The sequence below is a fragment of the Amycolatopsis sp. M39 genome (assembly GCF_001651785.1).
Lineage (GTDB): Bacteria > Actinomycetota > Actinomycetes > Mycobacteriales > Pseudonocardiaceae > Amycolatopsis > Amycolatopsis rubida.
The window spans coordinates 802,395-856,767 of sequence record NZ_LWSF01000004.1; the positions used below are offsets into that span (position 1 = coordinate 802,395).

A 54,373-nucleotide genomic window follows, 5' to 3' on the forward strand; every position below is an offset into this window, starting at 1 on the left:
CCTCACGGACGAACCTCGGTGGGCGCGGCGGTCAGAACTCGAAGCCGCCCGGTCGCCCGTTGCGGTCCGCCACCAGCCCGGCCAGCGTCGCGATCGCGATTTCCGCCGGGGTGCGCGAGCCGATGTTCAGCCCGACCGGCCGGTGCACCCTGGCGATGTCCGGTTCCGAAACGCCCAGCCCCCGCAGGGCTTCCCCGTGCGGCCCCGGATGCCGCGGGTTGCCCAGCACGCCCACCCACCGCGTGGGCGTCGCCAGTGCGGCCCGCAGGACCGTCCCGAGTTCCGGCCGGTGGTGGTCGGTCACCACGACGTCCGCGTCCGCTCCCGGAGCCGGCGCGGTGGTGCGGACTTCGACGCCGTCAGGCGCATCGCTGGCCCGCGCTTCGTCCGGCTCGAACAGCACGGCACGGTAGCCCAGATCGGCCGCGTAGCGCAGCAGGTACCGGGCCACCGGCGAGGCGAACACGGCCACCAGGGTCCGTTCCGCGGGCGGCTCTTCGACCTCGCCGTGTGCGACGGCGCAGGCATCGGGTTCGGTCGTCATGCTGCTCAGTCTGCCTCAGAGGTCCGGCTCGGCGAATTCGAAGTACTCCGGCAGCGGCGCGGTCCCGGCGAGCTTGAAGTAGCGCACCTTCCGCCGCCGCCGCAGCGCCAGCGTGTCCCGCACAGCGTCGTTGTGCACGCGACGGGCGATGACGACCCGGTGTTCGGCGTCGGTTAGTTCCCCGGCGAGCACGACCGGCAGCCGGGACCGGTCGATCGGGGCCAGGACCAGCGTCAGCTCGTTCTCCGCGGCCTCACGGTCCGGCCGCGCGGCAGCTTCGGCGCGCGCGGCCGCGGCGTGCAGCTCCGCACCGTCGTGCAGGACCGCGGCGACGGCTCGGGCAACCACGGCTCGGCGCGCGAGGGCAGCTTCCAGAGCCGCCCAGCCCGCGTCGGTCCGGACGTGCAGGCGGTCGAGGCGGTTCGCGGTGGCGACCAGGAACAGCCCGCCGAGCACCACGATCGCGGCCGCCGCCACGAGCAGCCACACCAGCACCGTCACGCCAGCTCCCCCGCCGCGACCAGCCGGGGATCCGCCGCGATGGCCGTTTCGTACACCCGCAGCACCTGGGTCACCACGACCGCCCAGTCGTACGCCGTCACCCGCTCGCCTGCCGCGGCGGCGAGCGACGCCCGGTGCGCCGGGTCGCCCAGAAGTTCGCGCAGGCCGTCAGCCAGGGAGGACGGGTCACCGGTCGTGGTGAGCATTCCGGCGCGGCCGTCGTCGAGGACGCGGCGGAACGAGTCGAGGCCGCTGGCCAGCACCGGTGTGCCCGCCGCCATCGCCTCGGTGAGGATCATCCCGAAGCTCTCGCCGCCGGTGTTGGGCGCGCAGTAGACGTCGACGCTGCGCAGCGCACGCGCCTTCGTCTCGTCGTCGACCTGGCCCAGCAGGTCGATGTGCGGCCACAGCTTCGGCCCGGCCATCCGACGCAGCTGGTCCGGTTCGCCTCGGCCGACCACGAGCAGCCGCAGGTCCCCGAACTCCGGGAGCAGCCGCCGCGCGGCCTCCAGCAGCACGTCCATGCCCTTGCGCGGCTCGGTGAACCGCCCGACGAACCCGATCGTCCCGCCCGCGCGCGGATAGCCCTCCAGCGGCAGCGCACGGGAAAAGAACTCGACGTCCACGCCGTTCGGGATCTCGACCGCGTCACCGCCCGCGTGCTCCACCTGCACCCGCCGGGCCAGCGCCGACACCGCGATCCGGGCGGTGATCTTCTCCAGCAGCGGACGCAGCACCGGCTGGAACGCCGCCAGCGTCCGCGAGCGTGTCGTCGCGGTGTGGAAGGTGGCCACGATCGGCCCGTCCGCGACCTTCAGCGCCAGCAGCGACAGGCTCGGCGCGGCAGGCTCGTGCAGGTGCAGCACGTCGAACCCGTTGTCCCGGATCCACCGCCGCACCCTGGCGTAGGAGACCGGTCCGAACTGCAGCCGCGCGACCGAGCCGTTGTACGGAATCCCGAGCGCCTTGCCCGCCGGGTGCACGAAATCCGGCAGCCGCGCGTCCTCGTCCGCCGGAGCCAGCACCGACACCCGGTGCCCGCGCTCGATCAGCGCCCGGGCCAGGTCGCTCACGTGCCCCTGGACCCCGCCGGGAACGTCGAACGAGTACGGGCACACGATCCCGATCTTCAACCCGCGCGCCACCGGGTCAGCTCGCTTCTTCCAGCGCCGTCGCCGCGGAATCGGCGGGCCAGAACGGCTGCAGCATGTGCCAGTCGGCCGGATGCGCGGCGATGTCGCCGGCGAACACGTCGGCCAGCGCCTGCGTCGCCGCGGGCACCTCGGCCCGCTGCGTGACGCGGATGCGCGGATGGATCCGGATCTCCCAGCCGTCCTCGGTGAACCAGCAGCCGGTCGGCAGCAGCGCGGCGCCGGTGGTGGCGGCGAGCCGCGCGGGACCGGGCGGCAGGTGCGTCTGCTCGCCGAAGAAGCGCACCGGGATCCCGGACGAGGTCAGGTCCCGGTCCCCCAGCAGGACCACCACCTTGTTCTCGCGCAGCCGCCGCAGCAGCAGCCGCATCGCCGCGCTGTCGCCGGTCAGCGGCACGATCTCGAAGCCGAGCGATTCCCGGAACGACACGAACCGGCGGTACAGCGATTCGGGTTTGAGCCGTTCCGCGACCGTGGTGAAGGTGCCCGCGTAACTGGCGAGCCAGACTCCCGCGATGTCCCAGTTCCCGCTGTGCGGCAGCGTCATCACCGCGCCGTTGCCCTCGGCGAGCGCGGCGTCGATGTTCTCCGCGCCGGTCACCGTCACCCGCTTCGCGACCGCCGCGTGGTCCATCGCCGGAAGCCGGAACGTCTCGAACCAGTACCGCGCGTACGACCGCATCGCGCGCCGGACCAGCTCGTCCAGCTCCGCTTCGCCTGCCTGCGGCACGACGCGGGCGAGATTGGCGCGCAGCTGCCGCACTCCCCCGCCGCCCCGCCGCGCGGCCATGTCGGCGCCGAAGGCGAACAGCGCCGACCCGAACGACCGCGGCAGCCGCCGGACGAGCCGCCAGCCCGTCGCGTAGCCGAACTCGCTGAGCCGCTGGGACAGTGTGCTCACGGTTGCGCCCCGCCCGCCGGTGAGTCGGCCTGTTCCGCCGCGGCCGCCCGTGCCGCGCTCGCCACCGCCGCCGTCCGCTGCAGCAGCGTGACCACCGACAGCACGGCTAGCAGCCACAGCGCGATCTCGACGGTGTAGGGCACGCCCAAGCCGTGCAGCCCGGTGCCGACGAGGGCGATGATGAGCCGCTCCGCGCGTTCCACCAGCCCGCCGTCGGCTTCGAGGCCGGAAGCTTCGGCGCGCGCCTTCACGTAGGAAATGACCTGGGCCAGCACGAGGCAGATCAGCGCGGCGGCCGCGGCCCGGTTGTTGTGGTCCTGCACGAAGCACCACCACGCGATCGCCGCGAACAGCGCGCCGTCGACCAGCCGGTCGCAGGTCGCGTCGAGCACCGCGCCGAAGGGCGTGCCGTAGCCGCGGGCGCGGGCCATCGCGCCGTCGAGCAGGTCGAGCATGGCGAAGCCCCACACGGTGAACGTGCCCCACAGCAGCATCCCCTGCGGGAAGAACGCCAGCGCGCACGCGACGGCGCCCGCGGTGCCGAGCACGGTCATCGCGTTCGGGGTCAGTCCGGCGCGGACCAGGGCGGCGCCGATCGGGTCCGTCACACGGGAGACCGAGGCACGGGCGAAAATGTTGAGCATCTTCCTCGTCTGTGCACCTGATTCGGGGGCGGGTGGGCGACGAAAGCCTATCGACCCCGCTGTCCGAACCGGACCCGCCCGCCCGCGACCCGCCGGAACGTCAGCCGGATTTCGGCAGTTCGGCGACCGGCGCGGCGAATTCCGCCGCCTCCTCGGCCTCCCGGACGGCCTGGCATTTGGGCCGCAGCCCGGCCAGGATCGCCTCGGAAATCTCGCCCAGCTGGCGCACCTGCTCGGCGCTCAGCTGGTCGAACAGCGTCTCGCGGACCGCCTCGACGTGCCCGGGCGCGGCTTCCTCCAGCGCGGCGAACCCGGTGTCGGTGAGCACCGCCCAGGACCCGCGCTTGTCCGTGGGGCACGACTCGCGCTGGACCCAGCCCTTCGCCTCCAGCCGCGCCACCGCGTGCGACAGCCTGCTGCGCGACGACCCGCGCACGGACGCGAGCTCGCTCATCCGCAGCCGCCTGCCTTCGGCCTCCGACAGCGAGACGAGCACCTCGTAGTACGTGTGCGGCATGCCCGACTCGTGCTGCAGCTGTCCTTCGAGGTGGGCGTGCAGCAGCGAGCTGGCCTGGGCGTAAGCGCGCCAGGTCCGCTGCTCGTCGTCGGTCAGCCAGCGTGGTTCGGACATATCGTCATCATACGCTGGTTGAGCACTCAATTACCGCCCCGCGACCGGCCTCACCACGCGTCCGCGAGCAGGTCGCGGGTTTCGCCGAGCAATTGCGGCAGCACCTTCGTGTGCCCGATCACCGGCATGAAGTTCGCGTCGCCGCCCCAGCGCGGCACCAGGTGCTGGTGCAGGTGCGCGGCGATGCCCGCCCCGGCGATCACGCCCTGGTTCATCCCGATGTTGAACCCGTGTGCCGCCGAGACCGCCCGGATCACGCCCATCGCGTGCTGGGTGAACTCCGCCAGCTCGCGCGTCTCCTCCGGCGTGAGGTCGGGGTAGTCCGCGACGTGCCGGTACGGGACCACCATCAGATGCCCCGGGTTGTACGGGTACAGGTTCAGCACCGCGAACACGGCCTCGCCGCGGGCGACGATCAGCGCGCGCTTGTCGTCGCCGAGACCGGGCAGGCGGCAGAACGGGCAGCCGTCGGACTCCTCGCCCTCGGGCTTGTCCTGGCCCCGGATGTAGGCCATCCGGTGCGGGGTCCACAGCCGCTGCAGCGCGTCCGGGACCCCGACCCCGTCCTGTTCGGCGAGTTCCGGCTCGGTCACTTCAGGATCTTCTCCACGGCCTCGGCCGAGGGCGACGCGTTCTCCCGCCGCTCGACCCACTCCGCGATCGCTTCGACCGCCTGCTCCACCGGGACGCCGTTGATCTGCCCGCCGTCGCGGAACCGGAACGACACCGCGCCCGCCTCCGCGTCCTTCGCGCCCGCCAGCAGCAGGAACGGCACCTTCTGCGTGGTGTGCGTGCGGATCTTCTTCTGCATCCGGTCGTCGCTCGCGTCGACCTCGACGCGGATCCCCTTGGCGCGCAACGCCTTCTCGACGCCGCGCAGGTACTCGACCTGGTCGGCGGTGATCGGGATGGCGACCGTCTGCACCGGCGACAGCCACGCCGGGAACGCGCCCGCGTAGTGCTCGGTCAGCACGCCGAAGAACCGCTCGATCGACCCGAACAGCGCGCGGTGGATCATGATCGGCCGCTGGCGGCTGCCGTCGGAGGCGGTGTATTCGAGACCGAACCGCTTGTTCTGGTTGAAGTCGAGCTGGATCGTCGACATCTGCCAGGTGCGGCCGATGGCGTCCTTCGCCTGCACCGAGATCTTCGGGCCGTAGAAGGCCGCGCCGCCCGGGTCGGGCACCAGTTCGAGGCCGGAGTCGACGGCGGCCTGGCGCAGCGTCTCGGTGGCCTCCTCCCACTCCCAGTCCTCGCCGATGAACTTGTCGGAGTCCCCTCGGGTGGACAGTTCCAGGTAGAAGTCGGACAGGCCGTAGTCGGCCAGCAGGTCCAGCACGAACTTGAGCAGCGACCGCAGCTCGCCCGGCATCTGCTCCTTGGTGCAGTAGATGTGCGAATCGTCCATCGTCAGGCCGCGCACGCGGGTGAGGCCGTGCACGACGCCGGACTTCTCGTAGCGGTAGACGGTGCCGAATTCGAACAGCCGCAGGGGCAGTTCGCGGTAGGACCGCCCGCGCGAGCGGAAGATCAGGTTGTGCATCGGGCAGTTCATCGCCTTGAGGTAGTAGTCCTCTTCCTCGAACTGCACCGGCGGGAACATGGTGTCCGCGTAGTACGGCAGGTGCCCGGAGGTGTGGAACAGGTCGCCCTTGGAGATGTGCGGCGTGTTCACGAACTCGTAGCCGGCTTCCTCGTGCCTGCGGCGCGAGTAGTTCTCCAGCTCGCGGCGGATGATGCCGCCCTTGGGGTGGAACACCGGGAGCCCGGAGCCGATCTCCTCGGGGAAGGAGAACAGGTCCAGCTCGGCGCCGAGCTTGCGGTGGTCGCGGCGCTCGGCCTCGGCGATGCGCTCCAGGTGGGCGTCCTGCGCCTCGGCCGATTCCCACGCGGTGCCGTAGATCCGTTGCAGCTGCGGGTTTTTCTCGTTGCCGCGCCAGTACGCGGCGGCCACCCGGGTGAGCTTGAAGGCCGGGATGAACTTGGTGGTGGGCACGTGCGGGCCGCGGCAGAGGTCGCTCCACACGCGCTCCTTGGTGCGCGGGTCGAGGTTGTCGTAGATGGTCAGCTCTCCGCCGCCGACCTCCATGACCTCGGTCGTGTCCACATCAGACTTGATGTCCACCAGTTCGAGCTTGAACGGCTCGTTCGCCAGTTCTTCCTTGGCCTCGTCGGTGGAGGCGAACACGCGACGCGAGAACTGCTGCGCGCCCTTGACGATCTGCTTCATCCGCTTCTCAAGCTTCTGCAGATCCTCGGGCGTGAACGGCTTTTCGACGGCGAAGTCGTAGTAGAAGCCGTCGCGCACCGGCGGGCCGATGCCGAGCTTGGCGTCCGGGAATTCCTGCTGCACGGCCTGGGCGAGCACGTGCGCGGCGGAGTGCCGGATCACGCTGCGGCCGTCCTCGGTGTCCGCCGCGACGGCTTCGACCTGCGCCTCGGCTTCCGGGGCCCAGGCGAGGTCGCGCAGTTTCCCGTCGGCGTCGCGGACGACGACGATCGTGTCCGGGCCCTTGGTGGGCAGCCCGGCTTCGCGCACCGCGGCGCCCGCCGTAGTGCCCGCCGGCACCACCACGCGCGGGGCGGGTACGGCGGCAGCTGACGACGGTTGGGACACGATCGGACTCCTTTGGGAGAAGTGACTGAAACGACTCCCGCTGATGCTAGTCGGCGGCGGGTTCGCCGATTCGACCGCCGTCAGCCAACCCTGCCCGCGGACGCCGAGAGGCCGCCCCGGGCGTGCGGGGCGGCCTCTCGGCGGCGCGGCAAGGGTCAGAGGGTCTCGACGACCTGGTCGAAGTCGAGCCGCGGCAGGCGGTCGTACCACGGGTTGTCGCCCGGCTTGCCGACGTTCACCGCGACGAGCGAACGCCAGTTGTTGCCGGAGAAGAACTCCTTGTCCACGCCCGCGGCGTCGAAGCCGGTCATCGGGCCCGCGGCCAGTCCGGCGGCGCGCACGCCGATGATGAAGTAGCCGACCTGCAGCAGCGAGTTCAGCTTGGAGAACTCGACGCGGCCCGCTTCGTCGGCGAAGTTGTCCTTCACGCCGGGGTTGTGCGGGAAGGTCTGCGGGATGTTCTCGTGGAAGTCGACGTCCGCGGCCAGGATCACGGTCAGCGGCGCGGCCTCGGTCTTGGCGCGGTTGCCCTCGGCCAGGTGCGGCAGCAGGCGCTGCTTGGCCTCGTCGCTGCGGATCACCAGCGCGCGCAGCGGCTGGGTGTTCATCGAGGTCGGAGCCCACTTGACGAGGTCGTAGATCGCGCGGACCTGCTCGTCGGTCACCGGCTCGGCGCTGAAGCTGTTGGCCGTGCGCGCCTCGCGGAACAGCAGGTCCTGCACCTCGGCGGGCACCTGCAGCTGCTGGGACTCTGCGAAAGTAGTCATCGGATTCGGCGTTCCTTCCCGTGCTGTCGCCTACGCACGGCACCAACCTGGTTGAACGCTTGACTATTTCCCGAACCCGGCCGTTGTGACTCAGCGCACGCGGGCGACGGGATCCTCGCAGCTCAGTAGGCGCCCTGCCCGGCGAGGACAGCGCGCAAGGTCTTCCAGAGGATCACCAGGTCCAGCGCCAGCGACCAGTCCTCGACGTAGCGCAGGTCGAGCCGGATGCTCTCGTCCCAGGAAAGATCGCTGCGCCCGCTCACCTGCCACAGCCCGGTCAGCCCGGGTTTCACCAGCAGCCTGCGGCGCGCGGCCGGAGCGTAGGTCGCCGTCTCCTCCGGCAGCGGCGGCCGGGGGCCGACCAGCGACATCCGCCCGGCGACGACGTTGAACAGCTGCGGCAGTTCGTCGAGCGAGTACCGGCGCAGCAATCCGCCGACCTTCGTGACCCGGGGGTCCTTCTTCATCTTGAAGAGCGGCCCCGCGCCTTCGTTCGCCTTCTCCAGGTCGTGCCGGGTCGCATGCGCGTTCACGACCATGGTGCGGAATTTGAGCATGGTGAACGCTTCGCCGTCCTTGCCGATGCGCCGCTGCCGGTAGATCACCGGACCGCGGTCGCCCGCCTTCACCGCTACCGCGAGCGCCAGCAGCACCGGGGAGAACAGCGCCAGCAGGAAGGCCGCGCCACAGCGGTCGACGACCTCTTTGACCAGGCGGCGCCCGCCGGTGAACGCTGGCGCGGTCACCCGCAGCAGCGGCATGCCCAGGACCCCGCTGACGTTCAGCCTCGGCCCGGCGACCTCCATCAGCACCGGCGCGACGACCATCTCCGACGAGGTGCCTTCGAGATCCCAGGCGAGCCGCTGCAGCCGCTCGGGATTCCAGTACTGGTCGGCCGTGATCGCCACGACCCGGTACCCGCCGCGGCGCACGTGCCGGGAAAGCTCTTCGAGCCGCCCGACGACCGGAACGCCTTCGATCTCCCCGTGCCCGGTGGACGTGCAGACCGCCTCGACCCGCCATCCGACGTGCGCTTCGGCGCGGGTCCGCTTGATCAGGTCCGCGACCGTTTCCGCGCTGCCGGCCGCCATCACCGGCAGCAGGCACAACCCGCGCCGCCGTCTCCGGTGCAGAATCTGCCGGAGCACGTATCGCTGGGGGAACAGTACTGACGCGACGGCCGGCACGACGTAAAACACCCAGGGCTGCACTTCGAGCGCACCGAACAACAGCCCGCCGAACGCGACCAGCACCGCCGCGGTGATCAGCGCGCGGCCGAGCGTGCGGTACTCCTCGGGCCCCTCCCCCAGCACGCGGGCGCTCCAGGCCCGGCTGACCGGAAGCGCGCAGAGGATCGCGAACGCGGTGCCGAACGCGTGCATGTCGTGCGGTGCGAGCCGGTCGATGACGAACGCGCTGATCGCGATCACCACGCAGGCCGCGACGAGATCCGAAGCGATCACCGTCCTGCGGTAGCGCTTTTCCCACTCCGCGGCGTGCGTTTTCGGCGGATCTCCCTCCGCCGGACAGACCGTGGCGGGGTCGAGCCGGGCGTCGGCGGCACGGCCGGGCGGCGGTGCCGCCACGTCGACCGGCGGTGCGGAGACCGCCCCCAGGTCGACCCGCGGCGGCGCGACGCCGTCCGCGGGCCATGGCCGCACCGGTTCTTCCATCAGTCCTCCCGCGCTACGCAAGCTCCCCGGACCTGATCGCCACCGGCACGCTGAGTCAGGACCGATGATCACGATCAGTGATCAGGGGGCGGTCCGGCCCGATGTCGCCGAAGGTGTGCCACTGGCCAAGGTATCGGGTGGTCAGCGAGCGGCGTTACAGAGATTTTCCAGCCACGGCCTGCACGTCTTTCCCGTCAGGAAGCACCGGTGAGATAACGGGAATGTCACGATGGGTCACACCGGCCCGGCAACCGAAATTACCCGCAGTAGTCAAGTTTCCCACTACCTACACCGAACGGCCCAGCAGGCCCGCAGCCGAATCAGCTCCCCCGCACGGGTCAGCGCCCGCGCCCGCACCCGCCCCAACCGCCGTTCGGGCACAAGCTCTCCGCCGACTCGCCGATTTCCCTTGCTCTCCTGCGCACTCCGCACCGGAATGCGCAGGAGGGCCCGGTTTGCGGCTATTCGGGTGGTCTGAACCATTCGTGGGCACCCTCGCCACCGGGGCCGGGCCCCGCCGCACATTTCTCCCGGACTGGCGCCGTGTTCCCGCCGCGATCAAGTCCACACTGGACACCCAGCCGACGTCCGGGCTCATCCCGGCGGAGCGGCAGCCGCCGCGTTGAGCGCGGCTGGCCCCGCGAGATCGGAGCGCCGCCAGTCCGTCGACGGCACCGCCGCCGCGTCCAGCGCGGACCCGCCCCTCGAAATCGCACTGCGCCGCCAGCTCCCGAAACGGAACCGGCGTCGCCCCGGCTCAAGCCGTCTGCGGCACCACAGCCGCGTCCAGCGCCAGCCTGCCCGCCAAACCGAAGCACGCCCCGGCTCAGCCCACAGCAGCCAGCTCCCGAAACGGAACCGGCGTCGCCCCGGCTCAGGCAGTCGGCAGCACCACAGCCGCGTCCAGCGCCAGCCTGCCCGCCAAACCGAAGCACGCCCCGGCTCAGCGCACAGCAGCCAGCTCCCGAAACGGAACCGGCACCCCCGGCTCAATGCACAGCAGCCATCTCCCAGAGCGGAACCGGCGCCGCGGCTCAGGCCGTCGGCGGAGCGGCAGCCGTCGCGTTCAGCGCGGTCACCACCGTTTGCTCCTCGAACTCGAAGTGCGCCTCCACCTCACCGGCGAGCCGCTCCAGTTCGGCACGCAGCCGCACCGGGTCGGATTCGCCTGGGACGAAGCCGTCGACCAGTTGCCGGATCGCGTCCTGCAGCCGCGCCACCACCTCGTGCTGTCCGGCGAGCTGCGCGATCGCCGGAGCGAGCGCAGGGAACTGCTCGGCCAGCGACGGGAACACCACCGAGTCCTCGCCGAGGTGATGCCTGCGCAGCGCGGTGCAGAAGCCGAGGCAGTGCGTCCGCATCTCGTGAGCCAAGTCCGGTTCCGGCCGGACGAGCGCCGTCGCGCTGCCGTCGGCCAGGTCGTCGGCCTGCTCGCGCAACGCCCGCAACTCGGCGCGAAACCACTGGTGCACCTCGACAAGCCAATCGCCCATGCCTTTGCCGCGCTTGTCGATCCGATGCAACACGACCACCGGGATTTCCCGGGTCGTCTTCGCCTGATAATCGCCGTAACCCGGAGCCTTCGCGACCACCTGCGCGAAAAGCCTCTCGTAAGCGGCCCCCCGCGGAATGGCGGCCATCGCCTGGTAGGCGTCTCCGCCTGCCTCGACAGTCACCATCGGGTTCCGCCGGATGTTGTGGTACCAGGCCGGATGGCGGTCCGCCCCGTTCGCCGAGGCGACGACCACTCCGTTTCCCTCGATCTCCAGCCAGCCGAGGAGCACCTCGCGGCGCAGGCCGGTCCTCGCTCCGGTCGTCGTCAGCACGGCCAGCGGCCAGCCCTCGAACCTGCCGCCCAGCGCGCCGCGGTTCGCTCGGAACTCGGCGATCAGGCGGGAGGAAAAAACGTCGCTCACACAATTCCTTTCGGTTTTCCGGAAAGGAGGAGTCGAGCACGGAAAAAGGACGCGAAAACACCCCGCAGGCACACGCATGGCGCGAAAATCCGGTCGACGGATCCGCGGAACCGCGGGAGAGGGGAAAGCCCGATCTCCGTGCTGGCTGGTTAGCCGCTACCTCCATGCGTAGGCCCATACGGGGCGCACGGCCAAGTTAGCACAAGCCGGGAACCCCTCGACCAGCCCCCCGCAGTCCGGGCCAACCGCCGCCGAACGGAAAATGAACGCGACGCGCCGGCCAGGTCGTCGGCACGCGGCGCAGTGCGGCGGGCCATTCGGCGGGCCCGGTATTCCGCCTGGAGCACCGATCGGCACAAAAAGGACTTCGCGATCGGCGAATTCACGACCGGCTGCGCGGATTCGGGACCGTTCGGCGCAGCAGCCTGCTCCCCTCGCCATTCGAGAGCCGCCTGCCGGGGCGCACCGGAATGGGGTTGCTGACAGTTCCCGCGACGCCGCGCCCTTGGCTTGATCTTCTCTCTGCCCGAGACCGGACGCCTGGCGATTCCACGCTGACGAATCCGGGCACGACATCTTCCTCTCCGGACACAAATCGTTGCGCCGCAATGCATCTGCCCACATACTCGGATCGGGAAGAGCGCCCCCGGGCCGGCGGCAGAACCGATCAGCCCCCGTTGCCTCACGGGCGGCCCGCCACGGTGCCCGCACCCGCCACCTACTCCCGGGAAACCACGAAACCATGATTGTTTGCGACACATATCAGCGAAATCTGCTTCTGAAAGTCGTGCGCGTTGCGGAAAATCCCGAGCATTGACCCGTACTCAGCTTGCATGGCAACATCTTGCAAGGCAACCATTGGGGGACCATGCGTCAGCATCAATCACTTGACCCGAATGATTCCGCGAGCCCGCGACGTGCGATCCGTGCCAGGGCGGCAACGGCCCCGGTGCGCATTCGGCGCTCACCGGTCCCGGTGACCTGCGAGGTCGCGAGCCACGATGGCCGTTGAGGAGCACCCTTCCGTCATTCAGACGCTCCGGGGAATGTCGAGGCCTGTCTGGCTGCTCCTGATCGGCACCCTGATCAACCGGCTGGGCAGCTTCCTCCAGGTCTACCTGGTGCTGTACCTGACCGACCGCGGGTTCTCGACGGCGAGCACCGGATTCGCGCTGGGAGCGTTCGGCGTCGGCACCGTGGTCGGCGTCATCATCGGCGGTTCGGTGAGCGACCGGCTCGGCTACCGCCACACCATCGTCGGCTCCATGCTGGTCGCCGGCGTGCTCACGGTCGTCCTGCCGCATCTGACGAACATCGCGGCGGTGGTCGGCGTCGTCGGGGCCGTCGGCCTCACCTCGCAGGCCTACCGCCCGGCCGCGTCGGCGCTGCTCATCGACCTGACCCCGCCGGAGCGGCACATCATGGTGTTCGCCGCCTACCGGCTCGCCTACAACGTGGGCACCGTGGCCGGTCCGCTGCTCGGCGCGCTGCTGATCACCTATTCCTACGAAGCGATGTTCTACTGCAACGCGATCGCGCTCGTGGCGTTCGGGCTGCTCGCGTTCAGCCTGCCGAAGCACTCGGAGGTCGCGCACGCGTCCCCGTCCGGAGACTCCGAAGAGGTCGCGGACGCCCGGGAATCGCCGGAGACGGCCGGCCGGCCGGCGTCCTATCTGGCCGTGCTGACCGACACCCGCTTCATCGTGTTCAACATCGCGATGATCCTCGGCGGGATGGTGTACATCCAGAGCATTTCGACGCTGGCGCTGCAAGTGACGGCGGCGGGGCACGCACCCGGTTTCTACGCCGCGCTGCTCTCGATCAACGCGTTCGTGATCACCTGCCTGGAACTGCCGATCACGAGGTTCGTCCAGCGGATGACCGACCGGGCGACCGTCGCGCTCGGCAACATCCTGGTGGGCGCCGGGATGATGCTCTACCTGGCCGGGCCGTCGGCGGCGGTGCTCGTGGTCGCGACGCTCGTGTGGACCGCGGGCGAGATGGTCGGAACCCCTACCATCACGGCGTATCCGGGCCGGATCGCACCGCCGCGGCTGCGCGGGCGCTACATCGCGCTGTCGGAGTTCGCGACCCAGGTCGGCTACGCCGCGGGCCCGGCGCTGGGCGTCGCCCTGTGGGCCGTGTGGCCCGCCGGGGTCTGGTGGCTGTGCGGAGTGCTGACCGTCCTCGCCGTTTTCGGTTCCTCCGTGTCGATGCCCGGCGCGGCGGACCGGAACCGGCAGCCGCTCGACAGCTGATTCGCACCGGCGGCGCGGCGCACCCAGTGGCGTGCTCGCGCGCACTGCCCCGCGGGCTGCCCGGACGCGCCCACCGGCGCGAAGTGGGGTTCATCGTCGAAAACGTTTGCGGTACAACGAATACGTTGGACACGGGGAGGGGCGGATGAGCGGCACGGCGGGTCCGGGCACGGAGCAGGCGATCAGAGTCGTCGTGGTGTCCCAGGTACGGATCTACCGCCAGGGACTGGCGCACCTGCTCGACGTCGAGGACGGGTTCGAACTGGTCGCCGCGACGTCCGAGGCGGACACCGCGGTGACGCTGCCCGGGCAGGCCAGGATCGACGTCCTGCTGCTCGACATGACCGGCGACATGGCGGGCAGCCACGGCCTGGAAACGCTGCACCGGCTGGCTGGGCTCAGCGACGTTCCCTGTGTGGTGATGGGAATCCCGGAACGGACGGCGGACGTGGTGTCCTTCGCCGAAGCGGGGATAGCGGGCTACGTCACCACGGAGAACTCGTTCACCGATCTGCTCGACACCCTGCGCTCGGCGACCCGCGGCGAGTTCGCGTGCAAGGGGAATGTCGCCGCCGGGATCGTGGAACGGCTGGCGGCGCTGGCCAGGGAACGCCGGGCCGTTTCCCTGCCGCAGCTCACCGCGCGCGAACAGGAGATCGCGGTGCTGCTGGAATCCGGCCTGTCCAACAAGCAGATCGCGGGCATGCTGCACGTCCAGCTCACCACGGTGAAAAACCACGTGCACAAGATCCTGGAGAAGCTCGGCGTCCGGGGACGGGCCGAAGCGGCGGCCATGGTCCGCGAGCACCGGCTGGCCGAGACAGGATCCGGATCCTCGAAGAGATCCATTTCAGATCGGGAAGGTTCATGCCCGCCGACGCGGGTGTCAGCAGAATAGCTGTGACCGATACCGGTTGAGGCGGAGGCCGTGGTGTTCGCACACGTCGCACAAGGCACCCCAGGACAGGCGCGCGCGGCAACGCCTTCGCCGCGGCAAGCCATCCGCGGGCAGGTACGTCCACAGTGGACGAATGCGTCCTTTTCACCGCAGGCGGCCAGCAACGGGCGAGCCCTCCGGTCACTGCGTTCCGCGGCACGAGACAGTTCGCTTTCGACGACGGCAGCGGCCGGGAGGTGCAGCCGATCATGATGTCCTGCAACGGGATGCGGGCCGGAGCACCGGCCGTGGACTGGTGCCGCCGCACGGACCTGCCCTCCCCCGCCGGGCCGCCTTGAGTCGCCCGCCGCGCTAGAGCGACCGAGTACCGGGCCGGCGCCGCCGAGGATCGCGCGCCGGGCCGGGCATTGCCGTCCCCGCGGCCGGCGATGTGCCCGCGGGATCGGCCCAGACCTTTCCCCGGCCCTCCGCCGGACCAGGATCCGTTGCGGCGAGCGCACATCCGTGCCGCCGGCGAGCGCGCACCCGCCGGGCGGATGCGGGCGAAGACTCCCCGAGCCCCGCCCGTTTTCGGCACCGGCGGGCGCAGCTTCGCGATCCGGACGCACCGGTCTCCGTCCTGCCGCGAGCCGGTTCCGTTTCCCCAGCGCCGAATCCGCGTGGTCCCGCTTCCTCCTGACCACAGCGGACGCACGAAACACCATGACCTGTTCGCGCCCCGGTCCGGGGATCAGGCGGGGATCCAGATCCCGTCTGGGCCCAATGTTGACCCCGGGGATTCATGCCGTCGGTCCGGAACACCACCAGACTGGCCATAGCTGAGGCGGTGCACGCCGATGAGCCCGATTCGAGTCCTTGTCGCCGGCATGGCGACCCTTGACCGCGACATTGTCGAGCGACTTGCAGGAGAGTGGCGGGACATGACGATCGTGTGCGAAGGAGCCGATCTCGCCGATGTCGACGTACTGCTGGTGCCCGAACCGGACTTGCTGGCCGGATACCTGAGCCTGATGTGGACGCACCGGCGGATCGGGATCGTCGTGCTGGACCCGGCCGAGCGGAACGGACTGGTCCGGGCCTGCCGGATCACGGTGCCCGCGTCCGACGCGAGCTCCACCTGGCAGCAGCGGCTGGCGGGAGCCATCCGGTCGGCGGCGGGCCCGGCGCGGCGCTTCCGGAACAGACGTTGACCCCGATGCCGCCGCCCCGCCCGCGCAACGCTCGCCAGGCCACCGAACGAGAGGACTTTCAATGACCAGCGTCCACGTCGCCTTCCTTGAGACCAACAGGACGGGCAGCGGCTACGAGGTGATGCGCGTCGCCAAGGAGCGCGGCTACCAGGTCACCCTCGTCGCCAAAGACCTCGACTTCTACCGGCAGCCCGGCCAGCAGCAGATCCCCATGGACGTCTTCGACCACGTCGTCAACTGCGACACCGACGACCCGGAGGCGGTGGCGGCGACCTTGTCCGGGCTCGAGCACCGCCCGGACGCGCTGCTCTCCGCGAGCGAGTTCCACATGCTCGCCACCGCGCGGACGGGGCGGCTGCTGAAGGTGCGGGGACAGGATCCCGAGGCGGTCCGGGCGTGCCGGGACAAGTCGCGGGGGCGGGAGCTGAGCGCGGCCGCCGGGGTGCCGATCCCCCGGTTCGTGCTGGCCGCCACGCCGGAGGAGGCGGCCGCGGCCGACGTCGGATTCCCTTGCGTGGTCAAGCCTTTGGACGATTCGGGCAGCTACGGCGTCAAGCTGTGCGCGAACGCGCAGGAGGTCGCCGACCACGCCAAGGCCCTGCTCGCCTGGACCCACAACGAGGTCGGGCAGCCGAAGCTCCCGTCGGTCCTGGTCGAGGAGTACCTGCACGGCCGGGAGATCAGCGTCGAGGTGGTCGTCGCCGACTCGCGGGCCCGGATCGTCGCGATGACCGACAAGGTGCTGCTCGACCCGCCCATTTTCTACGAAATCGGGCACACCGTCCCGGCGGCCCTCGCCCCCGAGGCGGAGGCCGCCTGCCGCGAGGTCGCCGTGCAGGCGCTCGAGGCCATCGGCTACGACTTCGGCGCGGCGCACGTGGAGCTGATGATCACCGGCGACGGGCCGAAGCTGATCGAGGTGAACTGCCGGCTCGCCGGCGACCAGATCACCCGGCTGGTGAAGATGGCGACGGGGTACGACATGCACGCGGCGCTGCTCGACATCCACCTCGGCGCGGACCCCGGCGAACCGCCCGCCCCGCAGCGCGGCGCGGCCGTCGTGTTCGTGGCGAGCCCCGGCGGCCGGATCCTTTCCCTGGACGGGGTCGAGGACGCCCGTTCGATGCCGTACGTGAGGGAAGCGGACAAGTTCGTCGAGCCCGGCGCCGTCCTTCCGGAAGAGGCCGCGGGCTACGACCGCCTCGGTTACACGATCGCGGTCGCCCCGGACGGACCGGCCGCCGCGGCCGCCGCGAAGGACGCGGCCGACGCGATCAAGGTGGGCTTCGAACCCGTTCCGGGAACTGATCTCCGGTGACCGGCGCCGCCGGCCGGCCACGAAACCCGTTCGCCCTCGCCCGGAAAGGAGGCACCGGATGACCGAGGCAGCCCACGCGCTCGCGGAACTGGCCGCGGAATTCCGGGGGTGGCGCACCCAGACCCAGCCTGACGCGGGCGACGACGTCCCGCGCGTGGACCGGCCGGCGGGCTGGCTCGCCGACTGGTCGGCCGGCGCGGTCGCCAAGCGCCGCCTGGCGCTGGCCGGCTACGTCGAACGGCACCAGGCCGTCGACGTGTCGGGCGAACCGGTTTCCGTCCAGGTCGACGGGCGGCTGCTGGGCTCCGCGCTGGCCCGCGTGCACTGGGAACTGGACCTGCTGCGCGGCTGGCAGCGCAACCCCGGGTTCTACGTCGAGCAGGCGCTGCTGCAGATCTTCAACCTGCTGCTGATGCCGCCGCCGTTCGACCGGGAGCGGGTCGCCGAGATCGTCCGGAACCTCCGGCACGTCCCGGTCGTCCTCGGCCAGGGGCGGGAGAATCTGCCGGGACACGCCGCCGCTCCCTTCGCCGAGCAGACGCTGCGCGGACTGGCCACGGCCGCGGCGGAGGTCGAACTCGCGATGGCCGAGCTCGCCGCTTTCCTTGCCGCGGCGGGAAATTCCGGACCGGAGACGGCCGAATTGCCCGCCGCGGCCGGAGAGGCCGCCCGCGCTCTCGACGCGTACCGGGACTGGCTCGGCTCGCAGTCGTTCGACGGCGACGCCGTGGTCGGACCGGCCGCGATGCGGTACTTCCTGCACAACGTCGCCCTGCTGCCCTACTCCGGCGACCAGCTCCGCGACCTGGCCCGCGAGGAGTTCAACCGCGCGGTCGCGGCCGAGGCGATCCTCGGGAAACGCGTGCCGCACGGCGAACGCGTCCCGCCCGGGAACCTCGACGAGATCATCGAGCGGCTGCGGGCCGACGAGACCGCCGTGCGCGCTTTCTACGCCGACCGCGACCTGCTCAGGCTGCCGGACGACCTGCGCCGCTACACCTTCGCCGCGATGCCGTCCTACCTCGCGCCGTTGAGCTGGCTCGGCGTCACGCACGACATCGGTTCGCTGGATCGTCCCGCCCAGGACGCGATCTGCTATCTGAACCCGCCCCGGGAGGGCATGTCCTACTTCGCCAAGGCCAAATCGCGAGATCCGCGCATCGGCCTCACGCACGAGGCCGTCCACGCTTTCCAGTCGGCGCTGTCGTGGCGGCATCCCAACCCGGTGCGCCGCCATTTCTACGACTCCATCCCGAACGAGGGCGTCGCGTTCTACAACGAAGAGCTGCTGCTGCAGGCAGGTTTCCTCGACGACATGCCGGACAGCGCCGTGTTCATCGCGAACTCGATGCGGCTGCGAGCGCTGCGGGTCGAGGTGGACATCCGGCTCGCCGAAGGCACGCTCACCATCGACGAGGCCACGGACCGGCTCGCCGACATCGTGCCGATGGACCGGCCGACCGCCTGGCAGGAGGCTGCCTTCTTCGCGGGCACTCCGGGCCAGGGCCTCAGCTATCTGGCGGGCAAGGCGCAGATCCTGAGCCTGCTCGCCGCGTGCGCGCACCGGTCGGAAAGCTTCGATCTCCGCGCGTTCCACGAACGCCTTTGGTTCGAGGGCAACGTCCCGGCCGCCTTGCTCCGCTGGGAACTCCTCGGCCTCGACGACCACCTCGGCCGAGCCGACCGGCTGGCCGGCTGATCCGAGCGGCGGGCCCGGCCCGCCCGTGACAGAAGGGGGAACGACATCACGACCAACGCCCCGTCGTCCGGCGCGACGCCGGCAACCGGCACCGGCTGAAGTTCCGCTCCCGCCGGGACCGGTGCGCGGCGCGCGCATCGCGTCCGCGGTCCCGTCGCTCCCGGCAGGCCCGGTCCTGATCCGGCCTGCCCTGGGCCCTCGCCCGATGTTCGGCTTCCTCGGCGCGGCTCCCGACGCCGCCGCCGGTCCTTTTCCTGCGCTCATAAGGGGTTTCTGATGTCCGAAGTGGACAGCGCACCGGCGGAGAGCCCGCCCCGCGACCGCTGCCGGGTCGGCTTGACCAGCGCGGCGGCGGGAACTCCGGTGCTCAACCTGGTCCATCCGGCGGGCGGGTCGGTGGCCTGCTACCGCGGGCTGGCCGGGGGGCTGTCGCCCGAGCTGGCGACGGCGGCCTTCCTCCCGGCGGCGCTGGACGGGGGCGTGCTGGACCAGGACGTCGAGACCATGGCCGACCGCTATCTGGCGGAGGTGCCGCCGGGCCCGGTGCTGCTGGGCGGGTGGTCGTTCGGCGGGCTGGTCGCCTTCGAGATGGCGAGAAGGCTCGCGGCCGCGGGGCGCGCGACCGGCCCGTTGCTCCTGATCGACACCCCGCTCCCCGGGTTCGGGGCAGTCGACGACGCGGCGCTCGCCGCCGAGTTCGAGACCGAGCTGGCCAAGACGACCGGCGCCGACGGCAGTACCGCCGAGGAGCGCGCGAGCCGGTTCGAGGTGTTCCGCACGCACTGCCGGGCGCAGGTCGCCTACCGGCCGCCGGAGCCGATCGCCAACGACCTCGTCCTCGTCGCCCGCAAGGACAACGAGGACGCGCCGCGCTGGCAGGACCACACGACGGGTCGCCTGCGCCTGCGCCGGCTGCCTGCCGGCCACTACGAGCTGATGAGGACACCGCACGTGGGCGCCTTGACCCGATTCGTGAAGCCGGCGCTGATCGCCGCAGGGAAGAGTCTCCGATGAACCCGACGCTGACTCCCGAGCTGGACCTCTTCCGGGAAGAGCTGCGCGGCCTGCTGGCCCGGCCCGAGGTCGGGGCGGAACTGGCCGCCCTCGCCGATACGCCCGTCGAGGACCGTTTCCCCGCCAGGACCTACCGGCTGCTCGGCGAGCACCAGATGCTCGCCCCGGCCTGGCCGCGGCGCTACGGCGGGCGGGACGCGACCTCGGCCCACGCCGCGATCGTGCAGGAAGAGCTGTCCGCGCACGGAATCCCGGACATGCCCTTCATCAACACGATCACGAACGCCGGGGCACTGCTGCTCTTCGTGGCCGACGCCGCGCAGAAAGCCCGCTTCCTGCCCTCGCTCGCCGCCGGCCTCGCCACGATGGTGGTGCTCTACACCGAGGCCGAAGCGGGATCGGACCTGGCGTCGCTGCGGACCCGGGCCGAGCGGGCCGAGGACGGCTGGCGGCTGTACGGGGCCAAGTGGTACGCGGTGCAGGTCCGCCGCGCGGGCTACGCCGTGGTCGCCGCCAGGACTTCCGAGCGGGGCCGGGCCGCGGCGGGCATCACGCTGTTCCTCGTCGCCCTCGACGATCCCGGCGTCACGGTGAGCCTGGTCGAATCGCTTTACCCCGACCCGTTTTACGAGGTGCTGCTGGACGGGGTGCACGTCCCCTCCTCCGACGTGCTGGGGCCGGTCGACGGCGGCTGGTTCGTGCTGGCCGCCGCGCTGGCGATCGAGCGGACCGGCGTCGACTACATCGCCAAGGCCACCAGCTGGCTGGAGATCGTGGCCAGGCAGGTCGAAGCCCTCGACGACCCCGTTCTCTCCGATCGCCTGGCCAGTCTGCAGACCCAAGCCGCGGCCGGGCGCGTCCTGGCGTGGCGGATGGTCGAGCGCCAGCAGCAAGGCGACCTGAACGCCGAGGAGGCGGCGATGGCCAAGTGGTTCAACAGCGAACTGTGCGTGAAGGTGGCGCGCCTGGCATTGGAGTCCGGCGGCCCGGCGGACGACGCCTCGGTGGCGATGCTCCGCGAGGCGCCCGGGCTGACCCTTTCCGCGGGCGGCTCGGAAATCATGCTGGGAATCATCGCTTCCAGCCTCGGTCTCGGAGCGGCGTCATGAGCGTCGAGACCCGGCAGGCGGCGTCGGGCTACTCGTCCGCCTATGAAAGCGGAATCGCGGGTGCCCCGTACGCGGCGATCGAGCACGCTGTCGCCGCTGAATCCCTTGCCAGCCATGACATCGACGAAGCGATGCGGGCACGGGCAGCGTCTCCTGTCGCGGTGCTGATCCCCGGAGCGCCCGGGCAGGCGGTCGCCGTGGGCCCGGCCGAGTGGCTGCTCGCAGTGGGCCCGCAACTGGTTCTCTACAACAAAGACGATGTCACCCGCCGGCCCCTGCGCTCGCTGCTGGACGACGAGGAGCTGTACGCCGTCGACAACGGCCCCGCGACCGGACTCGTCGTGTGCGACGAGGCTGGCTGCACGGCCTGCGCGCTGACGCCGGCGCGGCTTCGCAGCCGAACCGCCGGCTATCTCTGCGGTCTCGCGCAAGGTGCCGTCGACGCGGCAGTCCGGCGCGTGCAGGACCGGGTGCAGTTCGACCGGCCGATCGGGAGCAACCAGACGGTCGCCTTCCAGCTGGCCGCGCTCACCGCCCGGCTCGCCGCCGTGCACGCCCTCGGCGAGCACGTCTCCGCCCGGATCGAGTCCGGCCAGGCGGAAGCCGATCCGGCGGGGGAAGCCTCGCGGCTGCTCGCGGCGAGCGCGGAACTCGCGGTCGAGGCGAGCGCCGCCGGCCTGCACCTGCACGGCGCTTTCGGACTGCGATCCGACCAGGACGCCCAGCGCCGCTACCGCAAAGCCTGCGCATTCTCCGTCCGCCACGGAACAGCCGCCCGGCTGCGACAGGCGGGCTCAACCCGAAGGGAAGGTTCCCGATGACCAGCACCGGCCGCCCGGGCGGTCCCCCCGAGCCGGAGGCGATCGGCCTGCACCACCTGGTCGAACGGCAGGCGGCGGCGACGCCCGAGGCGATCGCCGTGACCGCGCCCGACGCGACCTGGACCTACGCCGAACTGGACGAGCAGGCGGCCCGGATCGCGGCCGGACTGCGCGAGCGCGGGGCAGGCCGCGGCCGGCTGATCGGGATGGCGATCGAGCGCTCCGCCGCCGCCGTCGCCGCCATCCTCGGCATCCTCAAGACAGGCGCGGGCTACGTGCCGCTCGATCCGGAGTTCCCGGAAAGCCGGCTGCGCTTCATGATCGAGGATTGCCTTCCCCTCGTCGTCCTGCACACCGGGGCCGAGCTGCCGTCGGTGGCCGGGACCGCGATGGCGGAGCTCGACGACGTCCTCGGCTCCCCCGGCGCGCGAGAAGAAGCAGCGGAGATCTCGCCGGAGCAGACGGCCTACGTCATCTACACCTCCGGGTCCACTGGCCGGCCGAAGGGCGTCGAGATCCCGCACCGCGGCATCGTCGACCGGGTCCTCTGGGAGCGCACCGCCTACCCCTCCGGGCCCGGGGACGCGGTGATCCTGCATCACGCGCTGAGCTTCGACGTCTCGTTGTGGGAGATCTTCATCCCGCTCACCACGGGCGGGCGGCTCGTCGTCGCCGACCCGCTGTACGGGCAGGATCCCCGGTACCTGACCGATCTCGTCCGCACGGAGAACGTCACCTGCCTCGCGGTCGTCCCAGCACTGCTGCAGGCGCTGCTGGACGAGAAGCCCGGACTGGGCGGCTGCCCGTCGTTGCGCGAGGTGTTCTCCGGCGGCGAAGTGCTTTCCCCGGCACTGGCCCGCAGGTTCTTCGCGACCGTGAAAGCCGGGCTGCACAACCAATACGGCCCCACCGAGTATTCGATCGACACGACGTACTGGGACTGCGTCGCGGACGACCCGTCCGCCTCGGTCCCGATCGGTTTTCCGCGAACCAGCGCCCGGCTCTACATCCTCGACCCGCAGGGCCGCCCGGCAGGCGAAGGAGAGGCGGGCGAACTCCACATCGCCGGTCCGGGACTCGCGCTCGGCTACCTCAACCGGCCGGAGCTGACCCGGGAGCGCTTCGTCGGCAACCCGTTCGACGGCGGCCGCATGTACCGGACGGGCGACGTGGTCCGCCGCCGCGACGACGGCGCGCTGGAGTTCGTCGGCCGGGCCGACGACCAGGTCAAGGTGCGCGGGTTCCGCATCGAGCTCGGCGAGATCGAGCGGGCGGTCGAAGCGCTCCCGGAGGTCGAGCGGGCGGTGCTGACCACGGTGGGCGACGGGGACGACCTCGCGCTCGCGGCCTTCGTGACGCCGGGCTCGGTCGACGGCCGGCAGGTCCGGGCGCGGCTGGCCGAGGTGCTGCCCGAGTACATGGTCCCCGCGCACGTCGTCGCGCAGGACCGGCTGCCGCTCGGGCCGACCGGCAAGGTGGACAAGTCCGCGCTGGCCCTGCCCGCGCAGTCCGCCCGGCCCGCCGGAGAGGTTCCGCGCGACCCGGAAGAGGAACTCGTCGCGGGCACCTTCGCCGAGATCCTCGGCGTGCCCGAGGCGGCGGCGGGCGACGACTTCTTCGAACTCGGCGGCAATTCGCTGCAAGCGTTGCGGCTGCTGAACATCCTGCGGAAGAACTCGCCCGAGCTGCCGATCGCGGTGCTCTTCGAAACCCCGACCGTCGCGGGCATCGCGGCGGCCCTGCGCGAGGTCGGCCAGACCCCGGATCCATCGGCGGTAGCCGGGCCGTGACACCGGCCCCGCGACCGCGCCAGCTGAATCCCACTGGAACACACGGAGGAACGATGCAACGCCCGAACTCTGCCAACCCGGAAACGCCGAAACAGGCCGACGTCGTCATCGTCGGCAACGGAGCGCTCGGCCTGTTCCTCGCCGAGGAGCTGATCGAGCGCAACGCCGGCTCCGTCGTCGTGGTCGGCCCGGACGACCGCGACGCCGGGGCGAGCAAGGCCGCAGGCGCCATGCTCGGCTGCTTCGGCGAGGTGACCGCGGACTCGCTGCGGACCCACGCCTCGCGGACGAGGTTCGAAATCGGCCTGCGAGCGCACGAGCGCTGGCCGGACGTGCTCAGCAGGCTCGAGCCCTACTCCACGACGGGGTCCCCGCTGCAGACCGCCACCGAATCGCACGTGGTCCTCAACGCCATCGGCGCGGAGCTGGACACGATCAACTTCGACGCGATGATCAAGGCGCTCGACGAGTACGGCAAGCCGTGGTCGGAGATCGACCCGAAGCAGATCCCGGGCTTCAAGCCGCGGACCGACGCCCGGTCGCTGCGCTCCATCCACGTGCCGGGCGAGGGAGCCGTGGACGCCCGCGGCGTGCTCGCCGCCCTTGAGGCGCGCCTCGACGAGATCGGCGCGACCCGCGTCGACGCGATCGTGCGCAGGCTGGTCAAGGACGGCGAAGCGGTGACCGGGGTCGAGCTCGCCGACGGCCACGTCATCGAGGCGGGGACCGTGGTCGTCGCGACCGGGGCGAGCAGCGAGGGCCTGGTGCGCACCGCGGCCGAGGACCTCGAACTCATCCCCATGATCGCGGGCCTCGGCTTCGCGATGCTCGCGAAGCGCACCGGCGGCGAGCCGTTCCGCAGCGTGGTGCGGACCCCGAACCGCGGCTTCGCGTGCGGCCTGCACGTCGTGCCCGCCGGAAACGGCCGCGAATACCTCGGCGCGACCAACCGTCTCGTCGACGACATTTCCAGCGTCACCTGGGTCGGCGACGCGCGCTACCTCGCCCAGTACGCGATGCAGCAGCTGGACGAGCAGATCGCGCGGCACGAGGTCGTGGGCTGGCTCAGCGGGAACCGCCCGGTGACCTTCGACGGCTTCCCGATGATCGGCTGGCTTCCGCTGCCCGGCCTCTACCTGATGACCGGCACCTACCGCGACGGTTTCCACTGCGCGCCGCTGCTGGCGGACCACGTCGCGAACGAGTTGCAGGGCCAGCCGGGGCTCATCGACTCGATGTTCAACCCGGTGCGCCGCCCGATCCAGGTCAGGACGGTCGAGGAAGCCATCGAGGAATACGTGGTGCACAGCCTCGCCGCCTGGTTCGAGACCGGTGCGGAGGCCGCGCCGCAGATGACGACCACGCAGCTGGCGGCCTACTACCGGACCCGGGGCCGGGAGGCCTTCGAGCACTTCGGCACCGACTACGCGTTCGGCCCCGACGTGCTCTGGTACGCCGAGGGCAGCCTCGTCGGCGGGCGGCGGATCGCCCGCTACCTGAACCGCCTGCGCGGCAGCGCCGCCGACTTGGCTTCGGTCGGCAGCACGGCCGGAGCAGCGCGATGAGCGCGCCGCGGGAGTCCGCCCGGGACCTCGTCGCGACGCTGGCCGCGAAACACCTCAACCTCGGCCATCGCGAACTGCGCCCCGGCGAAGACCTCTGGAACCTGGGCATGACCTCGCTCACCTGCATGGGCTTGATGCTGGAGATCGAGGACGCCTTGGACGTCGAACTGCCCGCCGACCGGCTCAACGCCGAAACCTTCGCTTCGGTGGACGGCATCGTCGCCGCGGTCGAGTCGGTCCAGCTGGGCGTCCCCGGCGAAGAGACGCGCGCGCGGACCTGACCGCCGCCTCGCAGCGCCGGTTCGCGGCGCATTCATCGAAACCTCGAGAGGAGCCCAGCGTCATCATGCCTCGACGAGAGCGGCGGCCGGCGAATCCGTTCCCGCTGGTCCGCGAGCCCGCGGCGGGCGGGCGCCCGCCCGCCGCGGGACAGGAGCGGCTCTGGTGGGTCCACCAGCTGGATTCCGCGAACGGGCAGTACCACATCCTGGAGGGCTGGAAGTTCCCCCAGTACCTGGAGCCCGCGGCGCTCGGCTCGGCCCTCGCCGGGCTCGTCCGCAGGCACGAGCTGCTCCGGACGAGGTTCGCCCCGCGTCCGGACGGAACGGTCGTCCTGGAGGTCCTCGACGAGGTCGCCGTCCCGGTCGACTGGGCGGGCCGGGACTGGCGCGCGGCTCTCGACGACGCCGCCGCCCGGCCGTTCGACCTCGCGCGGCCGCCGCTGTTCCGGGTGATCGCCGCCGAATTCGACGACGGCCCGCGGCTGTGCATGGTCATGCACCACATCGTCACCGACCGCGCGTCGATGGACGTGCTGTCGCGCGACCTGGCCGAGCTGTACGCGGCCGCGGTGGAGGACCGGCCCGCGCGGCTGCCGGAACTGCCGGTCCAGTACGGCGATTACGCCGCCTGGCAACGGAAATTCCGCACCGAGGAGCGGCTCGCGCAGCTGCTCGGCTGGTGGCGGGACGCCTTGGCCGGCCACGAACGGCCGGAGCTTCCGCTGGACCGGCCGCGTCCGGCGGCCGCGGACGGGGCGGGCGACACCGTCGTCGCCCGCCTGTCCGAGGAGACCGCCTCCGCGCTGGCGGACCTGGCCTGGCGAGCCCGCGCCACCCCGTTCATCGTGGTGCTGGCCGCGCTCGCGGCGACGATGAGCGCCTACACCGGTTCGGACGACGTCGTCCTCGGCGCGATCGTCTCCGACCGTCCGCATCCCGATCTGCAGGATCTGGTCGGATTCTTCATCAACACGGTGCCGGTCCGGATCCGGCTGGACGGGCCGGACCTGACCTTCCGCGACCTCATCGTCCGCGCCCGCGACGCGTGGATGGCCGCGGACGCGCACCAGGACGCGCCCTTCGAGCAGATCGCGGGCGCGGCGGGAGACGGGGCGCGGTCCCAGCGCAACCCGGTGTTCGACGCGGTGCTGAACCACGCGGGCGACCGGGTGGACCTGACGGAGTCGGGCGGCGCGCTTTCCCTGTGGCGTCCCGAATTGCCCACGACCGCCCGGTTCGACCTCTCGGTCACCACGCTGCCTGCCGACGGCGGCATCGAGGTCACCTTCCTGTACCGCCAGGACTTGTTCGACCGGGCCCCGATCGAGGCGATGACCGCCCGGTACGTCCGGCTGATCGAGCAGGCGGTGGCCGAACCCGAGCGCCCGCTGCGCGACTTCGCCCTGGTTTCGGCGCGGGAACTCCAGCTCCTGCACAGCCGCAACGACCCGAGCCCCGCCCCGGAAGCCACCGTCGTCGAGCTTTTCCAGGCACAGGCCGCTTCCCGGGGCGAGGCCCCCGCGGTGACCGGAGCCGACGGAACGCTCTCCTACCGGGAGCTGAACGAGCGGGCGAACCAGCTGGCCCGGCACCTGAGCACCCTCGGCGCCGGGCCGGAGCGGATCGTCGGCGTGTGCCTTGAGCACAGCGTCGAGCGCTACGTGGTTCTGCTCGCGATCGCCAAGTGCGGCGGCGCTTATCTGCCGCTGGACCCGGGTTTTCCCGCCGAGCGGCTGCGTTTCCTGCTGGAGGACTCCGGCGCGGTCCTGACGGTGGTCAGCCCGTCGTTGCACACCGCGCTTCCGGCGGACACCGGGCCAGTGCTCGAATTCGGCCGCGGCACACCCGATCTGACCGGCGCCGAGACCGGGGATCTCCCCCTGGCCGCGCGGCCGGCCAACCTGGCTTACCTGATTTCCACGTCGGGTTCCACCGGGACGCCCAAATCGGTCGCGATCCCCCACCGAGGGCTGAGCAGGCTGGTCGCGGGAGCCCCGCGCTACCTCGAGACCGGCCCCGGCACGACGTTCCTCCAAGCCGGTCCGCTGACCTTCGACGTCGCCGTGCTCGAGTGGACCGCGCTGGCGAACGGCGGGTGCGTCGTGGTCGCGGACACCGGAACGCTGCAGGAAAACCTCGAACCGCTCGTGCGCGACCACGGCGTCACGACCCTGAAACTGGTCTCCCCGCAGCTCGATCTCCTGGTGGAGCGCGGAATCCAGACGCTGGCCGGAGTGCGCCAGCTCGTCGTCGGCGGGGACGTCGTCAACCCGAAGAGCTTCGCCGCGGCCCTCGACCTGCTTCCCGGCTGCCGGGTGACCGCCTCGTACGGGCCGACCGAAAGCACCGTGCTGGCCACCGTGTTCGAGGGTCGCCCCGGGACCGGCCGGGTGCCCGTCGGCCACGCCGTCCCGCACACCCGGGCCTACGTCCTCGACCGGAACCTCGGCCACTGCCCGGTCGGGATGCCGGGCGAGATCTGCCTGGCAGGCGACGGGCTCGCGCGCGGCTACCTCGGCCGTCCGGGGCTGACCGCCGAGAAGTTCGTCCCCGATCCGCACGGGCCGCCGGGATCGCGCATGTACCGCACCGGGGACGCGGGCCGGTACCTGGCCGACGGCGAGATCGACTTCCTCGGGCGCACGGACCGCCAGGTGAAGATCCGCGGTTTCCGGATCGAGACGAGCGAGATCGAGCACGCGCTGCTGCGCAGTCCCGGCGTCTCCTCGGCGATCGTGCTGCGCGCGGAACGGGAGACCGGTCCGTGCCTGGCTGCCTACGTCGTGGCCTCCGGCGAGGTCGACCGGGACGCACTGCGCCGACAGCTCCGCGAGTCCTTGCCCGCGTACATGGTTCCCGACCACATCGTCGAGGTCCCCCGAATTCCGCTGACCGCCAACAACAAGACCGACCGGGCCGCACTCGCCGCGATCCCGCTGGGACCGTCCGGCCCCGCCGAGGCAGCGCCACCCGAGACCGGTCTTGAAGCCCGGATCGCGGAGGCTTGGTCGGCAGTGCTCGGCCACCCGGTGCCCGCCGCGGGCGACTTTTTCGAGCACGGCGGCCATTCCTTGCTGGTGCCCAGGGCGACCGCGGCGATCCGGCAGCTGCTCGGGCGCGAGGTCTCGCTCCGGCTCATGCTCGACCACCGCACGCCCGCGTCGTACGCGCGGGCGTTGTCGGGCGAGAGCGCGCCCGATCTCGGCGCCGCTTCGCGAGAAAATCGGCTGGAACGGCAGACCTGGCACCACCAAGCCCTCGGCGGGAGCCGCCGGGTGGACCTGTTCGTGTCCGCGGCGGATCCGGCCGCCCCGGTGACCCGAGCCCTGGTGGTGCTCGACGGCTCGGAATTCGTGGACGTCATGCGGTTCCCGGCGATCCTCGACCGGCTCGCCCTCGCCGGGCGCATCCCGCCGACCGCGGCGATTTTCCTGAGCCCCGCCGACTGGTCGGGCCGCCGGGCGGAACTGCTCGACGACGCGTACGTCGACGTGCTCGCCGACGATCTGGTGCCGCGCCTGCGCGACTGGCTCGGCGATCGGTGGCGGGGAGAACGGGTCACCGCGCTCGGCGCGAGTCTCGGCGCCATCGCCGCCGTCCGGGCCGCCCTGCGCCGGCCGGACTGTTTCGACGGCGCCGTCGGCATTTCGGGCCCCTTCACCGATTACGAACTCACTCCCCGCCCGGACGGCGGCGCCTCCCGTCCGGCCCGGCTCTTCCTCGCCGCCGGCCAGGAGGAAGCCGGCATCGAGCTCGACGACGGGCTCAGCCTGCTGGAGGCGACCAAGAAGGTCGCCGCAGAGCTGAGCGGACAGGGCCACGCCGTCCGCGACGAATACGGCGACGGAGGCCACACCTATGCCGCTTGGGAAGCAGCGCTTCCCGAAGCCGTCGCATGGGTGCTCGGCAAGGACTGACAGACCACTGACGGACAAGGAGAGCAGGCACCGCATGTTCGACGACACGCAGCGCGAGTTCCGCGTCGTGGTCAACGACGAGGAGCAGTACTCGATCTGGCCGTCCGGGCGGGATCTTCCGGCCGGCTGGCGGGCCGAGGGCCGGACCGGGTCCGCAGAGGACTGTCTCGCCCTCATCGACGAAATCTGGACCGACCTGCGGCCGCTGAGCCTTCGCCGGGCCGCGGCGGCGGAAACCGCACCGAGGAGTTAGCGCGCCATGGACGATTCCCGTCAGACCCGAGCGGACCTGCCCGGTCCCCGGACGGTGTGCGAACTGTTCGAGCACCAGGTCCGGACCCGCCCGGACGCCACGGCCGTGCGGACCGCCGCACGTTCGTGGACCTACGCCGAGTTCGGCCGCGAAACGGCCCGGCTGGCGCATCGGCTCAGCCGCCTCGGAGCGGGCCCGGACACAATCGTCGGGATGCCGATCCCGCGCGGCGCCGCCGCCTTGATCGGCATCGTGGCGACGATGCGGTCCGGCGCGGGATGCCTGCCGCTGGACCCCGACGATCCGCCCGCCCGCAACCGGGAGGTGCTCCGGGACGTCGGGTGCGAGCTGACGCTGGCCCTCTCCCCCGACGACCGGCTCCCGGGCGTGCAGCTGCTCGACGACCCCACGCTCCAGGACGAACCCGAGACGGGCGAGGGCCTGCCCGCCCCGGCGCCGCAGGACCTGGCGTACGCGATCACGACGTCCGGCTCGACCGGCCGGCCGAAAGTGGTGGGCGTCCCGCACGAAGGCATCGTCAACCTCATTCTGGCCAGCCGCGACGACCTGGACCTGATCCGCCCGGACGACGCCGTCCTGTGGACGTCCCCGGCCACTGTCGACATCACGATGCAGGACTGCCTGATGGCCCTGTGCTGCGGAGCCGCCGTCGCGGTCCCGAGACAGGGCGAGCTGCCGGCGACCCGGATCGTGCACGAAGCCCGCACGCTCGGCGCCACGGTGCTGGACATCCCGGCGGCCATGGTCGGACCGTACGGCGAATCCCTCCTCCCGCGCCTGGCCAAAGCCGGGGTGCGGCTCGTCGCGGCCGGGAGTTCGCAGCTGGACGGCCGCGGCCTCGCGGACGCCGCGGGCTCGATGGTCGTGCAGAACTGTTACGGCCCTACCGAAGCCTCGGTCGCCGTCACCTGGTACCGGTGCCTTTCCTCGACGCCGCAACGGGCGCCGATCGGCAAGGCGATCCGGAACGTGCGCACCTACGTGCTCGACGAGGAACTGCGCCAGGTCCCGGCCGGCGAGGTCGGCCAGCTGTTCCTCGCCGGCCCGGCGCTCGCCCGGGGATACCTCGGCCTGCCCGCCCGGACGGCGCGGGCGTTCCTGCCCGACCCGTACTCCCCCGCCCCCGGCGAGCGGATGTACGCGACCGGGGACCGGGTCGTCCGGCAGCCGGACGGGGATCTCGTTTTCCACGGCCGGATCGACGACCAGGTGAAGATCAACGGTTTCCGGGTGGAGACCGGCGAGGTGGAGCACGCCCTGCTCCAGTGCCCCGGCGTCGCCGACGCCGTGATGCTGGTGCGCGAGGACGCTCCGGGCGGCACGGCCGTCGTCGCCTTCCTGGCGGGCACGCCGTCCGCCGACGAGGAGCTGGCGCGGCGGCTGCGCGAACGGCTGCCCGGCCACATGGTCCCGCGGTTCTACGTGTGGCTGGACGAACTGCCGCTCAACCGGCCGGGAAAGGTCGACCGCGCCGCGCTCGCCGAGGTCCCGGTCGCCGATCTCGTGTACGGGGGCGGCTGACCGGCCGGATGACCGTTCCGCCTCCGATACCCAGCATCCGAAGTCCTGCCAGCGCGAGCACGGGAAATCCGTCGGCCAGTGCCCTGCGCGACCGCATCAGACGGACCGGGGAGTGACAACACCATGACAACCGGGGGAAGCAATCCCGAGGAGATCGGCGCGGCGCTCGGAGTGAAACTCCTTGGCGACACGTTCTCCTGCGTGGCGGCGAAAACGGCGTGGCTGCGCGAAAGCGTGGTGCACCGCCATTTCGGGCCGATGGGCACGCCGGAGACAACCGGCGAACTGTCCGGGGCGGTCACTGATTTCGCGCTGCGCCGCGACGACATCCACGAGTTGCTCGCGACGTTCATCGCCACCTTCGAAGGACCTTTCGGCCTCGACGAGACCGGATTCGAAACGCTGGTGTGGCACCAGCTGCAAGGGCTGCACGACCGGGACGCCGGCCGTTTCGCCTGGGCGGATTTCGCCGATCCCGACCCGGCGTCCGACCGCTTCGCGTTCAGCATCGCCGAACAAGCCTTCTTCGTCGTCGGATTGCACGCGAATTCGTCGCGCATCACCCGTCAGTTCAGCCATCCCACGCTCGTCTTCAACTCGCACGTGCAGTTCGAGCGGCTGCGCGAGCGCGGGATCTACGGACGCATCCGGAACGAGGTGCGGACGCGGGAAATGGCGCTCCAGGGATCGATCAACCCCAATCTCTCGGACTTCGGCGAGCGGTCCGAAGCCGGGCAGTACTCCGGCCGCGCGATCTCGGCGGACTGGACCTGCCCCTTCCGGCCGCGCACCGGCGGCCCCGAACGAAAGGACGCGCGATGACCGACGGCTGGATCGTGATCACGGGAGCCTCGGCCGGCATCGGCCGGGCCGTCGCCGAGCGGTTCCTGAAAAAGGGCCGCCGGGTGGCGCTGCTCGCCCGCCGGACCGACCGCTTCGCCGGCCTGGCCGGCGATTTCGGCTCCGACCGGGTGCGCGCGCTGGCCGTGGACGTACGCGACCGGCCCGCGGTCGAACAGGCCTTCGCCGCGCTGGACGGGATCGACGTGCTGGTCAACAACGCCGGGCTGTCCCTCGGCCTCGGACCGCTCGACGACGGGGATCCCGACGCCTGGCAGACGATGCTCGACACGAACATCGCGGGTCTGCTCGCCTGCACGCGCGCCGCGCTGCCCGGCATGCGCGAAGCCGGGGCGGGACACGTGGTCAACATCGGGTCGCTGGCCGCCGAGTACGCGTTCTACGGCGGCAACGTCTACGCGGCTTCCAAGGCCTTCGTCCACCACCTGTCGGCGAACCTCCGGGCGGACGTCCAGGGCTCGGGCATCCGGGTCACCTGCGTCGCGCCGGGGATGGTGCGCTCGGAGTTCGCCCTCGTGCGCTTCGGGGGCGACCAGGCCAAGGCGGACGCCCTGTACGAGGGCATCAGCCCGCTGACCCCCGACGACGTCGCGGACACCGTCCTCTGGGCGTGCGAGACGCCGGCGCACGTGAACGTGAACTACGTCGAACTGATGTCGGTCGATCAGCCCTTCGGGCTGGCCCTCAGCCGTGCCGCACAAGAGAGGAACACGCAATGAGCGCAGTCCGTTCGTTCAACGACTTCGACAAGCTTGAGGAGATCGTCGTCGGCAGCGCCGAGGGATTCAGCTTCCCGCCGATCGACAATTCCCTGAAGCACTTCTTCGAACCGCCGCTCGGCGCCGAATCCGAGGCGGTCTCCGCCGGCACCCTGGCCAGGGTCGTCGAGGAAACCGAGGAGGACTTGCAGGTGCTGGCCGGCACCCTGGAGGACCTGGGAGTGCGCGTGCGCCGGCCGGAGCGGGCCGACCACAGCAGGCCGATCGGCGTCCTGGAATGGAAGAGCACCGCCAATCACGCCCTGATGCCGCGGGACTGCCTGCTGGTCGTCGGCGACACCGTGATCGAGGCGCCGATGGCGATGCGGGCCAGGTACGCCGAGACCTTCCCCTACCGCAAGCTGCTGCGCGAGTACTTCGACGGCGGGGCGCGCTGGCTCGCCGCGCCCAGGCCGCAGCTGCTCGACGAGACCTACCAGTACGACGAGGCGGGCACCCCGGTGCTCGCCGAACTGGAGCCGCTGTTCGACGCGGCCAACATCATCCGGTGCGGCAGCGACCTGTTCTTCAACGTGAGCAACACCGGCAACCGCCTCGGCGCGGCCTGGCTGGCCCGGGCGCTGGGGCCCGGCTACCGCGTGCACGAGATCGCGATCAGCTCCGACCACGTCGGCACGACGCTGCACGTGCTCAAGCCCGGCGTGCTGCTGGCGAACGCCGGGCGGCTGGACTCCGACCGGATCCCGGAACCGTTGCGCGGCTGGAAAACCCTGTGGTTCGACGACCCGCAGGACGACGGTTTCGGCTTCGGGTGGCCGCGCGCCTCCACCTGGATCGGCATGAACATCCTGTCCGTCGACCAGGACACGGTCATCGTGCCGCAGGCGCAAAAGGGGCTCGCGAAGCTGCTGGAGTCCGCGGGCTTCACCGCGATTCCGGTGCCCTACCGCCACGGCCGCACCTTCGGCGGCGGATTCCACTGCTGCAGCGCCGACGTGCGCCGTGCGGGCGAACTCACGTCCTACCTCTGAGGGGACACCGTGTCAGACGAGAGGAAACGAGCGCGGTTCGAGGTCATCGTGAGCCAGGGCGGGGACGAGATCATCGACGCCGCGTTCCGCAACGCCGAGCGCGGCGACGCCTTCGCGATGTACGAGCTGTCGAAACCGTTCGTGGCCACCGGCGGCCTGATCGCGCGCGACCTGGAGCTGTTCGACACCGACGCCGAGGAGTTCTACGTCGTCGAGATCGACCGGAAAGTGGTGGCGTGCGCCGGGATCCGCCGCTTCGCCGGGCGGGCCGAGATCTTCAACGTCGTGGTCGACGGACGCTGGCAGAGCCTCGGCATCGGCGGCTTCCTGCTGGCCAGCATGCTGATCGTGCTGGAGTCGGAAGGCTTCCCCACCGCGGTCGTGTTCACCAAGACGACCAAAGGCTGGTTCGCCCGGCACGGATTCGTGCAGATGGACCCCGCGCCGCTGCCCGCCGAGCGGCTGGCGATGCTGGACCCCGAGCGGAAGTCGATTCCCATGGTGCGCCCGACCGTGCGGGCCTTGGACAGCATCGACGCGCTGCCGCTCATCACCGAGCTGCGGGTGCGGTTCGAGCTCTCCGGCCTGGAGGCGGTCTGGGACGACGGGTGCGATTCGCTGCTGGCCTTCGCCGAGAAGAACGACATCGACACCGCGTCGCTGTGCCGGGGCGGGGTGTGCGGCACCTGCAGCAGCGTGCTGAAGCGCGGCACCGTGAGCTATCACGTGCGACCGGAGGTGGACCCCGGCGAGGGCAGCGTCCTGCTCTGCATCTCGCGGCCCGCCGCGAACCTGGTGCTGGACCTGTGAACGCGCCGGCGGTAGCGGAGTTGTGGCGTTATCCGGTGAAGTCGATGGGCGGGGAGCAGGTCCCCGAACTCGTGCTCGGCCACGGGGTGGCGGGCGACCGCGCGTTCGCCGTCGTCGCCGTCGCCACCGGCCGGGTGCTGACCGCCAAACGCGTTCCGCAGCTGCTCGACGCCACGGCGCGCTGGCTCGGCGGGGAGGCGGAGATCGCGTTGCCGGGCGGGCCGGCCGTCCGCACCGACGACCCGGACGCGGAGGCGGTCCTCAGCCGCTGGCTGGGCCAGCCGGTGCGGCTGGAACGCCCCGTCGGCCGCGCGGTCGCGGTCGAGGAGTACCAGGGCGATCCGGACGGGTCCGCCGAGCTGGCCACCTTCGACCTGCCGGCCTGGGGCTTCGTCGACGATTCCCCGGTGCACCTGCTGAGCCGGGACTCGCTGCGGGCGGCGAAGAGCTGGCACCCCGGCGGCGACTGGGACCTGCGCCGGTTCCGGCCGAACATCGTGCTCGCGCCGGGCCCCGCCGCTGACCCCGCCGCTGACCCCGCCGCCGTCCCGGCCGCCCGGTCCGGCGAGGGCGCGGTGGGCGACGAGCTGCGGATCGGCCACGCCGTCCTCGAAGTGACCGGCCTCTGCCAACGGTGCGTCATGGTGTCGCAGCCGCAGCGCGGCCTTCCCAAGGACCGCGAGGTGCTGCGCTCGATCATCCGCGAGACCGGAGCCATGTTCGGGACGTATGCCGCGGTGCTCCGTCCCGGCCAGGTGCGCTGCGGCGATCCGGTGACCGTGCCGGTCGCGGTGCAGGCCGACGGCGCGGGCTGACCGGGAGGGAGGCCGGACGACCCGGTGCGCCGCCTGGTCGCGCGGGCCGGGACGGCGCGGATTCCGGTGCCCCGGCCGGAATTTCGCGGCGCGCTGGTCCTTGAGCTGCCCACGGACGGGCCAGGAGCCGGCCGGGTCGACGCCGGGGCCGAGGGCATCCTCGTCGTGTCGCTGATGCCTCGGCCCCGGCGTCGACCTCGCGTGCGCCGTTAACCCGGGCACGGAATTCGCTTTCGCGAAGAAGCTCGTCCGTTGCCCGATCCGGCCGGGCCCGGAGGCCCGGAGTCGATCGGAGTCGATCGGGGGCCGCTTGCCGGCTCGTTCGCGCACCGCCGTCGCCTCCGGCCGCGTACTCCCCCGCTACGAGAAACGGCCTGCCGCGAAGTTCGCCGGCAGGCCGTCGCAGTGGTGCTGTGGGCGATACTGGGATCGAACCAGTGACCTCTTCGGTGTGAACGAAGCGCTCTCCCGCTGAGCTAATCGCCCGCTCGCGGTGCGGAACCAGCCTACCCCACGACTTTCGGGGGCCTGCAAACGGGTGGTTTGATCCGACTACAGCGCGTCTGCCAGCGAATACCGTCCGAACAACCCCGAGCTAACCAAGGCCCTGCCCGGACGGGGGCGCGTGCGGCCCTCCGCGACATCCGTGCGACGGTGCTATCGCACAGCGGCCGAACCGCGCAAGATGTACTGGCGGCTCCCCACCGGGCGCCCGCTGAAGGCTGCGCGGCACGGACGGCGACGGACCGGACGGACCTCGGGGCAGACGGTCTCGAACGGGTGATCTCAAGCGCACTCGCGACGGATCCGGGCCCCTGGTGCGTCTCACCGTTGTCCTCGGTCGTCCGGGCCGGGAAGGGAGACGAAGGGTAGGACGATGCGCAACGATCACGTGACGCTCCGCTCGACGGCGGTCTTCGACCTGCTGGCGCCGCGGACCCCGGCGGTTCCGGTGAAGGTGGAGCTGCGCTACGACACCCGCGACCCCTACGCCGTCGTCGCCGCCTTCCGCACCGGGCGGGCGGGCTGGGTCGAATGGGTCTACGCGCGCGACCTGCTCGCCGACGGCCTCCTCGCCGACGCGGGCGACGGGGACGTCCGCATCCGGCCTTCGGTGGAGGACCCGGAGTCGGTCCTGATCGAGCTGAACTCGCCGTCCGGGCACGCCATGTTCGAGGCCTCCGCGCAGGAGCTGGCCGATTTCCTGGACCGCACGTACGACGTCGTGCTGCCGGGCAACGAGCACCTGTGGGTCGACGTCGACGACGCGCTCACCCACCTGATCCCGAATGATCTGGCCTGATCACCGGCCCGCGAGCGGGCCAACAACCCCCCGGTGCCGCGCCGGTCGCCGGGGTCGGATATGGTTTCTTCACACCACGGCGACGGGGTGCGAGCCGGAATCGCGAGAGTGCCGGTGCCGCCGCGAAGCCACGGTAGTGCGGACGTAGCGCAGCTGGTAGCGCATCACCTTGCCAAGGTGAGGGTCGCGGGTTCGAATCCCGTCGTCCGCTCGGAGGGCTCAAGCCCCATGCGGTGGAGTGGCCGAGAGGCGAGGCAACGGCCTGCAAAGCCGTGTACACGGGTTCGAATCCCGTCTCCACCTCGCGCGATTAGCTCAGCGGGAGAGCGCTTCCCTGACACGGAAGAGGTCACTGGTTCAATCCCAGTATCGCGCACCAGCGTTGCCGGAAGCCCTGCTTCTCTTCGGAGAGGCAGGGCTTTTCCGCGTCCCGCGCTCATGACGGAAACAAGGTCGAGCCCAGCGGCCGCTGCTCGTCGAAGCCGGGAAGGACCAGGAAGGTCCCGCTCGCGGTGGTGGTCGTGAACGGCAGCAGCGCGTCCGCGGTCTCCATGCTCGCCAGCGTGGCGGTGAACGTGTGCAGATCGTTCTGGAAGCTCACGAAGAGCAGGCCGGGAGCCGGGGCGTCCATGCTGTAACTGCGGCGCAGCATGAGTCCCGCGCCCACGACGTTCGCGTGAGCCCGCCGGACATGGGCGCCGGCCGGGACGAGGTAGCGGCCGTCCGGGGTTTTCGCGCCCAGCTCCGGCCCGTCGCCGATGACCCCGCCCGACAGCGGAACCCCGGTGTCCCTTCGGCGGCCGAAGACAGCCTCCTGCTCGGCTACCGGCAACGCGGCGAACCGCGCCACGTCCAGAACCATCCGCCGGACGACCGCGATCGTGCCGCCCGCCACCGGAGCCGGACCGGCAAGCCACAGATCGCGCTGCTGCTCGACCGGAGCCCGCGGGCCGACGATCCCGTCGACAAACCCCAAAACGTTCCGTGGCGCGGTCTGCCCGTCCGAGACCGCGATATGCGGTCCGCGCGCGCCGGACTGCCGCCAGCGTTCGCGCACGCCCCGCGTCGCCAGGAGGGCGGCCGCGACGATCGGCGGGAGCAGCGGGTCGCCGGCGCAGATCTGAAGCAGCAGATCCCCGCCGCGGCAAGCCGGAGCGATCGCCTCGCGGGCGGCCGGAGGGAGGTCTTTCGCGCCGGGCAGGTGCGGATCCGCGGTCTGGACCAGCCTCGGCCCGACGCCGGCCGTCACGGTCAGGTCGCCCGCGGGCAAGCCCAGCAGACGCGCGTCCTTCTCCGCGGTCACGGCCAGAATGCGACGGCCCAATCCGGCGAGAAGCGGGCCTGGCGCAACGGAAACATCCGCGACGACGACCAATAGATGCGATTGCGGTTGCTGCGGCGTCATGATCCCGGCTTGATGCACACCGGTGGACAGGATCGGGCCGGGCCGGTTTTCGGCGTCGGGCGCGGGAGCCGCGTGGCAACCGGCGGCGAGTCCGGCGGTCACGGCCGCCCCGAGAACAGCGCGACGGGAAGGGCGGCGCTCAGCGGAATTCACGACGGGCAGCGTGACAGATTCCGGCACCGCAGGCGAATTCGGCTCGGCGAAACGAGTGTTCGATCGGCGGTGCTGCGCGAAGCCGCTCCGGCGATTTCGCCTGGAGACCGACTGTCCACAAAGAACGGCCCCGCTGGCGAGGGCAGCATCGACGAAACGCTGGTCCCCTCAGCGCAGCCGATGCTCCGCATCGCAGGCCTCGCCACAGCGACCCCCCGGGCGCGACTGAGCCGTACGTGAGGGGAACCACGCACCTCCATGGCGCCGGGCACGCGGGCACGCTGCCGCCCCATCGCCGCCCCAGCGCCCGGTGAACTCGCCTCTGGCAGGCGGCACCCCCCGTGCGTCCGGCCGCGCAGCACCCAGCCGAGCGCGCGACCGCCGACCCGGCCGGACAATCACTCCACCACGGTTGTTTCCCCCGGCAGAGGCGCGGTGCTTGGGCGGTTACCTCGCCTTCGTCACGGTGTCCTGGCCCCGCGAACGGAATCCGGCGCTCATGCCAGACTTGGCGCATGCGTTTTCCCGCCATGGCGGCGATCCTCGGACTGTCCGCCGCACTGGTCAGCGGTTGTGGTTCTTCCTCCGCCGAGGGGCACCGTCCGGACGGAACGGACGTGACCATCCGCGTTCCCGTCGACGCGCCGACCATTTCCGCCGCTGTTTCCCTGGCGCAGGCGGGAGATCTCGTGCTCGTCGCTCCGGGCGAGTACCACGAAACGGTGAAGATCACGACGCCGCGGGTCACGCTGCGCGGCGAAGTGCGGGAGAAAGTGGTCGTCGACGGGCAGGTGCAGCGGGACAACGGCGTCGTCGTGTCCGCGCCGGGTGTCGCCGTCGAGAACCTGACTGTCCGGAATCACACGCAGAACGGCGTGCTCGTGACCGGTTCGGTCAAAGCCGCCGACGGGCTGCCGGGGCACGGCGGCGGCTACGACACCGGCGACGAGCCGATCCGCTTCCTCAGTTCGTTCCTGGTCTCGCATGTCACCGCCACCCGCAACGGTCTCTACGGAATCTATGCGTTCTCCGCACAGAACGGAGTGATCGAGCAGTCGTACACGTCCGGCGGCGCTGATTCCGGAATCTATGTCGGCCAATGCAAACCGTGCCGGACGGTCGTGCGGGGCAACGTCGCGGAGCTCAACGCGGTCGGGTTCGAGGGCACGAACGCCAGCGGCGAGATGTACGTCGTCGGGAACCGGTTCAGCGGCAACCGGGTCGGGGCCACCGCCAACTCCGATCACCAGGAGAAGCTGCTGCCGCAGCGGGATTCCGTGCTCGCGGGCAATCTCGTCGCGGCCAACGCGCAGGCGGCCACGCCGGAGCAGGCCGACGGCGGCTGGGGCATCGGGATCGGCATCGACGGCGGCAGCGGCAACCAGGTGCTGCGCAACCGGATCGCCGGGAACGCGAACGCCGGGCTCGTCCTCACCGCGACCCAGGACGTGCCGCCGACGGGCAACCGGATCGTCGGCGACGTCTTCGCGGCGAACGGCATCGACGTCGGCTGGACGTTCCCCGGCGCGACCAAGGGCAGCGGAAACTGCCTTGATTCCGGGATGCCGCACACGATTCCGGAGGGACTGCCGACTACTGCCGCTTGTCCCGCGGCCGCCGCCTCGCCCTCGGGAATGTGGACGAGGGCGAGACCGCCCGCGGGAATTCCGTTTACCGAGGTCGCGGAGCCGCCGTCGCAGCCGCAGTTTCCGGACGCGCGGACGGCCGGGCCTACGGTCGTCCCGGCCGGGCCGGAGTTCCCGGACATCGCGAAGATCCAGGCTCCGGCGGCGTCGCTGCTGGCAGACCGCGCGTCCGTGGCCGCTGCTTAAGGACAGCGAAACTCGCCAGCGGCAGCGCGGCTTCCGGGCGAGCCCAGGCTCGAACCGCGTGAGGCTTCCCAGTTGCTGTTGTGCGAGACCTCGCCACCGCGATGCGCGGCACGCGTGACTTTCTCCGCACCCGCGCTCATCGACCGGGAAGGATTTCGCCACCGCGCCCGCAGGGATTTCGCCACCGCCGAAGGCCCGACGCGCGATGCCGAGGTCCTGCGGCCCGTCTCGTCAGCCGACGCTCTCCGCCACCGANAGAGAGTGTTTCGAAACCCGCGTGGTCAGTCGCTGAATCCGTGTGTTACACGGCAGCTTGCACACAACCGCCCGATAAACGCCACGCCGCCCCGGTATCACAGCTAACGCTCGGCCACGCCGCCGGGTTTCGAAACACCCTCTAAGGAAACATCACCGAGCAGACGGCACCGCAGTGAATTCGTGGGTGTCGAAAGAAACAACGACCGGATTCGTTTCACCCGGGATCGCGGCCCGCACCCGGTACATGACGCCGTCCGCGTCGAGCCAGTACCGGACTTGTCCCGCGCTGCCGGGACGGTCCCGCGAATCCGGGCCGGTGAAGACGTCGACCGGATGCCCGTTCACCTGATCGGCCGCTACCCATTCGGCACCGTTCTGCGGCAGCAATTGCGCGTTGTCCGGCCGGTCGCTGCCGAGTCCGAGAAGAATGGCCAATGCGCGGTCGAGCGCGCCCGCGGCCGGATCGAGCGGGCGGCCGAACCAGCCCTCCGCGGGCGGTTTCCCCGGCGGGGAATCCGGGACGGCCGACAGCGGCCGGAGTTCGATCCGGCTGGCGGTCCACCGGAGCAGGCCATTGCCGGAGCTGGTGCGCCCCTGGCCTTTCAGTACCCCGTAACCGGCCTCGGCGCGGTAATCGACCGCACCGGTGAGCACGAGTTCGCCCGCCGCGCCGGGGACGCTGACCGTCACCGCACGAGCCTGTTTCCGGTAATTGCGGAATCGCGCGATCGCGAGCCGGCTCGCCTCGTCCGCGGTGACCGCGCGCGGGCCGGAATCCGCGGCGCCCGCGGCGGCATACCAGAATATTCCTGCGCCGAGCGCGACTGCCACTGCCGCGGCGAGGACCATCCACCGGCGCACGATCCGTTTCCCAAGCACAGCGAGTGACTGTAGCAGGATTTTCGATTCACCCGGTCCGTTTGTCCCGGCACCGTACCCGGACAGACCGTTTTCTGCTTCACTGTTACAGCTTTGCGGCACGCCGCGCGAATATTCCGCGCAGAGAACGGAGATCCCGCAGTCATGACCCGAGGCGGCAGAAGAACGAGCGGCAGATTCAGGCTGGCCCGCACGGCCGCCGCCGCCTTAGTGCTGGGCGGCAGTGCGATGACGGTGACCTCCGGCTCCGCCGCTGCCGCCGGGGACGGCACATTGACCGTCCAGGTGCTCCGCGATTTCTTCGGCACCGGCATCGTCAACGCCGCCATGGACACCCCGCAGCCGGGGATGTCCGTGCTGGTCACCGACCCGGCCGGACATCAGGTGCGCGGCCGCACCGACGCGGCAGGCAAGGTCGTGGCGGACCCGGCCGCCCCGCTCGCCGGCGGCCGGTACCGCGTCGACGTGTCCGTTCCGGAGCCGTATCGCGCGTATCTGCGGGCCGCGCCCGCGTCGACGGAGAAAAACCACTTCGACAGTTTCACGACGTTCGTGGATCTGCGGGAGGGCAAAGACGTTTCGGTCATCACCGGCGTCTGGAACCCGGCCGACCACACCCCGCCCGACGCCCGCTATTACGTTCCGGTGCAAAACCCGGCGGTGAACAGCGACGGCAGCGCGCCCGATCCGAACAGCCGCGCGCTGGTCGCTTTCGACCGCGGCCTGCGCGGCACCTGCCCGGCCGACTCCGCCTGCCCGGCCGTGCTGAACACCCAGGCCCAAGTCGGCACCACGTGGGGACTGGCGTACGACAAATACCGCGACCGCGTTTTCCAGGCGGCGTTCGCGAAACGCTTCACCGCCTACGGCCCCGAAGGCGGCGGCGCGATTTACACCACGCCGCTCGGCGGCGGCGCGCCCAAGCTGTTCGCGAACGTGCCGGACGCCGAGGTCACCGCGCACGGCGCGGTGGACATGCGCAAGGACGAGCATTTCGTGGACGTCCCCGGGAAGGAAAGCCTCGGCGGGATCGCGCTCGCCGAGGACGGCAAAACGCTGTACGCGGTGAGCCTCGCGACCCGGAACCTGCTCAGTTTCGACGCGACCGGAGCCACCGCGAAGCCGGGCAGGACCGTCCCCGTCCCGGATCCCGGTTGTGCCGTGCCCGGCGACTGGCGGCCGTTCGCGGTCGCCGCGCACGACGCGAAACTGTATGTCGGCGGCGTCTGCTCGGCGGAAAGCACGAAGCGGCGCGAGGATCTGAAGGCCGTGGTCTACACCTACGACGGCGCGAAATTCACCCCTGTGCTCACGCACGGCCTCGACTACCGGCGCGGCTACGTCATCACAGTCCCGGACCCGGACGACAGCATGGACCACTGGAACCCCTGGGACACCTCGTTCTCCTCGTGGGACAAGTTCATCAGGAAGGGCCCCGGGATCAACCCGCAGCCGGAACTGGCGAGCCTGGCCTTCACCCGCGACGGCTCGATGGTCCTCGGCTTCCGCGACCGGTTCATGGACGTCTTCGGCTCCGGCATCGACCCGCGGCCGGGGCACGACGGAGTCGCGACCGGCATGTCCGGCGGCGACATCACCATGGCCTGCGCGGCGCCCGGCGGCGGGTACGACTGGGAAGGCACCGGCTCCTGCCCCAACCACGGCAGGCCCGAGACGAACGGCCACGAATCGCCCGGCGTCGTCGAGTACTTCCCCGGCGACTTCTACGATCCGAGCCGATCCGGCACCGGCGTGCACCAGGAGGCCGCACAGGGTTCGGTCGCCTACCTCCCGCAGCAGCAATGGGTGATCAGCACCGAACTCGACCCGGCACAGCACGTCAGCTCCGACGGCGTCGGCTACTACGACGTCGGCACCGGCATCGGGCCGGGACAGGACAATCCGAAGCACGGGTACGCGTTCGTCGGCCCGGCGAACAGCTTCGGCAAGGCGGGCGGGCTCGGCGACATCGCCTACCAGGCGGCGAACGCGCCGATCCAGATCGGCAACCTCGTGTGGTTCGACGGCGACCACAACGGCGTCCAGGACCCGAACCGCACGGACGAGGTCCCGCTCGCGAAGGCGACGGTCACGCTGCTCGACGCCGGCGGCAAGAAGGTCGCCAGCACCGAGACCGGCAAGGCGGGCGAGTATTACTTCGGCGGCGTCGGCGCGGAGTACCAGCTGAAGCCGGGCGAGAAGTACACCGTGCAATTCGACGTCTGCACCGCGGCGACGGACACCGTGCCGGGCACGCCGCCGGCCACCGACCTGCGGTTCACGCTCCCGACCGCCGGACCGGACCGGGCACACGATTCGAACGTCGTGCCGCCGAAATCCGGGCGGCTCTGCAACGGCTACGCGCCGGTGACCGCTCCCGCCGAGGCGGGCGGGGTCGACCACACCATCGACGCCGGGGTCCACCTTCCGTTGCCGCCTGGCCCGCCCCCGTCGTCCGCGCCTCCGGTGCCGAACCCGAACCCGGCTCCCCCGGTGGCCTCTCCGCCCGCGGGCGCGACGGACACGGATTCGCTGGCCTCGACCGGGATTCCGCTCCTGCCGATGCTGCTGATCCTCGGCGGGGCGCTTCTCGCCGGAGGCACGGGCTTCCTGGTGGCGGCCCGCCGAAGGCGGTTCAGGCGGCAATGACAGCGATCGAGGTCCGCACGCCTGGAGCGGACCTCGGTCACTGCCGCGCCAGCCAGTCCGCGAGATCGGCCACCACCGTCGCGTCGACGTGCTGCGGTTCCCGGTAACTGTCCGGAGTGGAGGGACCGGTGCCGGGAAAGAACAGGTGGTCGTCCGCCGGATAGCTCCAGACCGCGGCATCCGGCAGCCCGGCCCGCCACCGGGCGAGATCGTCCTCGACGGTGACCTGATAGTCCCGGCCGCCCTGCAGCACCAACGTCCGCGCCTCCAGCGCCGCCTCGGTCGTACTCGCGCAACTCCAGCCAGTACGACCCGGGATAGCCGAACAGCAATCCCTCCCCCGGTGCCGACGGCGACACCGCCGGATCCGCGACCGCACCGGCCTGGCGGGCGATCGGCTCGGCGAGCGCCTCGATCCCGGCGTCCAAGGCAGCGAGACGCCGGACCACCCGGACCGCGGCGCGGTGCGTCGGCTCGGCGTCGGCCGCCAGCAGAACCAGCCCCGCGACCGAGGGCTCGGCAGCCGCCACGAGCGGCGCGGCCCTCCCGCCCATGCTGTGCCCGGCCACGAACACCCGCGAAGCATCGACGCTGCCCTGGGCCCGCAGAAGACGAACGGCCGCGACGGCATGCGGCACGTACTCCGCCGACATCGTGAAGCCAGGCGCGGCCGCCAGCTCGGGACGGGCGTAGGTCACCTTGCCGAAGCGCAGCGCCGCGACGCCGCGAGAAGCCAGGTCCCGCGCGAGATCCTTGAGCGGCTTGTTCGGCCCGGCCGTCTCGTCGCGGTCGAAGATTCCGCCTCCGCTGAGCAGGACCACGCCCGGCCACGGCCCCTCCCCTCGCGGCACGGTCAGCGTCCCCCGTGCCGAATGGGGTTCCGCGGAAAGAACGACATCCTGCTCAACGAACGCCGATTCGTCCGCATAGGACGGTTCGGTCCATCCCACAGCGGACGCGAACCGAAGCCCCGCGACGGTTCCCGTCGAGTCGACCGACAGCATCACGAGGAATCCGCCCCGCGCGCAGACGACCGGCACCTGAACCCGCGTCAGCCCCGGGCCCGCCGGCTCGGCGGCCGGTTCGCCGAGCGCAGTCACCGGACCGTGCTCGCCGACCTGCGCATTCCACGCCGTTTCCAGCACCACGCCGGGCACCGCCGCCCGCGACTCCGGCGAGAACCGCGTCTCCACCTCGCGAAACCGGCCGTCCCTCACCTGCCCGGCGACAGCTCGCATTGTTCTCAATATATGCGAATGGTAGCACTGTATGAGACTATTCAGGAGTGGACGTGTTGACTCTGCTGGGACATCCGGTGCGGCTGCGGATCGTGCACGCGCTGCGCGGCGACCGGATGCTCACCACCGCGCAACTGGGCGCGCTGCTCCCGGACGTTTCGAAGGCGACGGTCTACCGGCACGTCGACCTCCTCGCCGGCGGCGGCGTCCTCGAAGTGGCCGGCGAACAGCGCGTGCGCGGCGCGGTCGAACGGACCTACCGGCTGCGCAAGGAACGCGCGTCGATCGATCAGACCGCGATCGCCCGGCTGACTCCGGACGACCACCGGCGCGGATTCGCCGCCGCGACCGCCGCACTGGTCGCCGAGTTCGACGCCTACCTGAGCCGGGACGAGGCGGATCCGGTCGAGGATCTCGTCGGCTACCGGCAGCACGCCGTCTGGCTGGACCGCGACGAACTGCTCGCGATGATCGACGGCATGCGCCAAGCCATCGCGCCCGCGCTCGCCAACGCTCCCGCTCCAGGACGCACGCGATACCTGCTCAGCCCGATCCTTTTCCCCAGCGAAGACTGAAAACCCCCGCCCGGCCGAAGCCGGACGGGGGTTCCCCGAGCATCGCGGTCAGGACAGCGCGCGCAGCCGCGGCAGCACGTCCTCGGCGAACTGGCCGAGGTAACGCTCCTGGTCGTGGCCGGGGCCGTGGAAGACCAGATGGTTCAGGCCCGCGTCGAGATACGGCTTGATCTGCGCGAGCGCCTCGTCCGGGTCCGACGCCACGATCCACCGCTTCGCGACCTGCTCGATCGGCAGCTCGTCGGCCAGCCGCTCCATCTCCTCCGCCGAGGACACCGTGTGCTTCTGCTCCGCGCTCAACGACAGCGGCGCCCAGAACCGCGTGTTCGCCAGCGCCTTCTCCGGATCCCGGTCGTACGACATCTTGATCTCGATCATCCGGTCCACCTTCGACGCGTCCCGCTCCCCCGCGGCCGCGCCCTCGGCCATCGCCGGCATCAGCTTCTCGGTGTAGAGCTCCATGCCCTTGCCCGACGTGCAGATCATCCCGTCGCCCGCCCGGCCCGCGTACTTCGCCACGACCGGGCCGCCCGCCGCGATGTACACCGGCACCGGACGCTCCGGCCGATCGTAGATCTTCGCGTTGACCAGCTGGTAGTAGTCGCCCTCGAAGTCGACGTTGTCCTTGCTCCACAGCTCGCGCATCAGCCGCACCGACTCGCGCAGCCGCGCGAACCGCTCCTTGAACTCCGGCCACTCCCGGCCCGACACCGCGATCTCGTTCAACGCCTCGCCGGTGCCCGCGCCCAGGATCACCCGGTCACCCGACAGCAGCGCCATCGTCGCGAACGCCTGCGCGATCACCGCCGGGTTGTACCGGAACGTCGGCGTCAAGACGCTGGTCCCGATCAGCACCCGGCTGGTCCGCTCCGCCACCGCGGGCATCCACGCCAGCGCCCACGGCGCGTGCCCGCCCTCGTGCCGCCACGGCAGGAAATGGTCCGACACCCACACCGAGTCCAGCCCCAGCTCCTCGGCCCGCACCGCGAACTCCACCAGCTCGCGAGGCCCGAACTGTTCCGCCGACGCCTTGTACCCGACCTTCAGCTCCACGATCGCCCTTCCCCGTCCGCATGAACCACGCAGGATTCCGTGGCACCGTCAACCGTACCCGGACAGGCCTCGCGGAGACGGGCGTGCTGCCGGTCACCAACCGGGCTAGTGCGTGGCGTTCATCAGGGCGAGCCCGCGGCCTGGCAGCCCGCGCCCTTGTTCGCGCTGGAGGACCATGAGCGCGAGTACTGGTCGAAGTCGTTGCGGGAGCGGGCGTACGCGGAATCCGCTTGCCTGGTCCGGAAATCCCGGTAGGGCGCGTCGGGTGTCGCGGCGTCCAGTTCGGACAGACCGCGGACGAGTCCGGCCTTGAAGTACGACCCGTCGTCGGTGCAGCTGCCGCCCTCGCCCGGGTCGTGGACGATGCCGTCGGAGCCGGTGAAGAACGAACCGGTGCGTGTCGTCGAGTCGGCCACCGAACGGGCCGTGCTGATCAGGTTCTGGTCGCCGGTCACCTTGGCCAGCGCAGTGATGCCGGAGACGAACACGCCCTGGTTGCAGGTGTAGCGCTGGCCGACCGCGGCGCAGCTGGTGCCGTCGATGCCGTCCGCCACCAGGCCCTCGGACCCGACGAGTCCCTTGCCGCGGAACCGACTCCCAGCCCTGCCGCGCCCGGGTCCGGCAGGTCGCGTCGCCGGTGCGGTCCGCGAGGGCGGCGTTGACCTGGATGTACCGGCTGTTGGAGATGGCCGCCTGGTACGTCAGGCCTTCTTTCCACCGGATGCCGCCGCAGTCGCCGGTCCAGAAGGTCTGCATGTGGTCGGCGCCGGCCTTCGCGGTGGCGAGGTAGCGCTGCTGGCCGTGCGGTCGCAGGCGTCGAGCCACGCCATCGCCCACCAGCCGGTGTCGTCGGAGAACTCGTCGCGGAACTGGCCGCGGCCGACGTTGACGTTCTTGTCGTACGTCGCGGCCATCGCGTAGTCGTAGCTGGCCATCCGGCTGACCGAGGCGTTGCGGATCACCGCGGCCAGCGAAACCGCGGTGCCCCAGCCGCCGCCGTCGCGGAAGTAGCCGGTGCCGTTGTCGTAGAGCGCCATCATCGCGGTTCGCCGCCGCTTGCGCGCGGTTCGCCGCGTTCCAGCGGGTACGTGCCCAAGGCGTGCAAGCGATCCGGCCGGTGTCGACCGCGCTGCCGCACGCGCGCAGGGCGCCGACGCCGCGGTTGTTCCAGTCGTCGTTGTTGTCCATCCGGGTGCGCCAGCCACCGACCCCGGACGGCGCGGTGGTGAGCCCGAGCCGCGCGCCGCCGTCCCAGGTCGCGCCGCCCTCGAAGGACCGGTCGAGCCACACCTGGTCGCCGGGGCGCGAGTGGTCGACGACCGCCCAGCCCATCGGGTCGCCGTCGGCGAAGTGGAGCTGGAGGATCCGGTCGTCGAGCGCTGTCGTGACCGCGATCCGGTCGCTGGACGCCTGGTCGGCGGCTCGGTCGTCGCAGTATTTGTCGCACACCACGATGTTCGCCGCCGGCTGGGGCGCTTTCGCTTGGACCGGCAGCAGCGCCGACATCGTTGTCAAGGTCGCCGTGAGCATGACCCGCACCGCTGCCTCCCCGGACCCCCGTTCCCCGGAACGAAGATCCGCCCGAGACGCGGTGCGGGTCAACCAATGACAAGGACCTGGCTCGCGAATGCGGCCGGATGCCCGGCGCGCTGGGCTAGTTCGCGGTCAGGTCCGGGAGGTCGTCGAACTCCACGACCTGCCGGACCTCGACCTCGATCTCGTCGAACAGGTCCGCGTACTGGCTCGCGTACTCGACCGCCTGCGCCCGGTCCGCGGCGTTGACCAGGGCGAACCCGCCGATGACCTCCTTGGCCTCGGTGAACGGCCCGTCCGTCGCGGCCGGCGTCGCGCCGCGGGGTTTGCGGACGATCGCGCCCTTGTCCGACGGGTGCACGCCCTCGGCGGTGATCAGGATGCCGCGTTCGGTCCAGTCCTGGATGAACGCGCCCATTTTCTCCATGAACTCGGGGCTGGGGTTCCAGGCCTCGGGGGCGCTTTCGTCGAGCCGGTGCATCATCAGGAAACGCATTGACCGCTCCTCGGGTCGGGGCTGGTTTCGTCCAGCCGGCACATCCTCGTCGAACGGCCTGGCGCGGGATCGACATCGGTCAGCAACGATGCGTCGGCGACTTTCGCGGCCGGGCCGCCCACGCCGCGACGCCCGCGGCGAGAGTCGCGGAGGTCACCGCCACGCCCGTGATCGGGCTGTTCATCAGCACAAGGCCGGTGAGGAACGCGGTCCCGGCGAGGAGAAGCAACGCCATCCGGAGCGTGGACGCCCAGGCGACGACGAAATCCGCGGCGCGCGACAGCCAGGGATCGCGAGTGTCGGGCTTGCGGTGCCGTCCGGGCTTGCGCCGAGCCAGAACGCGGTGCGCGGAGGCGACCATCTCGTCCCGGGTCGCTACCCGGCGGGGCGGGCGGGAGCAGAGATCCCAGTCGACGACGACGCGGACTCGGGCGGGATGTTCGGGATCGGGGCGGAGCGGCCCGGCCGGCCGCACCGGGATGTTCGCGACCGCGCCAGGATTCGCCCCGTCGCCCGCCGCCACACCACCTCGCCGGGCAGGATGCTCGCGATCGGGGCGGACCGGCCCGGCCGGCCGCACCGGGATGTTCGCGGCCGCGCCAGGATTCGCCCCGTCGCCCGCCGCCACACCACCTCGCCGGNGGGATGTTCGCGCCCGCGCCAGGATTCGCCCCGTCGCCCGCCGCCACACCACCTCGCCGGGCGGGCTCGGCTGAACTGCTCGCAGGCAGGTGGGCGTTCGCCGAGCCGCTGGCCGCCGCGTCGCCGGACTGGGCGGGCTCAGCCGAACTGCCTGCAACCAGCTCGGGTTTCGCCGCGTTGCCTGGCTCGGCCGCATCGCCCGCGGCTGCGCTGGCCTTCGCCGCGTTGCTGGCATCCTCGGCCGCCGCGTCGGCAGGCCGCGCCAGCCTCTCCTGCGGGTCGCGGGGCAGCTCCGTTTCCCCAGCGGGCTCCGGCTGAGGCTCCAGGACCAGCACCGCGCTTTCCTCCGGCGCGGGCGGCTCGCCGGTCCGGCGCGGCTGCCCGGTTCGGCGCGGCTGGTCGGCGAGGCAGGGAACCACCGTCATGAGGTCGTCATCCCTTTCCCTTCCGGCCGGCGGACCGGTTCCGACGGCTGTCCGGGTCCCGCCTGTCGTGCGGCGCGGGCCCCGGATGCGCTCATCCTGGCGAAGACGGTGCGTCACCAGCCAGCTCTACTGGCAGTGTCGCGGTGAACGGTCCCTCAGCGTCGCCTAACGGTTCGAGTGACGGTTTTCGCTACTCTTCGCGGTCACCGATTCGACCCCAGACGGGCACTCCGGCCGTGACTTGTCCAGACCTCTTGACGCGTCCGCGAACTGCGGCGAACCGGCTCTGACACGGGAAGATGCACGTTCATTCGCACAGTCGCCACACGGAGAAACCTCGGCCCGGCACCCGGGGCCGACGCGCAGTACTCCACAGAGTGTCACGTCGAGCCGGATTATTGAGCGGTCAACTGTCACCCACATGAGTGACACAGAGAGTGATCGCCCAAGGAATGCGGCGCTCGGCAAGGCCCGCCCGAACGGACGCGCCCGCCTAGGCAAGGCGTACGCACAGCTGCGACCAGGGCGGTTTCGGCCCTTGCCGTCCCAGCGCAGCACCGGCTACCCTTAATAAGGTAAGCCTTACCTAAATGACATCGGGATCCATCATGCCGACCCTCCCCCAGCGCCGCACGCCCGACAGCAGGCGGCTGCTCCGGGCGTCCGTGCTGCGCGCCGAGCGGACGTCCACGCATTTCGTGACCCTCACCGCCGGCGGGGAGGATCTCGTGGACTTCACGCCGCTCGGGTTCGACCAGTGGTGCCGGTTGTTCTTCCCGCGCGAGGGTCAGCGCGGGCTGCGTCTCCCCACCGCTTCGAGCACCCGCTGGCTCGCGCAGCACATGCTCATGAGCGCCGCGTCCCGGCCATGGGTGCGGAACTACACGATCCGGGCGACGCGGCCCGGCGAGGTCGACATCGAGTTCGCGGTGCACGGCGACGGCGGTCCGGCCTCGAAGTTCGCCGAGAACGCGCGGCCGGGCGACGAGGTCGGGATCCTCGACGAGGGGATCGCTTACCTGCCGCCAGCGGGCGTCACGCAGCTTCTTCTCGCCGACGAGAGCGCGATCCCGGCGGCGCTGGCGATCCTGGAGTCCTCGCCTGGTCTGCGGGCCACCGTCTTGCTGGAAGTCGGGGCGCGCGACGACATCCAGGCGGTCGACGTGCCGCTCGGCACCCAGGTCCAGTGGCTGGTCCGCGAGGACGACCGGCTGCCCGGGCGGCTCGCGCTCGACGTCCTCGGCCAGCTCGATCTTTCCGATCCGCCGGGCTACACCTGGGTCGCCGGAGAAAGCGGGCTGGCCACCGGCGCGCGGCGGTTCCTCACGCGGGAGCGCGGGGTGCCGAAGCAGGCGATCGCGTTCCAGGGGTATTGGAAGCACGGTCGCGCCTCGCTCGGGTGATCCGTCAGAAAAGGCGTCCGGCGTCGTCGGCGGGCGGTTCTTCCAGCTGCAGCAGGAATCGTTTCCGGTCGACGCCGCCCGCGTATCCGGTGAGGCCGCCGCTGCTGCCGACCACCCGGTGGCACGGCACGACGATGCTCAGCGGGTTCCAGCCGTTCGCGTTGCCGACCGCCTGGGCCGCGCCGGGTTCGCCCAGTTCGAGGGCCAGGTCGCGGTAGGTGCGCGTCTCGCCGTAGGGGATGCGGGTCAGCAGCTGCCACACGCGGCGTTCGAACTCGGAGCCGCGCAGGTCCACTTCGAGCTCGAAGGTCCGGCGCTGGCCGGTGAAGTACTCGTCGAGCTGCTCAGCCGCGTCGGCGAAACCGTCGTCGGCGCGCGGGCCGAAGTCCGGGAAACGCGGGGTCCGGCTGTGCCCGTCGAAGTAGACGGCGACCAGCGCGCTGCCGTCGGCGACCAGGGTGAGGTCGCCGACCGGCGACTGGGCGACGGTGTGCCGGAAAGCCATCTTCTCCTCCGTGATCGGTGCCACGGAACGGTATCCGGCCGGGCCGCGCGTGAGAGCATCGCCGTCCATGGACGACGGTTTCGCCGACATCCCGACCACGACGCTGGCCGACCTGCTCGGCCGCGGCCAGGTGCTCGACTACGGCGTGCGGCCCCTGTGGGGTCCCGTGCCGCGGATCGCCGGGCCCGCGTACCCGGTGCGCTGCCCGCCGGGTGACAACCTCATGCTGCACGCGGCCATCCATCGCGCGCCCGCCGGAGCGGTGATCGTCGCGGAATCCGGCGACGTCGACTACGCACTGGCCGGCGGCAACGTCTGCGCGACCGCTCAGCGCCGGGGCGTCGCGGGCTTCGTCCTGGACGGCGTGATCCGCGACCTCTCGGAGGTCCGTGAGGCGCGTTTTCCGGTTTTCGCGCGGGGCGTGCTCCCGATTCCCGGGACGAAAGCCGCGGTGACGCCGCTCGGCGAGCCCGCTCGGTGCGGCGGGGTGACGGTGCACGCCGGGGACATCGTCGTCGCGGACGAGGAAGGTGTGGTCGTGGTGCCGGGGGCGGACGCTCCGCGGGTGCTGGTGGACGCGCGGGCGAAACTGGCGAAGGAGGAGGCGCAGACGCTCGACGAGTGGGCGGAGGCGCACCGGGCGAAGGTGGACGCGGCACTGGCGGCCGGCGGGTTTCGCGGCTGAGCCGGGAGTTCCGGGTGCTTCGCTGAGGTTCGCGCGGAACGGCCGGCGGTCAGCTGAGCGGGCGGCTCGGCTCCGGGATTCAGCCGAGACGCGGCCAGCGGCCTTCGCGGCCGGAGCCTCGCGCATCGAAAACAGCGGCGGCGCGTGCGGGCCAGGCCGCCGGAGAACTCAGCTGCGAAGGGCTTCGGACTTGCCCGGATCGTCGGGACCCGGTCCGCCGCTGCGCAGGTCGGTGCAGGACTCTTTGCGGGAGTCAGATTCCCGCAAAGAGTCCTGCACCGACCGTCGCGGGGACCGAGAGCCACGCGAGCGGGCGGGGACGGGCCGCCGCCAGCTCGGGGCCGGGTTCCGACTCGGGCGGGAGGGGCTCGGGGTCAGGAAGCGGACGGTCCGGTCCCGGCGTCACCGGGTCGGGCTCCACCGGGCCCGGCGGAACGGGCTCAGGCGGGGCGGGCGGCGCGGTCGAGCGGGGGCGAAGCATCGTGGGCTCCTAATCGGTAGTAGGGGTGTTTCTTCCGGCTCGTGACGCGGGTCGGTTGGTGCTGGTCCGCCGGCGGCGATGCCTGGTTGTCTCCAGTCGCTCGACGACCTGAGAAAGAACGGCGCGTCTGCCGGTGGACTGGTGATCGTGGTGGTGGGATGTCGTTGCTCGAGTCCTCCGCAGGAGGTGACCTCTCGATGTGTTCCCGAGCCGTGAGCTCTTCGGCAGAACGAGGTTCCTGCGGTGTGCTGGAGTCGCGAACGGCTACTGAGATGACGGACCGCCGAGTCCCGCGATTAGGGCGCTGCGTGACCCCGCCTGGACCCGTGACCAGCAGAAATAACGAAGGAGACGTGACAGCTTGACGCTGTTCTGCGGCATCGACTGGGCAGAATCCCACCACGATGTCGCCATCATCGACGACACCGCGACCGTGGTCGCGAAAGCCCGCATCGGCGACGACGCGGCCGGGTTCGCCCGTCTGCTCGACCTGCTCGCCCAGGCCGGCGACACCGCCGAGAACCCGATCCCCGTGGGCATCGAAACCGACCGCGGGCTGCTGGTGGCCGCGTTGCGCGCGACCGGCCGCGCAATCTATGCGATCAACCCGCTCTCGGCGTCGCGTTACCGGGCCCGGCACCAGGTTTCGGGCGCGAAGTCCGACGCCGCGGACGCGGTGATGCTGGCCAACATCGTGCGCACCGACGCCGGCGCGCACCGCCCGTTGCCCGCCGACACCGACCTCGCCCAGGCCGTCCGGGTGCTCGCGCGAGCGCAGCAGGACGCGGTCTGGGGCCGCCAGCAGCTGGGCAACCAACTGCGGTCGCTGCTCAAAGAGTTCTATCCGGCCGCGCTCGACGCGTTCGCCGGGTTGCCCGAGGGCGGTTTGGCGCGGCGTGATGCGCGCACAGTGCTCGCCGCGGCGCCCACGCCCGCGCTCGCGGCGAGGCTGACCCGCGCTCGCCTGCGGACACTGCTGGCCAAGGCCGGACGCCGCCGCAACGTCGACCACGACGTCGACCGTCTCCACGGGATCTTCCGATCGCAGCGGTTGCGGCAGCCGCCGATCGTGGAGAACGCGATGGGCATCCAGTTTTCGGCTCTGCTGAGCCAATTCGAGGCAGCATGCGCGGCCTCCGACGACCTGGCGGAGGCGACGCGAACCCATTTTGAGCGGCACCCGGACGCCGAGATCATCACCAGTTTCCCCGGCCTGGGGCCGCTGGCCGGCGCCCGGGTGCTCGCCGAGATCGGGGACGACCGCGCCCGCTTCGCCGACCCTCGCGGGCTCAAGGCCTACGCCGGCTCCGCTCCGATCACCCGCGCCAGCGGCCGGAAAACCGTAGTCTCGCACCGGCACATCAAAAACCGGCGCCTCGCCGCGGTCGGCCCGATCTGGGCGCTCAGCTCCCTGCGCGCATCGCCCGGCGCACGACGCCACTTCGACACCCGCCGCGCCGTCGGAGACTGGAACCACCAAGCCCAACGTCACCTCTTCAACAAATTCCTCGGACAGCTCCACCACTGCCTCCGCACCCGCCGTCTCTACGACGAACATCAGGCCTTTCCACCTCCACTCACGATCGCGGCTTGACTTCTAAGAACCTGAGATGTCTTTCTCT

General features: G+C 71.1%; 47 protein-coding genes, 4 tRNA genes and 2 pseudogenes. 32 read left to right on the forward strand and 21 right to left on the reverse strand.

Annotation, left to right across the window (positions count from 1 at the left end; translation table 11 throughout):
• Positions 1–31: 31 nt before the first annotated feature.
• From A4R44_RS14315 to A4R44_RS14360, 10 genes are all read right to left on the reverse strand, one after another.
• A complete protein-coding gene (locus A4R44_RS14315; RefSeq protein ID WP_067580018.1) occupies positions 32–544 on the reverse strand; it encodes an XdhC family protein in 513 nt (170 codons plus the stop codon).
• 15 nt (positions 545–559) lie between these two features.
• Entirely contained in the window at positions 560–1,045 is a 486-nt protein-coding gene (locus A4R44_RS14320) for an NUDIX hydrolase (protein WP_067580020.1), read from the reverse strand.
• A complete protein-coding gene (locus A4R44_RS14325; protein WP_067580243.1) occupies positions 1,042–2,178 on the reverse strand; it encodes a glycosyltransferase family 4 protein in 1,137 nt (378 codons plus the stop codon). The genes A4R44_RS14320 and A4R44_RS14325 overlap by 4 nt, the downstream gene beginning before the upstream one ends.
• Before the next feature lie 16 nt (positions 2,179–2,194).
• The gene (locus A4R44_RS14330) at positions 2,195–3,097 is read right to left on the reverse strand and encodes a phosphatidylinositol mannoside acyltransferase (RefSeq protein ID WP_067580022.1); all 903 of its coding nucleotides are present in this window, start codon (positions 3,095–3,097) and stop codon (positions 2,195–2,197) included.
• Complete coding sequence (gene pgsA / locus A4R44_RS14335; protein ID WP_067580024.1) at positions 3,094–3,741, reverse strand: phosphatidylinositol phosphate synthase; 648 nt, start codon at positions 3,739–3,741, stop codon at positions 3,094–3,096. Before pgsA ends, A4R44_RS14330 begins: the two co-directional genes overlap by 4 nt.
• 100 nt (positions 3,742–3,841) lie before the next feature.
• Positions 3,842–4,372 carry a MarR family winged helix-turn-helix transcriptional regulator gene (locus A4R44_RS14340; RefSeq protein ID WP_067580026.1) on the reverse strand — a complete coding sequence of 177 codons (531 nt, stop codon included), beginning with the start codon at positions 4,370–4,372 and terminating at the stop codon, positions 3,842–3,844.
• Positions 4,373–4,422: 50 nt separating this feature from the next.
• On the reverse strand, positions 4,423–4,965 hold the full coding sequence (locus A4R44_RS14345) for an HIT domain-containing protein (protein WP_067580028.1): 543 nt from the start codon (positions 4,963–4,965) through the stop codon (positions 4,423–4,425).
• Positions 4,962–6,989 carry a threonine--tRNA ligase gene (gene thrS, locus A4R44_RS14350; protein ID WP_067580030.1) on the reverse strand — a complete coding sequence of 676 codons (2,028 nt, stop codon included), beginning with the start codon at positions 6,987–6,989 and terminating at the stop codon, positions 4,962–4,964. The genes A4R44_RS14345 and thrS overlap by 4 nt, the downstream gene beginning before the upstream one ends.
• A gap of 155 nt (positions 6,990–7,144) precedes the next feature.
• The gene (locus tag A4R44_RS14355; RefSeq protein WP_067580032.1) at positions 7,145–7,756 is read right to left on the reverse strand and encodes a malonic semialdehyde reductase; all 612 of its coding nucleotides are present in this window, start codon (positions 7,754–7,756) and stop codon (positions 7,145–7,147) included.
• A 122-nt stretch (positions 7,757–7,878) separates the two neighbouring features.
• On the reverse strand, positions 7,879–9,429 hold the full coding sequence (locus tag A4R44_RS14360; RefSeq protein ID WP_067580034.1) for a sugar transferase: 1,551 nt from the start codon (positions 9,427–9,429) through the stop codon (positions 7,879–7,881).
• A 485-nt stretch (positions 9,430–9,914) separates the two neighbouring features.
• Here A4R44_RS14360 and A4R44_RS47875 point away from each other — a divergent pair, with 485 nt between their 5' ends.
• On the forward strand, positions 9,915–10,055 hold the full coding sequence (locus A4R44_RS47875) for a hypothetical protein (RefSeq protein WP_157904864.1): 141 nt from the start codon (positions 9,915–9,917) through the stop codon (positions 10,053–10,055).
• A gap of 408 nt (positions 10,056–10,463) precedes the next feature.
• On the opposite strand, the gene A4R44_RS14365 is transcribed toward A4R44_RS47875, so the two are convergent.
• Positions 10,464–11,345, reverse strand: a complete 882-nt coding sequence (locus A4R44_RS14365) for a nitroreductase/quinone reductase family protein (protein WP_095213320.1) — start codon at positions 11,343–11,345, stop codon at positions 10,464–10,466.
• 1,046 nt (positions 11,346–12,391) lie between these two features.
• On the opposite strand from A4R44_RS14365, the gene A4R44_RS14370 reads away from it, so the two are divergent.
• The 20 genes from A4R44_RS14370 (at position 12,392) to A4R44_RS47880 (ending at position 35,449) form a co-directional block, all read left to right on the forward strand.
• Positions 12,392–13,603: an MFS transporter gene (locus A4R44_RS14370; RefSeq protein WP_067580036.1), complete on the forward strand. Its 1,212-nt coding sequence runs from the start codon at positions 12,392–12,394 to the stop codon at positions 13,601–13,603.
• Positions 13,604–13,748: 145 nt separating this feature from the next.
• Positions 13,749–14,501 carry a response regulator transcription factor gene (locus A4R44_RS14375; RefSeq protein ID WP_067580038.1) on the forward strand — a complete coding sequence of 251 codons (753 nt, stop codon included), beginning with the start codon at positions 13,749–13,751 and terminating at the stop codon, positions 14,499–14,501.
• A gap of 920 nt (positions 14,502–15,421) precedes the next feature.
• Positions 15,422–15,691, forward strand: a complete 270-nt coding sequence (locus tag A4R44_RS14385) for a hypothetical protein (RefSeq protein ID WP_067580042.1) — start codon at positions 15,422–15,424, stop codon at positions 15,689–15,691.
• Positions 15,692–15,752: 61 nt separating this feature from the next.
• Positions 15,753–17,009 carry an ATP-grasp domain-containing protein gene (locus tag A4R44_RS14390; RefSeq protein ID WP_067580044.1) on the forward strand — a complete coding sequence of 419 codons (1,257 nt, stop codon included), beginning with the start codon at positions 15,753–15,755 and terminating at the stop codon, positions 17,007–17,009.
• A gap of 58 nt (positions 17,010–17,067) precedes the next feature.
• Positions 17,068–18,708 carry a DUF885 family protein gene (locus A4R44_RS14395; protein WP_067580046.1) on the forward strand — a complete coding sequence of 547 codons (1,641 nt, stop codon included), beginning with the start codon at positions 17,068–17,070 and terminating at the stop codon, positions 18,706–18,708.
• 276 nt (positions 18,709–18,984) lie between these two features.
• On the forward strand, positions 18,985–19,722 hold the full coding sequence (locus A4R44_RS14400) for an alpha/beta fold hydrolase (RefSeq protein WP_067580047.1): 738 nt from the start codon (positions 18,985–18,987) through the stop codon (positions 19,720–19,722).
• Positions 19,719–20,831 (forward strand): acyl-CoA dehydrogenase family protein, encoded by a 1,113-nt coding sequence (locus A4R44_RS14405; protein WP_093575138.1) that lies wholly within the window; start codon positions 19,719–19,721, stop codon positions 20,829–20,831. Before A4R44_RS14400 ends, A4R44_RS14405 begins: the two co-directional genes overlap by 4 nt.
• Positions 20,828–21,652 carry an acyl-CoA dehydrogenase family protein gene (locus tag A4R44_RS14410; protein ID WP_067580048.1) on the forward strand — a complete coding sequence of 275 codons (825 nt, stop codon included), beginning with the start codon at positions 20,828–20,830 and terminating at the stop codon, positions 21,650–21,652. The genes A4R44_RS14405 and A4R44_RS14410 overlap by 4 nt, the downstream gene beginning before the upstream one ends.
• Positions 21,649–23,442 (forward strand): amino acid adenylation domain-containing protein, encoded by a 1,794-nt coding sequence (locus tag A4R44_RS14415; protein ID WP_067580049.1) that lies wholly within the window; start codon positions 21,649–21,651, stop codon positions 23,440–23,442. Before A4R44_RS14410 ends, A4R44_RS14415 begins: the two co-directional genes overlap by 4 nt.
• A gap of 53 nt (positions 23,443–23,495) precedes the next feature.
• A complete protein-coding gene (locus A4R44_RS14420; protein ID WP_067580051.1) occupies positions 23,496–25,007 on the forward strand; it encodes an FAD-binding oxidoreductase in 1,512 nt (503 codons plus the stop codon).
• The gene (locus A4R44_RS14425; protein WP_067580053.1) at positions 25,004–25,288 is read left to right on the forward strand and encodes a phosphopantetheine-binding protein; all 285 of its coding nucleotides are present in this window, start codon (positions 25,004–25,006) and stop codon (positions 25,286–25,288) included. Before A4R44_RS14420 ends, A4R44_RS14425 begins: the two co-directional genes overlap by 4 nt.
• A gap of 65 nt (positions 25,289–25,353) precedes the next feature.
• A complete protein-coding gene (locus tag A4R44_RS14430) occupies positions 25,354–29,205 on the forward strand; it encodes a non-ribosomal peptide synthetase (protein ID WP_067580055.1) in 3,852 nt (1,283 codons plus the stop codon).
• Between the two features lie 34 nt (positions 29,206–29,239).
• Positions 29,240–29,458: an MbtH family NRPS accessory protein gene (locus A4R44_RS14435; protein ID WP_067580057.1), complete on the forward strand. Its 219-nt coding sequence runs from the start codon at positions 29,240–29,242 to the stop codon at positions 29,456–29,458.
• Positions 29,459–29,464: 6 nt separating this feature from the next.
• Complete coding sequence (locus A4R44_RS14440; protein WP_067580059.1) at positions 29,465–31,000, forward strand: amino acid adenylation domain-containing protein; 1,536 nt, start codon at positions 29,465–29,467, stop codon at positions 30,998–31,000.
• 123 nt (positions 31,001–31,123) lie between these two features.
• The gene (gntA, locus tag A4R44_RS14445; protein ID WP_093575134.1) at positions 31,124–31,822 is read left to right on the forward strand and encodes a guanitoxin biosynthesis heme-dependent pre-guanitoxin N-hydroxylase GntA; all 699 of its coding nucleotides are present in this window, start codon (positions 31,124–31,126) and stop codon (positions 31,820–31,822) included.
• Positions 31,819–32,580 carry an SDR family NAD(P)-dependent oxidoreductase gene (locus A4R44_RS14450; protein ID WP_067580061.1) on the forward strand — a complete coding sequence of 254 codons (762 nt, stop codon included), beginning with the start codon at positions 31,819–31,821 and terminating at the stop codon, positions 32,578–32,580. Before gntA ends, A4R44_RS14450 begins: the two co-directional genes overlap by 4 nt.
• Positions 32,577–33,611: a hypothetical protein gene (locus A4R44_RS14455; RefSeq protein ID WP_067580063.1), complete on the forward strand. Its 1,035-nt coding sequence runs from the start codon at positions 32,577–32,579 to the stop codon at positions 33,609–33,611. The genes A4R44_RS14450 and A4R44_RS14455 overlap by 4 nt, the downstream gene beginning before the upstream one ends.
• A 9-nt stretch (positions 33,612–33,620) precedes the next feature.
• Positions 33,621–34,421, forward strand: coding sequence for a GNAT family N-acetyltransferase (locus A4R44_RS14460; RefSeq protein WP_143132496.1), 801 nt, complete (start codon positions 33,621–33,623; stop codon positions 34,419–34,421).
• A complete protein-coding gene (locus A4R44_RS14465) occupies positions 34,418–35,236 on the forward strand; it encodes an MOSC domain-containing protein (RefSeq protein ID WP_067580067.1) in 819 nt (272 codons plus the stop codon). The genes A4R44_RS14460 and A4R44_RS14465 overlap by 4 nt, the downstream gene beginning before the upstream one ends.
• A 24-nt stretch (positions 35,237–35,260) precedes the next feature.
• On the forward strand, positions 35,261–35,449 hold the full coding sequence (locus tag A4R44_RS47880; protein ID WP_157904865.1) for a hypothetical protein: 189 nt from the start codon (positions 35,261–35,263) through the stop codon (positions 35,447–35,449).
• A gap of 201 nt (positions 35,450–35,650) precedes the next feature.
• Here A4R44_RS47880 and A4R44_RS14470 read toward each other — a convergent pair.
• Positions 35,651–35,722, reverse strand: a tRNA-Val gene (locus A4R44_RS14470).
• Positions 35,723–36,113: 391 nt separating this feature from the next.
• Here A4R44_RS14470 and A4R44_RS14475 point away from each other — a divergent pair.
• The 4 genes from A4R44_RS14475 (at position 36,114) to A4R44_RS14490 (ending at position 36,918) form a co-directional block, all read left to right on the forward strand.
• The gene (locus A4R44_RS14475; RefSeq protein ID WP_005159130.1) at positions 36,114–36,539 is read left to right on the forward strand and encodes an SsgA family sporulation/cell division regulator; all 426 of its coding nucleotides are present in this window, start codon (positions 36,114–36,116) and stop codon (positions 36,537–36,539) included.
• A 138-nt stretch (positions 36,540–36,677) separates the two neighbouring features.
• Positions 36,678–36,750: transfer RNA gene (locus tag A4R44_RS14480), tRNA-Gly, on the forward strand.
• A gap of 21 nt (positions 36,751–36,771) precedes the next feature.
• Positions 36,772–36,842, forward strand: a tRNA-Cys gene (locus A4R44_RS14485).
• 1 nt (position 36,843) lies between these two features.
• A tRNA-Val gene (locus tag A4R44_RS14490) sits at positions 36,844–36,918 on the forward strand.
• Between the two features lie 57 nt (positions 36,919–36,975).
• Here A4R44_RS14490 and A4R44_RS14495 read toward each other — a convergent pair.
• The gene (locus tag A4R44_RS14495; protein ID WP_067580251.1) at positions 36,976–38,097 is read right to left on the reverse strand and encodes a Dyp-type peroxidase; all 1,122 of its coding nucleotides are present in this window, start codon (positions 38,095–38,097) and stop codon (positions 36,976–36,978) included.
• Positions 38,098–38,612: 515 nt separating this feature from the next.
• On the opposite strand from A4R44_RS14495, the gene A4R44_RS14500 reads away from it, so the two are divergent.
• The gene (locus tag A4R44_RS14500) at positions 38,613–39,929 is read left to right on the forward strand and encodes a nitrous oxide reductase family maturation protein NosD (RefSeq protein ID WP_067580070.1); all 1,317 of its coding nucleotides are present in this window, start codon (positions 38,613–38,615) and stop codon (positions 39,927–39,929) included.
• 408 nt (positions 39,930–40,337) lie between these two features.
• Here A4R44_RS14500 and A4R44_RS14505 read toward each other — a convergent pair whose 3' ends face one another.
• On the reverse strand, positions 40,338–41,066 hold the full coding sequence (locus tag A4R44_RS14505) for a hypothetical protein (RefSeq protein WP_232791593.1): 729 nt from the start codon (positions 41,064–41,066) through the stop codon (positions 40,338–40,340).
• Positions 41,067–41,294: 228 nt separating this feature from the next.
• Here A4R44_RS14505 and A4R44_RS14510 point away from each other — a divergent pair, with 228 nt between their 5' ends.
• Positions 41,295–43,715 (forward strand): SdrD B-like domain-containing protein, encoded by a 2,421-nt coding sequence (locus tag A4R44_RS14510; RefSeq protein ID WP_095213343.1) that lies wholly within the window; start codon positions 41,295–41,297, stop codon positions 43,713–43,715.
• A 37-nt stretch (positions 43,716–43,752) separates the two neighbouring features.
• Here A4R44_RS14510 and A4R44_RS50270 read toward each other — a convergent pair whose 3' ends face one another.
• The gene (locus tag A4R44_RS50270) at positions 43,753–43,971 is read right to left on the reverse strand and encodes a hypothetical protein (protein WP_232791594.1); all 219 of its coding nucleotides are present in this window, start codon (positions 43,969–43,971) and stop codon (positions 43,753–43,755) included.
• A 1,029-nt stretch (positions 43,972–45,000) separates the two neighbouring features.
• On the opposite strand from A4R44_RS50270, the gene A4R44_RS14520 reads away from it, so the two are divergent.
• A complete protein-coding gene (locus A4R44_RS14520) occupies positions 45,001–45,528 on the forward strand; it encodes a helix-turn-helix domain-containing protein (protein WP_067580072.1) in 528 nt (175 codons plus the stop codon).
• 48 nt (positions 45,529–45,576) lie between these two features.
• Here the strand turns inward: A4R44_RS14520 and fgd are convergent, their stop codons facing one another.
• The 3 genes and pseudogenes from fgd to A4R44_RS52330 all read right to left on the reverse strand — a co-directional run.
• Entirely contained in the window at positions 45,577–46,581 is a 1,005-nt protein-coding gene (gene fgd / locus A4R44_RS14525; RefSeq protein WP_067580074.1) for a glucose-6-phosphate dehydrogenase (coenzyme-F420), read from the reverse strand.
• 122 nt (positions 46,582–46,703) lie between these two features.
• A pseudogene (locus A4R44_RS14530) lies at positions 46,704–47,147 on the reverse strand (glycoside hydrolase family 76 protein); the annotation flags it as partial.
• Positions 47,148–47,235: 88 nt separating this feature from the next.
• A pseudogene (locus A4R44_RS52330) lies at positions 47,236–47,769 on the reverse strand (hypothetical protein); the annotation flags it as partial.
• Here A4R44_RS52330 and A4R44_RS50280 point away from each other — a divergent pair.
• Positions 47,699–48,190 carry a hypothetical protein gene (locus A4R44_RS50280; protein ID WP_232791595.1) on the forward strand — a complete coding sequence of 164 codons (492 nt, stop codon included), beginning with the start codon at positions 47,699–47,701 and terminating at the stop codon, positions 48,188–48,190. The pseudogene A4R44_RS52330 and the gene A4R44_RS50280 overlap by 71 nt on opposite strands.
• Before the next feature lie 45 nt (positions 48,191–48,235).
• On the opposite strand, the gene A4R44_RS14545 is transcribed toward A4R44_RS50280, so the two are convergent.
• Both A4R44_RS14545 and A4R44_RS14550 read right to left on the reverse strand, forming a co-directional pair.
• Entirely contained in the window at positions 48,236–48,610 is a 375-nt protein-coding gene (locus tag A4R44_RS14545; RefSeq protein ID WP_093575131.1) for a YciI family protein, read from the reverse strand.
• 79 nt (positions 48,611–48,689) lie between these two features.
• The gene (locus tag A4R44_RS14550; protein ID WP_157904866.1) at positions 48,690–49,238 is read right to left on the reverse strand and encodes a hypothetical protein; all 549 of its coding nucleotides are present in this window, start codon (positions 49,236–49,238) and stop codon (positions 48,690–48,692) included.
• Positions 49,239–50,285: 1,047 nt separating this feature from the next.
• Between A4R44_RS14550 and A4R44_RS14555 the strand changes: the two genes are divergently transcribed.
• Complete coding sequence (locus tag A4R44_RS14555) at positions 50,286–51,080, forward strand: siderophore-interacting protein (protein ID WP_067580085.1); 795 nt, start codon at positions 50,286–50,288, stop codon at positions 51,078–51,080.
• Between the two features lie 4 nt (positions 51,081–51,084).
• Here the strand turns inward: A4R44_RS14555 and A4R44_RS14560 are convergent, their stop codons facing one another.
• Positions 51,085–51,609, reverse strand: coding sequence for a methylated-DNA--[protein]-cysteine S-methyltransferase (locus A4R44_RS14560; protein WP_369805894.1), 525 nt, complete (start codon positions 51,607–51,609; stop codon positions 51,085–51,087).
• A gap of 43 nt (positions 51,610–51,652) precedes the next feature.
• Between A4R44_RS14560 and A4R44_RS14565 the strand changes: the two genes are divergently transcribed.
• On the forward strand, positions 51,653–52,270 hold the full coding sequence (locus A4R44_RS14565; protein ID WP_067580087.1) for an RraA family protein: 618 nt from the start codon (positions 51,653–51,655) through the stop codon (positions 52,268–52,270).
• Positions 52,271–53,112: 842 nt separating this feature from the next.
• On the forward strand, positions 53,113–54,345 hold the full coding sequence (locus A4R44_RS14570) for an IS110 family transposase (RefSeq protein WP_095213324.1): 1,233 nt from the start codon (positions 53,113–53,115) through the stop codon (positions 54,343–54,345).
• The last annotated feature ends 28 nt before the right edge of the window (positions 54,346–54,373 follow it).

Bases quoted from the DNA above. Each gene is read 5' to 3' on its own strand.
- A4R44_RS14315 (WP_067580018.1), bottom strand. From the start codon at position 544: ATGACGACCGAACCCGATGCCTGCGCCGTCGCACACGGCGAGGTCGAA.
- pgsA (WP_067580024.1), bottom strand. From the start codon at position 3,741: ATGCTCAACATTTTCGCCCGTGCCTCGGTCTCCCGTGTGACGGACCCG.
- A4R44_RS14340 (WP_067580026.1), bottom strand. From the start codon at position 4,372: ATGTCCGAACCACGCTGGCTGACCGACGACGAGCAGCGGACCTGGCGC.
- A4R44_RS14355 (WP_067580032.1), bottom strand. From the start codon at position 7,756: ATGACTACTTTCGCAGAGTCCCAGCAGCTGCAGGTGCCCGCCGAGGTG.
- A4R44_RS14360 (WP_067580034.1), bottom strand. From the start codon at position 9,429: ATGGAAGAACCGGTGCGGCCATGGCCCGCGGACGGCGTCGCGCCGCCG.
- A4R44_RS14370 (WP_067580036.1), top strand. From the start codon at position 12,392: ATGTCGAGGCCTGTCTGGCTGCTCCTGATCGGCACCCTGATCAACCGG.
- A4R44_RS14375 (WP_067580038.1), top strand. From the start codon at position 13,749: ATGAGCGGCACGGCGGGTCCGGGCACGGAGCAGGCGATCAGAGTCGTC.
- A4R44_RS14385 (WP_067580042.1), top strand. From the start codon at position 15,422: ATGACGATCGTGTGCGAAGGAGCCGATCTCGCCGATGTCGACGTACTG.
- A4R44_RS14390 (WP_067580044.1), top strand. From the start codon at position 15,753: ATGACCAGCGTCCACGTCGCCTTCCTTGAGACCAACAGGACGGGCAGC.
- A4R44_RS14395 (WP_067580046.1), top strand. From the start codon at position 17,068: ATGACCGAGGCAGCCCACGCGCTCGCGGAACTGGCCGCGGAATTCCGG.
- A4R44_RS14400 (WP_067580047.1), top strand. From the start codon at position 18,985: ATGTCCGAAGTGGACAGCGCACCGGCGGAGAGCCCGCCCCGCGACCGC.
- A4R44_RS14405 (WP_093575138.1), top strand. From the start codon at position 19,719: ATGAACCCGACGCTGACTCCCGAGCTGGACCTCTTCCGGGAAGAGCTG.
- A4R44_RS14410 (WP_067580048.1), top strand. From the start codon at position 20,828: ATGAGCGTCGAGACCCGGCAGGCGGCGTCGGGCTACTCGTCCGCCTAT.
- A4R44_RS14415 (WP_067580049.1), top strand. From the start codon at position 21,649: ATGACCAGCACCGGCCGCCCGGGCGGTCCCCCCGAGCCGGAGGCGATC.
- A4R44_RS14420 (WP_067580051.1), top strand. From the start codon at position 23,496: ATGCAACGCCCGAACTCTGCCAACCCGGAAACGCCGAAACAGGCCGAC.
- A4R44_RS14425 (WP_067580053.1), top strand. From the start codon at position 25,004: ATGAGCGCGCCGCGGGAGTCCGCCCGGGACCTCGTCGCGACGCTGGCC.
- A4R44_RS14430 (WP_067580055.1), top strand. From the start codon at position 25,354: ATGCCTCGACGAGAGCGGCGGCCGGCGAATCCGTTCCCGCTGGTCCGC.
- A4R44_RS14435 (WP_067580057.1), top strand. From the start codon at position 29,240: ATGTTCGACGACACGCAGCGCGAGTTCCGCGTCGTGGTCAACGACGAG.
- A4R44_RS14440 (WP_067580059.1), top strand. From the start codon at position 29,465: ATGGACGATTCCCGTCAGACCCGAGCGGACCTGCCCGGTCCCCGGACG.
- gntA (WP_093575134.1), top strand. From the start codon at position 31,124: ATGACAACCGGGGGAAGCAATCCCGAGGAGATCGGCGCGGCGCTCGGA.
- A4R44_RS14450 (WP_067580061.1), top strand. From the start codon at position 31,819: ATGACCGACGGCTGGATCGTGATCACGGGAGCCTCGGCCGGCATCGGC.
- A4R44_RS14455 (WP_067580063.1), top strand. From the start codon at position 32,577: ATGAGCGCAGTCCGTTCGTTCAACGACTTCGACAAGCTTGAGGAGATC.
- A4R44_RS14475 (WP_005159130.1), top strand. From the start codon at position 36,114: ATGCGCAACGATCACGTGACGCTCCGCTCGACGGCGGTCTTCGACCTG.
- A4R44_RS14500 (WP_067580070.1), top strand. From the start codon at position 38,613: ATGCGTTTTCCCGCCATGGCGGCGATCCTCGGACTGTCCGCCGCACTG.
- A4R44_RS14510 (WP_095213343.1), top strand. From the start codon at position 41,295: ATGACGGTGACCTCCGGCTCCGCCGCTGCCGCCGGGGACGGCACATTG.
- A4R44_RS14545 (WP_093575131.1), bottom strand. From the start codon at position 48,610: ATGCGTTTCCTGATGATGCACCGGCTCGACGAAAGCGCCCCCGAGGCC.
- A4R44_RS14555 (WP_067580085.1), top strand. From the start codon at position 50,286: ATGCCGACCCTCCCCCAGCGCCGCACGCCCGACAGCAGGCGGCTGCTC.
- A4R44_RS14565 (WP_067580087.1), top strand. From the start codon at position 51,653: ATGGACGACGGTTTCGCCGACATCCCGACCACGACGCTGGCCGACCTG.